This window comes from Pseudenemella bisphenolivorans, assembly GCF_051133435.1.
GTDB lineage: Bacteria > Actinomycetota > Actinomycetes > Propionibacteriales > Propionibacteriaceae > JAAYAO01.
In genome coordinates this window covers 1-57,671 of record NZ_JBPGNY010000007.1, presented here as the reverse complement: position 1 = coordinate 57,671, position 57,671 = coordinate 1, and the positions used below count along the sequence as shown (strand labels likewise).

The window sequence follows — 57,671 nt, the reverse complement described above, 5'->3', positions numbered from 1 at the left end:
CGCAACCGGGTCCGGCGCACGCCCGGTACGACATCCGTCCCGTCCGCCTTCAGTCCGTCGGGACGGATGCGCCGCGGAGCGGGTTTGCCGCTCACCCTCGGATGATAGGGCAGCGACCGAACCCGGTTACGATGCATTCCATGACACGCACATTGGTCACCGGGGGTGCCGGGTTCATCGGTGCCAACTTCGTTCACCACCTGATCGGGCACACCGACGACGAAGTGGTGGTGCTCGACGCCCTGACCTATGCGGGTCATCGCTCCTCCCTGGCCGGGCTCCCGGAAAACCGGGTCGAGTTCGTGCACGGTGATGTGGCCGATGCGGCGGTGGTCAACGAACTGGCCGACCGGGTCGATCGGATCGTGCATTTCGCGGCCGAGTCGCACAACGACAACTCGCTGAACGACCCCTCCCCGTTCATACAGACCAATATTGTCGGCACCTTCGTGCTGCTCGAAGCAGTGCGTCGCACCGGGGTGCGCTACCACCACATCTCCACCGATGAGGTGTACGGCGACCTCGAGTTGGACGACCCGGAGCGGTTCGCCGAGACCACCGCCTACAACCCGTCCAGCCCCTACTCGGCCTCGAAGGCGTCCAGCGACCACCTGGTGCGCGCCTGGGTGCGCAGCTTCGGGGTGCCGGCCACGCTGAGCAACTGCTCGAACAACTACGGCCCCTACCAGCATGTCGAGAAGTTCATTCCCCGACAGATCACCAATGTGATCGACGGGCTGCGTCCCAAGCTCTACGGCGCCGGACTCAACGTGCGCGACTGGATTCACGTCGACGATCACAATGCCGCGGTGGTGCGGATTCTCGAGGACGGACGAATCGGCGAGACCTACTTGATCGGCGCGGACGGGGAAATGAACAACAAGTCGGTGATCGAAATGATCCTGACCAAGATGGGACAACCCGCCGACGCCTACGATCACGTCAACGACCGGCCCGGCCACGACCTGCGCTATGCGATCGACTGGACGCGCCTTCGCGACGAGCTCGGCTGGCAGCCGCAGTACCGCGACTTCGAATCCGGTCTGGCCGCGACCATCGAGTGGTACCGCGCCCATGAGGACTGGTGGCGTCCGATGAAGGCCGCCACCGAGCAGAAGTACGCGAAGACGGGTCAGTGATACCGGCCCGAGTGCATGCCACAGCGGCCGCGCTGTTGCTGGCAGCCACCCTGCTGTTTTTCTGGTGGCTGAACGACACTCCCGAAACCCAGATCGCGCTGTATGCGATCACCTGGCTGTGGCTGGTTGCGTTGCCCGGGGTGGTGTTGGCCCGGCTGCTGTTGGGCCGCCGCGGCAGTTGGTTCACCGAGATCATGGTGGGCATCACCCTCGGCATGGCGGTCAGCGTGCAGTTGTGGCTGCTGCTCACCTGGCTGGGCGTGAACCAGGCCTTCATCGCCTGGCCGGTACCGGTGCTGGTGGTCAGTCTGCTGCCCCGATTCCGTTACGCCTGGCGACGTCGGGAGCCGGCGCCGGCCGGGCCCGGCGCGGTCGCTATCTGGTTGTTCACCGCCGCGGTGATCAGGGTTCTGGCAGGCGTCAGTCGGTTGCTCTTCTCACCGTCGGATCTGCCCCCCGGGCGACTGCACTGGTTCCAGGACGATTTCTGGCAGTTGGCGCTCACCGCCCAGCTTCAGCATGCGGTACCGCCCGATCTGCCCCAGGTTGCGGGCACCCCGTTCTGGTACCACTGGTTCTCCAACGCCCACATCGCCTCCCTGGCCGGCACCGGCCTCGATCTGAACGTGCTGATGATGCGGCTGTGGATGCCGGTGGTGCTGTTGGCCGCGCTCGGCATGGTGATGGTGATCGGCAAACAGCTCACCGGTGCCTACTGGCCCGGAGCCCTGGCCGCGCTGTGCGTCGCCAATGCGGCGGCGATTCTGCCGGTATGGGGTGAGCTTCCCGGACTACACCCCTCGGCGGTACACAGCCCCTCCCAACAGTTCGCCCTGGCAGTCACCCCGTTGGCGATGTCGATGCTGGTGATGCTCTTGCAACAGCGCCGGCTGTCCCCGGGTCACTGGGTCGTGCTGGTGCTCGCCCTGTTGGGCAACTCCGGCGCCAAGGGCTCGGTGCTGCCGGTACTGATCTGCGGCATGCTCGCCGTGGTGGCGATGTGCCTGCTGACCCTGCGCAGCCATCTCAAACCGGCCCTGCTCGGTCTGGGCGCGACGGCGGCGGTGCTGGCGGCCACGATGCCGCTCACCTCCGGTGGTTCGGCCGGGGTGCACGTTCAACTCTTCTCGTCCTTCCGGCTGCATACGGCCTGGGTGCAGATGCACGGCCGTACCCCCACCTCCCTGGACCCGGTGCTGCCCGGCCTGGATCGTGCCGGCGCACCGCTGCTGCTGGGCCTGCTGCTGCTCGGCTACGTGATCGCCTTCGGGTACGTCTGGATCTCGGCTCCCCGCTGGCGGGCCAACCCCAGTGCCTGGCTGATGCTCGGCATCGGAGTTGCCGGCTGGGCGGCGATGATGCTGGTGAACCAGGACGGTTTCTCGCAGGTCTACTTCTTTCTCGGTGCCGTGGTCGCCTGGCATCTGATGGCCGGGGTCGGTGCCCACTGGGCCTGGCACCGCAGCTGCGCCGCCCACGGCCGCACCATCAGCATCGGTGCTGCCATCTTCGGCTACGCGGTCGGCGCCGCCCTGTTGCTCAACCTGCGCCAACTCGCCCCCCAACCCGAGCAGGCCTCCGAGATCAACCGCACGATCATTCCCTCCTACGCCCTCTGGTTGCTGGCCTGCGCCACCGTGCTCGTCGTTGCCTGGTTGTGGCGTACCGGACGGGCCGGGGTGTGGCTGGGCTTCGTGGCCGGACAGTTCGGCGCAGCGCTGCCGCTGACCCGGGTGCTCTATGCGGGCAACACTCACCCCGACTGGCTTCGATTCGCCCACTGGGCCATCGCCCTGGCCGGTGCCGCAGTACTGGTGTACGGCCTGCGTCGCCGGTGGCCGAACCGACGTTGGGTGCAGCGGTTGCTGATTCCGGCCCTGGCCCTGGCGGGCGCGCTGGTGGTGGCCTACGACGGGGTTCAATCAGCGCACATAGCCGCGGCCCGTCCCACGACGGAGTCCCCGACCACGGTCACCGCGGCCGAAACGTCGGCCACCCTGTGGTTGCGCGACAACTCCGCGACATCCGACATCGTGGCCACCAACCTGCACTGTGCGGTCAAGAAGACCGTGCCCGACTGTGACACCAGGCTGTTCTGGGTGGGCGCGTTCACCCAGCGTCGGGTGCTGCTCGAGGGTTGGGGGTACACCGCCGAGGCCCATCAGGCGCACGGCACGAACGACCTGATCTTCTCCCGCCAGCCCTTCCACGACCAGGAACTGTTCAAGCTCAACGAGGCGGCCTTCTACGCCCCCACCCCCGAGGTGCTGGACGCGTTACGGGCCCGCAAGGTGCGCTGGCTGTTCGCCGACAAACACGCCGGAGCGTTCAGCGAAGAACTCGCCGACCACGCCGAGCTGGTCTACGAGAACTCCGACGTGCACATCTACCGGCTCTAGGTCGGGCTCAGCGCCGGATCAGGTGGCAGGTGTTCACCGCCGCGAAGGGTTTGAAACCGGCCCGGGCCCAGGCCCGCTGCACCCGGACGTTGGCCGCCTGGGTCGAGATGATCACCCGGCCCAGGCCGCGCTTCACCGCCTCGGCCCGCACCGCGGTGAGCAGGTCGGCATACCAGCCCTGACCCTGGGCTGCCGGGACGAGACCGGCCAACTCGATCTCCAGGTCGTCACCGTCGCTGGTCAGCGTCGCGGCCCCGACCACCTCGTCGCGGTGCCGCAGCAGCACCACATTGCGCGGGTTGGTGGCATAGGCGCGTGCGGCCCATTCCAGATAGCCGGCCAGCGCCAGCTCGGGGTCGAGGTCGGGGTTGGCGGTGTAGTGGTTGCCGTAACCGGCGAAGGAGGCCTCCACCACCCGGCGCAACACCGCGGAGGTTTCGGCCGAGGGAGTGTCGTCGACCGAGGTGGTCAGCCCGTCGGCCCCGGCGGCCTCGGCATCGGCGGCCGGCACCTCCCAATAAACCAAGGTGTCGGCGGGCAGCACGCCTCGTCCCGACTTGGCCAGCACCGCACCGAGTCGGGCCAGCCCGGCCGGATACCGCACCACGATGATCTCGGCCTCACAGCCGTCGATCAGGCTCGTGAGTTCACCGGCGACCGATTCGTCGGCGTCGTGGCCCACCACGATCCGGGCGAAGGTACGTCCGAAGCGGTTGGTCTCGTACGGGCTGTCACTCAGCGTGACCCCCGAACCGCTCAGCCCCGCCCAGCTCATGCCTGCACCCGGTACTCGCGGGTCACGCCGATCACCCGGGCGATGTCCTCGTCGGTCATCTTGGCGTGCAGCGGCAGGCGCACCAGCCGCATCGCCGCATCGGCGGTGACCGGACAAGGCGCGGGGGTGCGGCCGAAGGCCCGTCCGGCCGGTGCGGAATCGAGTGGCTGGTAGTGGAAGGTGCCGACGATGTCGTGTTCGCGCAGATGGGTCAGCAGCCCGCCCTGATCGGCGTGGCTGGGCATCACCATGAAGAAGGCGTGGGCCGGATGGCGGCGTCCGGCCGGAATGGTCATCAAGGCGACGTTCTGCGCCGCGGCCCAATCGGCCAACTCGGCGGCGTAGGCGTCCCACACCCGGTGCCGGCGGGCCTGAATCTGCTCGAAGCGTTCGAACTGGGCCAGCAACAGTGCGGCCAGAATGTCGCTGGGCAGGTAGGACGAGCCCTGCTCCACCCAGGTGTACTTGTCGACCTGACCGCGCAGGAACTTCGACCGGTTCGTGCCCTTCTCGCGCAGCACCTCGGCCGGCTCGAACAGCTCGGGGTCGTTGATCAGCAACGCCCCGCCCTCACCGCAGGCGACATTCTTGGTGGCATGCCAACTCTGGGTGGCGAGCGTTCCGAAGGTGCCCAGGTGTCGATCGTCCAGGTAAGCGCCGATGGCGTGGGCATTGTCCTCGACCAGGTGCAGCCCGTGTTCGGCGGTGATGCGTTGCAGGGCGGGCATGTCGCAGGCCACCCCGCCGTAATGGACGATGAACACCGCCTTGGTGCGTTCGGTGATCGCCGCCTCCACCAGGGCTGGGTCGATGTTCAAGGTGACCGGGTCGACATCGACGAACACCGGCGTCGCTCCCCGAATCGCCACCGCGGCGGCCGTGGACGAGAAAGTGAAGGAGGGCACGACCACCTCGTCCCCGGGGCCGATCCCAAGCAGCATCACCGACATCTCCAGGGCGTGGGTGCAGCTGGTGGTGAGCAGGGCGTGTGGGGCGCCGGTGTACTCGGTCAGCCAGCGGGTCGCCTTCGCGGTGAACGGACCGTCCCCCTGCCATCCCGGTGAGGCCAGAGCCTCGGCGACGTACTCACTCTCCAGCCCGGCCAGGTAGGGCTCGCTGAACAGGATTCGGCTCACGGATTCACCTTTCACAATCGGACACCCTTACAGTAGTGCGGTGCCGAGCCTGTTGAGACGCATCATCGACCTGTTCCGGTCGTACCACCAGTTGCGCTATCTGGTGGTGGCGGGCTGCACGGCTCTGGGCTACGTCGGACTGGTGGCCCTGGGGTTGTGGATCGGCTGGCACTACATGATCGCGATCCTGGTGGCCCAAGCCATCACCATCGCCTGCGCCTTTCCCGCCTACCGCAATCTCGTCTTCCACTCCCGCGGCACGATCTGGGCCGACTTCGTGCGGTTCCTGTCGGTCTGGGCCTCCGGTGCGATCGCCGGCTTGGTCGCCACGCCCTTCCTGGTCGAGGTCTTCGGGATGCCGCCGCTGTTCGCCCAGGTGCTGGCCATCGTGGTGATCGCGGTCGCGAGCTATCTGGGGCACCGGTTCTTCTCCTTCCGCGATCGCGAACCCGAACACGACGCGCGGCCACCCGCCCAGGAGCCGTCCGAGCATGTGACCAAGGAGCAACCATGAGGGTTTCGGTCGTCATTCCCTGCTATCGGTCGCGCGACACCCTGCCGAAGTTGGTGGAACGGCTGCTGGTCGAACTCCCGAAGTTGACCACGGCCTTCGAGGTGATCATGGTGGTGGACGGCTCTCCCGACGACACCTACGCGGTGGCGCACGCGTTGGAGGTCGATCATCCGGGTGTGGTGCGCGCGGTGTTGTTGCGCCGCAACTACGGCCAGCACAACGCCCTGTTGGCGGGGTTGGCCCGGGCGCGGTACGAGATCACGGTCACGATGGACGACGACCTGCAGCACCTGCCCGAACAGATCGAACCCCTGCTGGCCCCCTTGCAGAATCCGCTGATCGACCTGGTGTACGGCGTCGCCGCCGAAGAGGAACACGGGCTGCTGCGCTCGCTGGCCTCACGCACGGTGAAGACCGCTCTGGCCGCCGCCGAGGTGCCCAGCGCCAAGGACGTCAGCGCCTTCCGCGCCTTCCGCACCGACCTGCGCGACGGCTTCGCCCACGTCGCCGACCAGTTCACCAACCTGGACGTGTTGCTGAGCTGGACGACCGTCAGTATCGAGCGTGTTCGGGTGCAGATGGACATGCGCAACGACGGCAAATCCGGTTACACCTTCTCGTCGCTGGTGCGCCATGCGATGAACATGGTCACCGGCTACGGCACCGTGCCGCTGAAGCTGGTGAGTTGGCTCGGCGCCTTCACCTCACTGCTCGGGGTGGGCCTGCTGATCTTCGTCCTGGTGCGCTACCTGATGGGCCGTATCGAGGTGGCCGGCTTCACCACCCTGGCGTCCATGCTGGCGATTCTGAGCGGCGCGATGATGCTCTCGATCGGCATCCTGGGTGAGTACCTGGGCCGCTTGCACTTCCGGTCGATGCAGCGTCCGTCCTTCCTGGTGCGCATCGACGCGGTGGACGACGGCCCCCGGGCCGGCCTGCCCGGCACCCACCTGCCCGAGGTGTCCATCGCCCGTACCCCCGATGAGATCGCCGCGGCCCTGCGCGAGAAGTACCGCCAGCTCGAGCGTCCCTGACTCCCGGGTTTGAGCCGCACCCGCCGTGTCAGACTGGGGTGCATGCGAGGCATCATCCTGGCCGGTGGATCCGGCACCCGGTTGCACCCGATCACCAAGGCGATCAGCAAACAGCTGGTGCCCGTCTACGACAAGCCGATGATCTATTACCCGCTGTCGACCCTGATGGTGTCGGGAGTGCAGAGCATCCTGATCATCACCACGCCGCACGATCAGCCCCAGTTCGAACGGCTGCTGGGTGACGGCTCCGACTACGGGGTGTCCTTCACCTACGCGGTACAGCCCGAGCCCAAGGGTCTGGCCCAGGCCTTCACGATCGGCGCCGATTTCGTCGGTGGCGAGCACTCCTGCCTGGTGTTGGGCGACAACATCTTCGCCGGACCCGGCCTGGGCCGGTCGCTGCGCGAGGTCGGGGCTCGGCCCGGGGCCACGGTCTTCGGGTACCAGGTCGCGAACCCGTCCGATTACGGCGTGGTGGAGTTCAATGCCGAGCGTCAGGCGATCTCGATCGAGGAGAAACCGGCCGAGCCCAAGTCGCACTTCGCCGTCCCGGGGCTGTATTTCTATGACGAGCAGGTCTGTGACATCGCCGCGAACCTGGAGCCCTCGGCGCGGGGTGAGTACGAGATCACCGATGTGAACCGGCACTATCTGGAGGCCGGGCAGCTCCATGTTCAGGTGTTGCCCCGCGGTACCGCCTGGTTGGACACCGGCACCTTCGAGTCGTTGAACGATGCGAACAACTTCGTCCGCACCATTCAGGCCCGTCAGGGTCTGCAGATCGGCTGTCCCGAAGAGGTTGCCTGGCGGATGGGCTACCTCAGCGATGACGAGCTGCGGGTGCGCGCCGAGAAGCTGGTGAAGTCCGGTTACGGCAGTTACCTGCTCGGCCTGCTGGACGAGAAGGCCGGCCCGGTCACCTGACCCGGTAGATGCAAGGGACGAGGGCGCTCAGCGCGTCGGCGACCCGGGCGCGGCCGCGGCCGTCCACCACGGCGGTGGCATTGGCCGAGAGCCGCCGCTGCAGATCACGATCGGTGAGCAGGGCGGCGATCGCCTCGATCGCGGGCTCGCGCCCTTCGCCGTCGAGCTTGGCCAACTCGCCGACCGGAACGATCAGATCGGCACCCTGCACCTCGCGGTAACCGACGAGCTGATTCTCGGTGACCGCCACCAACCCGGTCGGGACGCCCAGGCAGAGGAACTCCCAGATCGAGGTACCGGCCGCACTGATCGCGGCGGTGCAGGTGGTGGCCAACCCGGGTAGGTCATCGACCAAGCCGACGACCTCCAACTGCTGACCCGGCAGCACCGGCAGCGCCGACAACTCCGCGGCGATCTCGGGGTTGGCCGCGATCGCGATGATCTCGACCTGCTCGACCGCGGCCAGAATCAACGGCACCACCGCCCGGGCCCCACCCCACGGATCACTGCCCCCGAAAACCACCAGTACCCGGGGCCGCTCCCCCTCGGGTCGCGGCGCATCGCGCCGATCGAGCACCACATTGCGCAGCAGCGCGTATTCGATACCGGCCAGCATCTGCGAATCAGCGACCGGACGGTCGGCCTGCACCGCTCCGTAGTTCTGATCGACATATAGATCGGCGTGTTGGTGCAGGCCGAAGGGCCCGTCCACCATCGTCATCGCCGGAATACCGGCCGCGAGCAGGGCACGGCCCAGTTCGGGTGCCAGTTCGTAACCGTCCAGGTCGACCGCGTCCACCCCGAGTTCGCGAAGCTGGGCCACGAAGGCATCGGGCTCCTCGGCGGCCGGCATCATCCGCAACCCTCGGGCCGCGATCTGCTGTTCCGGCCAAGCCATGCCGTTGGTCGAACCCAGCATCACGACCTCGTCGCCGCGGGCCAGGAACTCCTCGGCCAGGGCCAGGCTGCGAATCACATGTCCGGTGCCCATCGTGGGGCTGCAGTCACAACGAAGCGCGATCTTCACGAACCCGAGCGTAATGCGCAACGGCCGGTGGGGTGTCCCCCACCGGCCGTTGTCGAGCCTTGCTTCGGTTCAGCCCGGACGTATCAGCCCGGACGTACGGCGCCGTTGTACGGCATCAGGTGCATCGAGACCTTCTCGACCGGCTTGCCCGGACGCGAGGCGTGGATGATCTTGCCGTCACCGACGTAGATGCCCACGTGGCTGCGTCCGCTGTAGTAGAAGATCAGGTCGCCGGGCTTCAGCGCCGACTTCGAGACCTTCTTGCCCGCTGCGTACTGCTGCTGCGAGGTGCGCGGCAGCTTCACGCCGGCCGACTTCCAAGCTCCACCGGTCAGGCCCGAGCAGTCCCAGGAGGACGGGCCGGTACCGCCGTAGCGGTAGGAATCACCCAGACGCGACTGCGCGAACGCCACAGCCTTCTGGCTGCGGTTCTGGGTGCGTGTCATCTTGAAGGTGTTCGAGCGGTACACCTGACCGTTCGGGTAGCGGCCGGCCACCCGCCAGTAGGTGGTGCCGGCGGTCGAAGCACCGTAGGTCAGCGGGATGGTGAAGTTGCCACCCGCGGTGGTCTTGCGGATCTGCGAGGTGCGCCACACACCGGGGCGAACCTGAACCTCGGTCCACACGGTCATCGCCTTGTTGGTGTCGAACCGACCCCAGGTGCTGGTGCCCGCTCCCACCGGCTTGGCGCCGGCGCTGTAGGCCACCGGCTTCGCCAGACGCTTCAGGGAGAAGGGGCTGGTGCGCACGATCCGGCCATCGGGGTAACGACCCGCGACGCGCCAACGCTTGGTGCCGGGGGTGGTGGCACCGTAGGTCAGCGGAATGACGTAATTGCCGCCGGCGGTGGTGGTGCGCTTCTGGGAGGTGCTCCACACGCCGCGGCGCACCTCGACCTCGGTCCACACCGTGATCGGCTTCTTGGTGTCGAACCGGCCCCAAGTATTGGCGGTACGGCCGACCATCGTGGTGCCTGCACTGTAAACAGTGGGCTTGCCGATCGAAGATCCATCGGCAACATATGGTTGCGCGGCTGCGGGCGTCGCTGGCATGACGGTGCCGGCGCCGATGGTCACCAGGGCGAGAGCCGAGGTGACAATCGCAGCAACAGCGCGTTTTGTCCTTGACACAAAGTCCTCCTAGTGGGGGCGTCCGGGGAAGATACTAAGAAGATCTCAGAATGATCACAAATCGATGTACCGCACCCCACGCCACGCACACGCGGACAGCGCTGCCATGCGTGTTAGCCTCGGAGCGCATCAAGTTCCATTTGCCGTGCCATTTTGGAGGAAGTCCATGAGCCGACTCACGGGGTCGTCGCTGCTGGTTACCGGGGGTACCGGTTCGTTCGGCAAAGCATTCATCAGCAAATTGTTGCGAGACGTCGACCCCGCCCGGGTGGTCATCTTCTCCCGCGACGAGTTGAAGCAGTACGAGGTTCGCCAGATGTTCGGCGACGACCCGCGGCTGCGCTGGTTCCTCGGTGACGTCCGCGACCGCGACCGGCTGGCCCGCGCGATGCACAAGGTCGACTACGTCGTGCACGCCGCCGCCCTGAAGCAGGTCGACACCGCCGAGTACAACCCCGGTGAGTTCATCAAGACCAACGTGCTGGGATCGCAGAACGTGATCGAGGCCTCCATCGACTCCGGCGTCAAGCGCGTGGTCGCGCTGTCGACCGACAAGGCCTCCAGCCCGATCAACCTGTACGGCGCCACCAAGCTGACCGCCGACAAACTCTTCATCAGCGGCAACCACTACGCCGCCAGCTACGACACCCGCTTCTGCGTGGTGCGCTACGGCAACGTGATGGGCAGCCGCGGCTCGGTGATTCCGCACTGGCGCAAGCTGCACGCCGAGGGCAAGTCGCTGGGCATCACCGACGAGCGGATGACCCGCTTCCTGATCACCCTGGAGCAGGCCGTCCAGTTCGTCCTGGACTCCTTCGAACTGATGCAGGGTGGCGAGCTGTTCGTGCCGCGCATCCCGTCGATGCGCATCACCGACCTCGCTCAGGCCGTGGCCCCCGGCGCGGAGATGCACACCATCGGCCTGCGTCCGGGCGAGAAGTTGCACGAGGAAATGATCTCCGAGGAAGAGGGCCGCCGCGCCCTGCTGATCGGCGACCGTTACATCCTGCAGCCCGACCTGGCCTCCTGGGGCTACGAGCCGCCCGCCGAGGGTCAGCCGGTGCCCGAGGGCTTCCACTACACCTCGGCGAACAACGACCAGTGGTTCACCCAGGAAGAGATTCGCCACATCCTGGCCACGGAAGTCTGAGCCGTGCTGCCCTACGGTCGTCAATCGATCAACGAAGATGACATCGAGGCCGTAACCGCCGTCCTGCGCGGTGACTGGCTGACCACCGGCCCGGCGGTGACCGCCTTCGAGGAGGCGCTGGCCTCCCGGGCCGGGGTGCACCGGGCGGTGAGCTGCTCCAGCGGTACCGCCGCCCTGCACGTGGCCTATGCCGCGGCCGGGGTCGGGCCCGGTGACGAGGTGATCACCACCCCGATGACCTTCGTGGCCACCGCCAGTTCGGCGATGGCGATGGGGGCAACCGTCCGCTTCGCCGATGTCGAGGAGGATACGGCCAATATCGACCCGGGCGCGGTGGCTGCCGAGATCACCGAACGCACCAAGGTCGTGGCCGCGGTCGACTACTCCGGGCACCCGGCCGAGATGGATCGGCTGAACGAGATCGCCCACGGCGTCGGTGCGCTGACCGTGGAGGATGCCGCCCATTCGATCGGCTCGCTGTACCACGGGCGGGAGGTCGGCTCGCTGGCCGACCTGACCACCTACTCCTTCTTCCCGACCAAGAACCTGACCACCGCCGAGGGCGGCGCGGTGCTCAGCAACGACCCCGAGCTGGCCCTGCGCGCCCACCGCTTCCACTTCATCGGGCTGGTGCGCGAGCGCGACGACATGCGCTACCCCGACGAGGGCCCCTGGCACCAGGAAGTGCACGAGTGGGGGCTCAACTACCGGCTCTCCGATCTGCAGGCGGCCCTGGGGCTCAGCCAGCTCAACCGGCTGCCGGCGTTCAAACAGCGCCGGGCCGAGATCTTCCGGCGATACCAGGAGGGTCTGGCCGACGTGGCCGGCGTGCGCCTGCCGACCGCCCGGGAGTACGTCGACCCGGTCTGGCACTTCTACCCGATCCGAATTCTGGACGGGCGGCGCCGTGAGGTCTTCGAGAAGTTCCGGGCGAACGGCATCGGGGTGCAGGTCAACTACATTCCGGTGCACTGGCACCCGCTGTTCGAGGATCTGGGCTTCAAGCGCGGCCAGTTCCCCAATGCCGAAGCCTTCTACGCCGAAGAACTGTCGCTGCCGATGTTCTACGAACTGACCGACAGCGATGTCGACCGGGTGATCGACACCCTGCGGACGATTCTCGGGGCCTGACCGGATGCATATCGCGAACCACTTCTACGGCCACGCGCATATCATGGCGCGCTACGCCGGTCTGGCCGAGGTGCCCCGCATCTGGGGTTACCTGCAACACGGCTGGAACACCTACGACGGGTTCGCACCGGGCACCGCCTTCACCGACGGGTTCAAGAAACTCGTCTGGTCGGAGGCCTGCGCCCGACGCGGCTGGGCCTTGGGTCGACGCGACTACGTGGTGGTCGGCGCGGCTTGGGCCTACCTGCTGGAGTTGGAGAAGCAGCAGGCCTGGGCGGCCCGTGCACCCAAGCGCGAGGGCACCATCGTCTACCCCTTCCACGGTTGGGAGAAGCAGTCGGTGATCGGCGATCACGACTCCTACATCGACGAGATCCGGGCCACCGAGGGCGACGTCCCGATCACCATCTGCCTCTACTGGGCCGAGTACGAGGACGAACGCACCCGGCGGCTGTACGAGAAGGCCGGTTTCCGGGTGATCACCCACGGCTACCGCGGCTACATGTGGAAGGACACCGACACCCAGTTCCTCTACAAGCAGTTGGCCGAAGTGCGCCGGCACAAACGGGTGGTCAGCAACCGGATCTCCTCGGCCCTGCTCTACGGCGCCTCCACCGGCGCCGAGATCGGCATCTACGGCGACCCGATGCTGCTGGAGTCCGAGCGTCTGCAGTTGGGGGGCCCGTCCAAGCCGATGCGGCTGTGGCCCCAGATCCATCAGGTTGCGGTGCCGGCCGCCGACGCGGCCGAATGGGCCCGGGTGGAGTTGGGCACCGACATTCTGCTGTCGCCGGCCGAGATCCGGATGGTCTTCGGCTGGCAGGACGCCCGGCTGGCCAAGGACGTGGTCGGGCAACTCTCCGACGCCGAGGGCAGCGTGCCCGAGGACGTGCGCGAGGGCGCCAAGCGGATCGGCGTACCCGAGGGGTCTTCGGCGGGCATGGACGCCGACCTGTCCGACTGATCGCGGCGCGGCCCGGGCTTCCGCCCTTCGACACGCGGTCAGACTGCGCCTACTTCCCTTTACTTGAGGACCCGTCGGGCGAACCGCTCGGCCCGCTCCAGCAGCTTCGGCGGCACCATCCGCAAGGCACCGGTGCGCAGCAGTTCGGCGAGCTTGCGCACCGGGAAGGTGACGAAACGTCCGATCTTGAACGATGCCGAGGTGCGGGTGTGCAGCAGCATCCGCTCGGCCGAGGCCAGCTTGCGTTCCCGCATGTGCAGCGCAGTTTCCATCCAGTCGACCTGACCCTGGCTGACCTCGAGGGCGGTGGCCATCGTCGACACCCGTTCCACCGCCTGGCGGTAGCCGCGTTTCGGCCCCGGCGTCGCGGTGAACTGGGAGGCACCCATCGCGATCGACTCGGCCACCAGGCCGGGAAGTTCGTCGCCGGGAATACCGCGCAGGATCGCGTTGAGTTCCGCTTCCAGGGTGGCCGCGGTGTTCAGCAGGGTCGGGGTGCACACCAGCCCGGCCATCACCGCCATCGTCTCGGCCATCTCGTCCGGGGAAATGTCCGGCCGCCAGGGGTGGTTGATGCCGGCGTGCAGGGCGCGGATCGCGAATCGGCGCAGCCCGACCACCCCGGCGACCTCCCGGCTGATCTCTTCGGACCATGACCAGGACGGGTCGTCCAGCACCAGGCCGGCGTCGGTGACGATCACATTGGCCGGGTCGGCGAAGAGCCGGGCCTCGGCCGGTACCGCGTCGCCGCTCAGGAACTGGGCGTAGCGGCGCACCAGGGAGCGGATCGGCAACAGATTGCCGCCGGACATCGCCTCGCGCAGCATCGTCTCCAGGGAGCGGCCGCCGGTCGCGGGGGCGGCGAAGGCGGTGAAATCGCGACGCAGCTTGCGTTCGGCCATCTCGGGTTGGCGGCCCCGGTTGCGCCGGTGCCAGCCGTCCTCGTCGCGGTGGTAGCCCACGGTCGCGCGCCACGGTTCGGACGACCACAGGTCGGAGACCAGCAGGTCGGGCAGGTTCGCGTCGGCATCGTTCACGTCGTCGCTGGCTGCGCCGCGCCGAGCAAGGAAGAGCCAGCCCGAGGCGAGCGAATCGGCCAGGCCGGCCGCGAAGACACCTTCGATGAACTCGGCCGGTTCGGTCAGCGAGGGCTTGCGCGAGAACAACTCCGCTTGCAGCCGAACGGCCTGGGCCCGGCCGACCTGGTTGATCTCCGGGTCGTCCAGAGTGTCCCGGTCGATCAGCAGCGCGGGCTGATCCGGGCTGGGGAAGACCGCCCAGGAAGCGATACGGGTGAGGGCACTGCCCTGCCACAGGTCGTCCAACTCGGTGACGTAGGGGCCACGCTGGTCGTAGCCGGTGGCTCCGTGCCACCAATTCTCGTTCGCGTTGGCGCCGACGAACCGGTCGCGAACCGGAATCTCGTCCGCGTCTTCGTCATCGCCGTCGTGGCGCTGTTTCTGCTCGGTGCGTTCGGGACGCACCTCCTCGCGCAGCGAAACATCGACCAGGTCGAGGCTGGCGCGATCCTCCATCGGCAGGCGGAGCAGTTCGTGGGAGCCCATCCCGTTGTTCACCAGGGCGACCAGCAGTCCGTCATCGGCGACGAATTCGGCCACCTGCTGCAGCACTTCGCGGTGGCTCAGGCCCGGGGCATCGGGCGACAACACCCGCTCGGGGCCGTCCAGCAGCACGACCAGGTCGAAGGGCTGATCGACCTCGAGCTGCTCCAACGAGCCGGCCCACACCGTCAGGTCGTCCTTCCAGGCAGTGGCGACCGCGACCTTGCGCGCATCGGGCAGGCCACGCACCAACACCTCGACATGACCCGCGTTGAGCCCGTCAGCGAGCAACGCCGCCCGCGGCCCGATCAACAGTGCCCGACCGGGCCGGGGCAGTTGCTCGATCAGCGAGCGCAGCAGTGCGGCATCCACCTCCTCGGTCAGGTCGCTCCAATCGAGCATTTCCCCACCGATCAGTCGGGCGGGGGACGAGGAATCCAGGTGGAAGGACTGCATCTGCCTCTTCTCTCGGTTGTGGCGCTACTGCGACGCTACCGCGATGTCGTGGGTGACCACTCCCGACGACGCCGTGCTACCAGCATCGTAGGCAATCACCAGCGGCGCGGAATCGGCCGCCAGGGTGAGCTTCCGCTCGGAGAACGACCACTTCGCCGGGTCGGCCGGCTGCAACCGGCCCTCGACCCAGCGATAGACCTGCGCCGACGGCTCCCGCGGCGGGGTCACCTGGGCGACCACGGTACGGGTGACCTGCTGACGTGCCTTCCACATCCGCTGACGGGCCCCGCGCAGCTTCTTGCGGGCCTTGCGCAGATTGCGCTTGGCGAACCTCGCCGCCCCGGCTGGGGTGTAGCGCTCAGCGGCGGGTCGCTGGACGGCAGGCTTCGCGGGCTCGGGTGCGGGCTCTGCTGCGGTCGCCGGGGCGGGCTGGGGCACCGGGTTCACCGGAGCCGTCGGAGCCGGGGCCGGTTTGCTCGGGCCGGGCGCCCAGCCGATCTGCACCCGGGCGGAATCGTCACCGGGCATCACCGTGATCAGGGTCTGCCGCTCCGAACGTCCGGTACCGGTGACCTGGGTGGGGCAGCTCGGTTCCTCGGCGGTGGTCATGGTGATGCCGTCGATCCGCACGCCGACCAGGCCGTACTCGCGAATACCCAGATCGTTGGCGTCCAGGCCGTAGAACTCCAGCAGGGTGAGGCCGTCGGGGTCGACCTCATCGGGCTGCAAGATGAACTCGACCTGTTGCCGGCAGGTGCGCCGCGATTCCAGGGCCACCAGGGCCACCTCGCGTCCCCGGGTGGTGATCTGCACCAGCCGGTGCGGTGGCAGCGGGGGCAGCTCCACCAGTTCGTCCTCATCGCCACCGGCCTGGATCCGGGCCTTGCGCGCGGCCCAGGCACGCACCTTGGTGGTCTCGGTTTCGCTGGCCTGGTCCACACACAGGTCGAGCGAGACCCGTACCGGGCCGTCGAAGCGGGGAGCCTTGAAGCCCAGCAGGGCGTAGTTGTTGCGGATCCGGGAGATGATGCCGACACCGCGCACCATCCCGTCCATCACCATCAGGCCTTCGGTGGTGCCGGCGGTGACGCGTTCGTCGGCCGGGATCGGTTCGACCGGAATGTCGAAGTGGGTGGAGAATCCTGCGCTGCGCGGCTCGACCAGGTGATCGACGCCCAGCGGTGCGAGGTCCTCGATCAGGTCGGCGACCGGCTGGTCGAAGTCCACTTGCGTCAACAGGGCCTGGCGGCGGCGCCACAGTCGGCGCACCGCCGACATCACCGAGTCGCCCTCGGCCTCGACATAGCCCATCGTGACGGTGAGTTCGTCGTACAGGCCGTTGTCCTTCTTGAACTCCCACGGCGGCACCAGTGGCGAGCGCACATCGGTGATACCACGGTAGGCCCACATCCACAGTCGGGCCCGCTCGAACTGCTCATCGGTGATCACCTGTGCCCCACGCAGCAGGGCGGCGATCGACTCCTCCAGTTTGCGCCAGTACTCGTCCTGGGTGTCGGCGCGCTCGGACAGGCCGCAGTGGCTCCATTCCGACCAACCGGCCTGCAGGGCCGGGATACCCCAGGCCGGGTACTCGTTCGAGACGCTGCCGCGCACCGTCAGCACCAAGTCGGGCAGGCTGGTCAGCCGGCTCTTGCTCATATCCATGCTGGGACGGAAGACCATGTGCGGTTTGTCCGCGTAGCGCTGGGTGAGCACCTCGAAATGGTTGGTGACGTCGTAGATGAACTGGGCGGGGTGATCGACGATCAGCCAGTTCACCTCCGGATGCTCCGCGGCGTAGGCGACGGTGGCGTCGAACCAGTGGGCGAGGCTTTCGAAGGCCTCGTGGTTGGTCTTCAGCGCATCGGAGTGGGCGTGTGCGAAGACCGCAACCACCGGCTTGGCCGGGTCCATGTCCAGGTCGCGCATCGCCTGTTGCCGGATGGTGTGACGTTCGGCGTCGCTCTGATACTCCAGCGTCGAGCGGGCACCGCCACCGCGCCACCAGGAGGGGCGTCCGAAGTTGTTGCGGGCCCGCCAGACGGTCAACTCGGCCGCGCCGCGCAGGGCATCTCGGTTCGCCCAGATGTGGTTCTCGAAGAACTCGGCGATCTGGTGGGTGAAGTGCATCCGCAGGGTCGGGTAGGCCGCACCCTCGGGCAGCTGTGTCTGCTGCGCCATCTCGGGGAACCAGGCGTAGGACTTCAGACTGCCGGTGGCCTGCACGTGCAGGATCGGCACCTCGCGGGTCAGGGCGGCGAACACCCCGGCACCCCAGTGGTGGTAGTCGATGTGGCTGGTGATGAAGGCGGTCGCCTCACGGGCGAAGAGGGCTTCGTAGATCCGGACGTAGCGGTCGGTCATCTCGTCGATCCGGGCGAAGTCCTCGCTGCTGCGGATCTCGTCGGTGACGAACGGCACCTTCAGCAGCCGGGCCACGGTGGCATCGACCAGATCGTCGACGATCTTGGCGTCCATCTCGGCCCGGTCGGGAATAGTGATCGTGCGCCCAGCCGCGGTCAACGTGGCCCCGGTGGCGGGCAGGTCGGCAGCGGCCCGACCCAGGTCAATCACCGCGTCGGCGCCGTAGGATTCGGCCACCCGGGTGAGTTCCTCGGGGTCGTAGTACTCCCAGACCACCTTCTGCCAGGTCGGGTCGGGCCCGATCAGCACCACGAGCCGGGCCGGGGTGATCCGGCGGATCGCGTTCGCGGTGGTCAACTGGCGAATCGCCAGCCGGATGTCCTGGGTGAGCAACTCGACAACCAGAATCGGGGAGTCGGGGCTACTCGGCAGCACCATGTTGGGCCAATAGTCATGGCCGCGTTCGATCATTCGTTGCAGCGATGCTGCGATCCAGTCCTGCGTCGCACTTCTGGACACGGCGAGCCGACACCTCCAGCATTCCCATCACCGGCGGGTGATGCTCGAACTCAGATATCTTCCCAGGACAGCGGCGTGCCCTTGGCCACGTCGACCGTGAACCGACGACCTGCAACCAGGTCGAACAACTCCGGGGCCAGTCCCCCGGCCGGACGGATCGACCGCACATTGTCGGCCGACACTTCTTCGCCTGCTTTGACATCGCGGGTGACATACAGCGATCGCCGGAAGCGCAGTCCCTCGGCCTCCGACTGGTCGGCGCCGATCACCGGACGACCCAGCGCGCGGCGAGCGGTTTCGCTCTCTCGTACCAGGGCGGCCAACTCGGGCCCCTCCAGCGAGAAGGCCGAGTCGACGCCCCCGTCGGCGCGCGAGAGGGTGACGTGCTTCTCGATCACGCAGGCACCGAAGGCCACCGAGGCGACCGCCGCACCGATCCCGAGGGTGTGGTCGGACAGCCCGACCAGAGTGCCGAAGGCATCGGCGAGCACCGGAATACCGCGCAGGTTGGACGCCGCCGGGTCGGCCGGGTAGTTCGCGGTGCACTGCAGCACCACGATGTCGTCGTTACCGACCGAACGGGCCGCTTCGACCGCGTTGAAGACCTCCCCCACCGAGGCCATGCCGGTGGAGATGATCATCGGCTTGCCCTTGCTCGCCGCATGGCGGATCAGCGGCAGGTCGACGATCTCCGAGGACGCGATCTTGAAGGCCGGCACCCCCAGCCCGTCCAGAAAGTCGACCGCGGTCGGGTCGAAGGGGGCCGAGAAGGCCTCGATGCCGAGTTCGGCGGCGAGCTCGAAGATCGGCTCGTGCCATTCCCAGGGCATGGACGCCTCGGTGTAGAGGTCGTACAGGGTGCGGCCGCCCCACAACTCGTGGCCGTCGGAGAGCCGGAAGCGGTCACTGTCGACGTCGAGGGTCATCGTGTCGGCGGTATAGGTCTGCAATTTGAGCGCATGGGCCCCGGCGTCGGCCGCCATCCGGACGATGTCCAACGCGCGATCGAGGCTGCCGTTGTGGTTGCCCGACATCTCGGCGATGACGAACGGGGGATGGTCCGGGCCCACCTGGTGTCGTCCGATCCGCATGATCCTCACTCCCGGCCGGACGAGGTCCCGGCCTCACGCAGGGTACAGAACTTATCTATCCATTGGCCAAACGTCCGGCCACCTTGTGACGGTATCGCGATCGACCCCCGGTTACCCACTCGGATACTTCCTTACCCACGACCCCGCGCCATTTCTCGCATATGCAACCCGGACGGTTCCTGCGCCACGTAGTTCATGCCGCATGAACGCGTCCGGGTTGCATATGGAGGCAGTGGGCCCCGCTGGGCCGGGGTTCGGGTACGGGCCCTCCACCAAGCGAGCACTACGATGAGTGACGATGACTGACGCGATACGGGTGGCGGTGGCAGTGATCACCTACCGCCGCCCCGAACTCCTTGCCGAACTGCTGGCCTCGGTGCAGGCCCAGCAGATCGATGACCGCTATGCGGTGCGCATCGTGGTGGTCGACAACGATGCCGAGGGCTCGGCCCGCGAAGTGGTGGACGCGGCCGGCGGGCCCTTTCCGATCACCTATCGCGTCGAACCCGAGGCCGGCATCCCCTTCGCTCGGCAACGCTCGGTCGACCTGTGCGCCGACGACGATGCGCTGATCTTCGTCGACGACGATGAGCAGTGCCCACCGGGCTGGCTGGACGCACTGCTGACCTATTGGCAGCGCTCGGGTGCCGATGTGGTGACCGGGCCGGTGCACGGGCTGCTACCTACCGGCGTGCCGGCCTGGAACCGGCACAGTGACGTCCATTCCTCCCGGGGCAAACACCGCACCGGCGACCGGCTGCCGCACGCCTATACGAACAACACCCTGGTCACCCGGGCGGTGCTGGACGAGGTGACCCCCGCCTTCGACCCGGCCTTCCGGTTCACCGGCTCCAGCGATCTGCATTTCTTCCTGCGGGTGGCCCGGGCCGGGTTCGACATCCGCTGGGTCGAAGAGGCCGAGGTCACCGAACGGGTGCCGGTCTCGCGCACCTCGCTGCGCTGGCTGGCCCACCGGGCCTTTCGTTCCGGCGCCGGCGACACCATCGCCCGGCGGCTGATCGCCCCGGGGGTCGGCTCGGCGCTGAAGTCGATCGCCCTGGCCGTGGCCCGGCTCGGTTCCGGGATGCTGTTGTTGCTCGCCGGCCTGATCAACGGCCGTCCCGATCGTCGGATCAAGGGCTTTCGCCGGCTGTGTTCGGCCGCGGGTTCCTTCGCGGGCCTGCTGGGGGTGAACCATGAGGAATACCGGCGCTGAGCCGCCTTCGGTGCGCGAACTGTGTGAGCTGATTTGGTCGCTGGAGGACGATCTGGAGCTGCTGTCCTGGCAGCACGGACGTCACCTGCCCTGGCCGCTGGTGCGCAACCGGCTGCTCACCGCGTTGAGTGAACGCACCGGCACCCAAAGCCCGGCCCACACCGTGCACCGCACCCGCGGTGCTCAGGCAGCCTTGGTCGCGCGCCACACCGGTGCGGTGGTGACCCGCAACCCGATGCTGGTGCGCGGCCCCCGCCGGGACGTGATCCTGGTGCATCCGCGCAAGACCGCCGGCACCGAGTGGTACACCGAACAACTCCGACGCGAGCTGCCCGAGGCACTGGTGCTCGATTCGGCGATCAACGGTATTCCGCTGCCGTCCAGCCACCGGCTGGATTTCCAGATCTCCACCGCCGGCATGATCGGACGCCTGGTGAGCCGGGTCCCGGCCCTGCGTCGGTCTTGGTGGGGACGGGACCTGGCCCGGCTGGAACAGGTGTCGGACCGGATCGTCGAGGTCACCGGGCACCGGGTGGACGTCGCGGCCCTGGCCACCCGCGAATCGGTGAAACATGCCCTGCTGCGGCGCTGGACCCGGGCGGTGTTCAAGGCCCTGGGCACCCGGCGGTTCTTCGTGGTGGTCGGCTACTTCCAGCAGCACTGGGTGGGCGCTGCCCAGGACCTCGGCATCGAGGTGATCGAACTGCAGCACGGGGTAATCTCGCCCTACCACTTGGGCTACTCCTACCCGGGACGTCCCGCGGTCGGCCAACACCCCGATCAGTTATGGGCCTTCGGCAGTTTCTGGCCCGAGACGGTCGATCTGCCGGGCGGGATGAGCTCCCGGGTGATCGGCGCGGCACACCTGCCCCGCGACCTACCGCATCGGGTCGAACGCGACCCGAACCTGGTGCTGGTGCTCTCCCAGGGCACCGTCTCGTCCCGGTTGGGTTCCTGGGCGATGGCGCTGCGCGCCCAGCGTCCCGACCTGCACGTGGTCTTCCGGCTGCACCCCAGCGAGCGGATTGATCCGGCCCGCCGGGCCGAACTCGAAGCAGCCGGCCTCGAGGTGTCGGACGGTGAGGATCCGCGCAACAGCACCGGGGCGGCGACCACCTATTGGTGGCAGGCCCGGGCCACCTGGCAGCTCGGGGTCTCGTCCACCGCGTTGTTCGAGGGGATGGCCCTGGGAGCACGCACCGTGGTCGCAGGGCTGGCCGGTCACGAATACCTCACCGAAGCGGTGGCCCGCGGTGATGCGGTGCTGGTCGGCGAGCCGTCCGGGCTGGCCGAGGGGCTCGACCTCGCCCGTCCCTGCCCGGAACCGGATCGCTACTACGCCCTGCCGGTCGCCAAACTGATCTGAGGCTGAGACACCATTCGGCCTCAGTCCTTGTTCGGACTGTTCCGGCGGATCTTCAGCACGGTGAAGGTCTCCCCGCCGATTTCCTGTTCGACCCGGTCGACCTCGACGAAGCCCATCCGGTCGTTGAACGACCGCACCCCCTCGTTGATCTCGAGCACATCGGCATCCAGCCGGTGCAGGCCGAGTTCGTTGTCGGCGTACTTCACCGCGTCGCGCTGGATCTGGATCCAGGCCGGCAGCAGTTCGCCGCGTTCCTCCAGGCCCGCGTTGTCCAGGTAGTAGCCGTAGTAGGCCGACCCGGCTTCGCGGTCGATATCGAAGAAGGTGACCACCCCGCTGGGCGTACCGCCGCGCTCGTAGATCAACAGCAGCCGCTTCTCGTCGGCCATCAGGCTCTGCCACCAGCGGGCATGGTCGTCGGGGCTGATCACATCCTGATTCAGCGATACCCGGCGCACCTCCGGGTGGTTACGCCAGGCCAGTACCCGGTCACGGTCTTCATCGGTCGCCACACGCAACATCTCTGCAGTCCTCTCGCCTCGCCACAATGCTAAAGGCCGCGCGTTAGTGGCTAGACTTCGGCGCATGAGTCAACTCAGTCGCGATGAAGTTCGTCAGCTGATGGGTGAGGTCCTGAGCAACCAGGGCAAGGAACTGCCCGCCGATGACAAGGCCGTCCTCACCGAGATCGGTTTCCGATCGCTCGACTTCTCCGAACTCGCCCTGCGCGTCGAGGACGAGCTCGGCACCGAACTGAACTTCGACGCCCCCGGCCTGCGCCAGATCGAGACCGTGGGCGACGTCCTCGATTTCATCGAGGCACTGCAGTCGGCATGAGCGAGCTGCGAGGGGCGAACAACCGGATCGTCGCCGGCGGCCGGGTGAGCACCTGGGCCGACCTCGACACGCTGCCGATGCCGGCGGTGTCGGCGGTCTTCGGTCACGGCCACCTCGCCGCGGCCCGGGCGGTGTGGACCCACCTCAACGGCGAGCACGAATCATTGATCGCCGCCGACACCCGCGTCGACGAGGCGTTGACCACCGACCTGCTCGACAACGGCTTCGCGGTGCTCACCCCCGGCACGGACGGCAAGTTGTCCGTCCGCGAACCCGAGACCCCGGCCCAGGCCGATCCGGGACGGGTGTGGCTGCTGACCAGCGGTTCGACCGGACGACCCAAGCGGGTCGCGCACACGCTGACCTCGCTGACCACGGTCACCACCGACCAGCCCGCCCGCACCTGGCTGTGCCCCTACACCCCCGGCGCCTACGCCTGGTGGCAGGTGGTCACCCTGTCGCTGACCCTGCCCGACCAGCACGTGGTCTTCGTCGAACCCGACGAACTGGCCACCTGGCCCGCCCTCGCCCTGGAACACGGCGTCACCGCCGCGTCCGGCACCCCGACGTTCTGGCGTCAGGCCCTGTTCAACAGCGGCGAGACCATGCAGCAACTGCAGCTCGAACAGGTCACCCTCGGCGGTGAACCGGTCGATCAGGCGATTCTGGATCGACTGCGCGAGCTGTACCCCAACGCCCGGGTGTCGTGGATCTACGCCTCCTCGGAGGCCGGCGCCGCGATCGCGGTGCACGACGGTCTGGCCGGTTTTCCCGAGGCCTGGCTGAACCGCGACGCCCCCGACCGTCCGCGCCTGTCGGTGGACGGCGAAGAACTGCTGATCGCCTCCAAATGGCAGGCCGCCGGCATGGGTGAGCAGTTGCGCACCGGTGACCGGGTCGAGATCCGGGACGGCCGGGTGCACATCGTGGGCCGGCTCGCCAGTGACGAGATCAACGTCGGTGGTTCGAAGGCCTCGGCCTCCGAGGTGCGCTCGGTACTGCTGAACCACCCTGCGGTGGCCTGGGCCGCGGTGCGCGGCCGCAAGGCGCCGTTGGTGGGCACCATGGTGGTCGCCGAGGTCGTCCTGGAATCGGGCGCCGAGGTGACCGATGCCGACCTGGTGGCCTGGTGCTCCGAGCGGCTCAGCGACTACGCGGTTCCCCGCCGGATCCGCATCCTGCCCGAGATCCCGATCAAGGAGACGTTGAAGAGCGATGTCTGAGGTTCAGCCCGTCCCGCCCAGCACCTGCGTCCTGGTGTCCGGAGGCTCCCGCGGCCTCGGCCTGGCCATGGTGGAATCGATCCTGGCCAACGGTGCGAAGGTGGCCGCCTTCGCCCGCACCGTGACCCCCGAACTGCAGGCCGTCGCCGACGCCAATCCCGATCGGGTGCATATCGGCTCGGTGGATGCCACCGACTCGTCCGCGGTCGCCGCCTTCATCAAGGAGGCATCGGCCAAACTGGGCCCGATCGACGGGCTGGTGAACAACGCCGCGATCGGCCAGGACAGCCTGCACGTGCACACCTCGCCCGACCGGATCGCCGACATCATCGAGACCAACCTGACCGCGCCACTGCTGCTGACCCGCGCGGTGCTGCGGCACATGATGGGCAAGGGTATCCGCGGCCGGATCGTGATGATCACCTCGATCTGCGCCCAGCGCGGCTACGCGGGTCTGGTGGCCTACTCGGCGACCAAGAGCGGTCTGGACGGGGCGATGCGCGCCCTGGCCCGCGAAATGCACGGCCGGATGCTGGTGAACTCGATCGCGCCGGGCTTCTTCGCCTCCGAGATGAGCTCGGTGCTCGGCCAGACCCAGCTCGACACGATCAGCCGCCGCACCCCCACCGGTCGTCTGGTGGAGGCCGAGAACGTGATTCCGGTGCTGGACACCCTGCTGTTCTCCGACACCAACATCAACGGCCAGGCGCTGGTCATCGACGGCGGCGGCTCGATCTGAGTTCGCTCGACCCGGGGCCGGAAGGGCTGCCGGCCGGGATGCGGCTGAGCCGTCCGGTCAGTCGTTCGTCCGGATGTGATCACGACCCGTCCCGGGTCTGGTCGCATTCCTGGACCGACGACGGACGTCGGCTGTGCTGGCAACCGGATCTCGAGGGACGGTTCGCGGTGGACGTCGAACGCAATACCCAGCCGGTACCGGCGTCCCTGGCCGCCCGGTTCGGCCTCGAACCGGCGTCCTTCTGGGTGGCTTGGACGCGCGCCGAGGTGGTTGCCAAACTGCGTGATCAGCCGATTCTCGCCCTGGTGAACAATGAGGGGTTGAGCCCGCGGTTACCGAAAAACGCGCAATTGCGTACCGAATCTGTGGGCGACATCACCTTCAGCTACGGCGTGGCGGCTATCCCCGAAATACCTTCGGGTAGGAATTCTTAACCCTTAATGGTTAAGCTGACGCGCGTGCGAACCAAACTTTCCTTCCTTCTTGCGCTCGCGCTGCTCGGGATGACCCCGATGGCAGCCGTGGCCGACGACGGCGCACTCACCCATGCGTCCGCGTTGGTCCCCTCCACCACCCCCATCACCAAGACGCCCACGCAGCCGCAGAACCCCAGTGTGACGGTGACTGCCGCCACTGCCGGTACCAGCGGCGTGGGCCTGAAGGCCAATGTCTGGGGTCGCGCTGCCGGCGCCCCCAACGCCGACGTCTGGACCGAGGTGCGACTGAGCAACGGCAAGTGGTCGACCTCGCAGAAGGGCAAGACCAACACCAACGGCAACTACGCCCTGGAACTGACCTACGGCAAGTACACCCCGGGCACCCAGACCTTCCGGGTTGGGGTTCGCACGTCCGGCGGCACGGTTTACTCGCCCCAGGTCAAGCTGACCAGGGCGGGTGTCACCGCCAAGACCGCCGGCGCCACCGGGGTCGGTGCCCGCGCCAACATCTGGGGTACCGCCACGGGCGCCCCGAACACCAAGGTGTTCAGCCAGGTTCGCCTCGCCAACGGCAAGTGGTCGACCTCGCAGATCAGCAAGACCAATGCCTCGGGTTTCTACTCCCTTCCGATGACCTACGGACAGAACACCCCGGGTTTGATGACCTGGCGGGTCGGTGTCACCACCTCCGGTGGCACCGTCTACTCGTCCCCGGTCACGCTGCGCCGCATCTCGGTGACCGCCAAGACCGCCGGCAGCAAGCCGGTCGGCGCCAAGACCTACGCCTGGGGCCGGGCCTCCGGCGCTCCGAATGCGAAGGTCAGCCTCCAGGTTCGCCTGCCAAGCGGTAAGTGGTCGACCTCGCAGATCGGCAAGACCAGCAGCACCGGTTCGTACTCGCTGCCGCTGACCTACGGTGCCACCACCCCGGGCACCTACGTGTACCGGGTGGTCGTCAACTCCAACGGCGCCACTGTGTACTCGCCGCAGACCCGGCTCACCCGCACCCGCACCTCCTCGCGTCTGGACAGCCGCTGCATGTCCGGCCGGGTTATGTGCGCCAGCAAGAAGGACCGCAAGCTGTACTGGGTGGTTAACGGTCAGGTGAAGAAGACCATGGACGCCCGCTTCGGCTGCCCCTCGGCGCCGAGTGACAACGGCTCGTTCAAGGTGTTCTGGAAGAGCTACAACCACACCTCAACCCTCTATGGCTCGTGGATGCCGCGCGCCATGTTCTACAACGGTGGCGAAGCCGTGCACTACTCGCCGGACTTCAAGTCCCGCGGCTACGCCGGCTGCTCGCACGGTTGTGTGAACATCCGCGACTGGGACGGCATCAACTGGCTCTACAACCAGGTTCGCAACGGCGACAAGGTCGTCGTGTACTGATCGCTGTCTGATCTGTATCTGTCGCGCTCGGCCTCCGTGGCCGGGCGCGACAGGTGTTTTCGGGGTGTTCGGGGCCAGTCCCGGCGGCCCCGGCTCTCTCGGCACCCCGGGGCCCGATTCTCGGTACCCCGGACCGTCTCTCGATACCCGGCCGAATGCAGAGCCGGTAGACACACTCTCGGGCTCGGTGGGCCCCCTCACCTCCACATGCAACCCGTACCCGTTCCTGCGGCATGAACTACGTGCCGCAGGAACGAGTACGGGTTGCATCTACGGGAGGGCGGGTCCCGGCCGCAAACCGCCCGGTTCTGGCGTGCCAGGCGATATTGGGGTACCAACGACACGAGAATTGGGCTGATTGCAGCAGCGGGCCCAGGGCACCGGCCGGTGTCACGCTGCAGGATGGCGACCTTGCCCCAGGAAGAACTCGAACGACCTCGACTCGCTGGTCTGACCCACTCGCGGTGACCCCAACGTGCGCACACTGCAGCAGGGTGGTCTGACGGCTCTCACAGGTCGTGCGTGGTCGACGAAATCCGAGCCGATAGGGTCGGAGGTGAGACATCTAGGCGAGGAGCAGTCTTGAAGAAAAGAGTAATGGTCGTCTACGGGACCCGTCCCGAAGCAGTAAAAGTAGCCCCCCTCATCAAGGCACTCGAGGCCGCTCCGAGCCTGACCCCGGTAGTGGTGAGCACCGGCCAGCACCGCGAGATGCTCGACCAGGTGAATGCCTGGTTCGGCATCGAACCCGACATCGACCTGGAGTTGTTGCGCCCGGGGCAGAGCCTCTCCCAGCTCGCCTCGCGGATTCTCGACAAGATGCCCGGAGTGCTGGCCCAGTTCCAGCCTGATGCGGTGGTGGTGCAGGGTGACACCTCGACCGTGGCGATGACCGCGATCGCCTGCTTTTACGAGAAGGTGCCGGTGGTACACCTCGAAGCCGGCCTGCGCTCGGGCAACATCATGTCGCCCTACCCCGAAGAGGCCAACCGCAAGCTGACCGGGCAGGTGGCCGCGCTGCACCTCGCCCCAACCGTTGAGTCCCGCGACAACCTGCTGCGCGAGGGAATCGACCCCGAGATCGTGGCCGTCGTGGGCAACACCGTCATCGATGCCCTGCGGTGGACGACCCAACACGAAGTGGAGTTCAGCGACCCCCGGCTGCGAGATGCCGTCGCCGCCGGCCGCAAGGCGGTGCTGATAACCGCCCACCGGCGCGAAAACTGGGGCGAACCGATGATTCGGATCGGCGCCGCAGTGGCCGAGCTGTCCCGTCATTACCCGGACCGGTCGTTCGTGTTGCCGGCACACATGAACGAGGACGTACGCAACGACCTGCGGGTGCACTTGGCCGACCTCGACAATGTGATCATCACCGAACCGCTCGACTACCCCGAGTTCGTGCATGCCCAGAAGTGGGCCGACATCATCCTGAGCGACTCCGGCGGGGTGCAGGAAGAAGCACCCAGCCTGGGACGTCCGGTGCTGGTGTTGCGTGAGAACACCGAACGCCCCGAGGCCGTCGCGGCCGGCACGGTGAAGCTGATCGGCACCGAGCAACAGCGGATCGTGGACGAGTCACGCACGCTACTGAACGACCCGCAGGCCTATGCGGCCATGAGTCACGCGATCAACCCTTACGGTGACGGACAGGCTGCCGAGCGCAGTGCCGCGGCAATCGCCCAACTGTTGGGAGTTGGCGAGCGACTGCCCGACTTCACCGCCGATTAGGCGCCGGGCCGGGCGCGGGATGACTCAGCGCCACAGGCCCTTGGTGTCGACCACCGTCAGGTCGGCGACCCGGTCGGCCGCGATGGCCTTGAACGGGGTGTGATCGACCAAAACTACGACCACGTCGGCTTGTTCGAGGGCCGCGTCGGTTCCGGTGAGGGACACGTTGCGGTAGTTGGCCAGCACCGGAGGCAGTTCTTCGATGTTCGGCTCCACCGCCAGAATCTGCCACTCGGGGTGGGCCTGGGCAACCTGCTTGGTGATCTCGAGGGCCGGCGACTCGCGCAGGTCATCGATGTTCGGCTTGAACGCCAAGCCGAGCATTGCCACCTTGGGCGTCTCGATGTCACCGACCGCGGCTTCGACACGCTCGATCACGTAGCCGGGTTTGTCGTCGTTCACCGTGCGCGCGGTGCGAATCAGGCGAGCTTCCTCAGGTGCAGCGGCGACGATGAACCACGGGTCGACCGCGATGCAGTGCCCGCCCACCCCGGGACCGGGTTGCAGGATGTTCACCCGCGGGTGGTGGTTGGCCAGCTCGATGAGTTCCCACACGTCGATGCCGAGCCGATCGCAGATCACCGACAGTTCGTTGGCGAACGCAATGTTGACGTCCCGGAAGCTGTTCTCGGTGAGCTTGGCCATCTCAGCGGTGATCGCGTTGGTGAGCAAGAGCTCACCCCGGCAAAACACCCGATACAAGTCGCGGGCCGCTTCGGCGGCTTCGAGGGTGATGCCACCGATGATCCGGTCGTTCTCGACCAGTTCGGTCATCACCTTGCCCGGTAGCACCCGCTCCGGGCAGTGCGCGAACTTGAGGTCGGCGTCCTGCAGATCGGCGCGCTCGGCGAACACGACATCGGCCATGTGGTGGGTGGCTCCGGGCGGGGAGGTCGATTCCAGAATGATCAGTTCATCGCCGGTGAGTACCTTGGCCACAGCGCGAGCGGCGTCCTCGATATAGCTCAGGTCTGCCTCGTGCCCCTCACGGAACGGGGTCGGCACCGCGACGATGAATGTCTCGGCCGACACTGGGGTATCGGAGGCCACTAGGTTGCCGTTCCGCACCGCTTCGGAGACGAACCCACCGAGATCCGGCTCCACGAAAGGTACTCGGCCGCGGTTGACCGCACCGACCACCCGCTCGCTGACGTCCACACCGTGGACGTGCAGTCCGTGCCGGGCGAAGATTGCGGCGGTGGGCAACCCGATATAGCCGAGGCCCACAACGCAGACATCTGCTTTGGTCAAAACTCCGAACTCCTGAAACAACGCTGCTGCTGGCAGCATGCCGGCACTGAAATCGCGACGAGTTTAGCTCAGCGCGCTTCGGCACCCTGCATCGAACTGCGGCAGTGGTCAGTTTCGGGGTACTCGACCAACGCGATTGGCTCGCGAGCTACACCGCGCCACGCAGAAAAGCGCCTCGTCGGTGTCGAACTTGCTGCGCAGCGTTGCCGGGGTGCCCGTCGGGCGAGTTCTGCCCTCGACGATGGGGATGGTGGGCGGTGTGACCGGGCCGGCTTCCTGTTCGGCCTGCGTCGCAGTGCCAAAGCGAGTGCCAGCCCGACGCCAACCAACGATGTCGGCGTTTGCGCGATGAAGCGGTTTCCCGGGCCATGTCGTCTCCCAACCACCAATGCCACCTGGAATGCATGGCCGGGACGCCTTGTGGCGTGGCGCACCTTCGGGTGTCGACCTGACGAGGTCGGAGTCACAGCGACGACACGACAGGAAGAAACCGTCAGCAGGTGACGTGCGCCTCAGCGGGGCCGTAGAACTCGAGGATGGACGAGTGGGACAACAGATGCGCTGTGCTCACGCCCCAAGTATGCCCCGTGGCATCACTGGTGCGGGTGCTGATGAAGTTGAACCGATCACTGGAATACACCCGCCCGCCGCGGGCATGGATCTTGTCGAGAAATGTGGTGTCGACCCGGCGGGGAACCTGCTCGAATCGCACCTCCTCGGCAACCTCGCGGGGGGTCAGGATCGTACCGCCCTGCACCAGACGAACGTAGCGATGCTCGGAGTCGGCAAACCTCAACAAGGTGGGCCCGAAGTCATCACCGATGTGGACGTAATGGGCCCATTTACCCACGACCTGCGCGTCGGTCCAGCGGAAGGCCCGAACGAGGTCACCCAAGTAGTGCTCGGCGTAGTAGTTGTCGTCGTCCATCTTCGCGACGAACCGCCCCGACGATGCCTCGACGCCCATGTTCATCAGGTCGCCCAGCAGCAGTGCGCTATCGGCGGGCAGCACCTCGACGTTGTCGAGTGGCCAGCGTCCCTGCAGCTCATCGAGCTGGTCCCGTCCCGGTTCGAACCCGTGGGTGACCAGCACGAGCTGCACCTCGGGGTGGCTCTGCCGATGCAAGAACTGCCACACGTTGGCGAGTTGGTCGGGGCGCATGGTGGGAATCACGGCGGATACCGATTCGTCGGGCCGGTGGGTGGGCAGCCCGACCGCCCCCAGCACTGTGTCGACCCGGTGGGTGGTGAGGTGCCGGTCGTGCACCCGTCGGTGGGCGCGCAAAGCTTGCCGGTCGCGCAGTTCGTGATGGGCGAGCAGGTTGTGCAGGGCTTCTTTCGCCTGTTCGGGCGTATCCACCACCGTGATGTCGTCGCCGAAGAACGGTTCGATCGAGGCCGCAGGGCCGCTCAACACCGCAGTTTGGGCCGCCGACAACTCGAACAGGCGACGGGCGCACATGGTGGGCGACTCAGTAACCGAGTTGACGTTGAGGAACACCTTGTAGGACGTGTAGGCCGCCAGCATCTCTTCGTACGGAAGTGACCCGACGATGTACGGGACGTACCGCTGCGGGAACCGGTAGCGCGGGTCTTCGGCTTGCATGCGCGAGAAGATGTGCAGCCCATGGTCGGCGGCCGCTGGCAACAGCACGTCGAGTTGACGGCGTCGCTCGGCGTGCTTCTCGGCGAAGTAGCTACCGGCGAACGCCACTTCGTAGGGCCGCTCGGGCGCCTTCGCCCCGTGCCGAATCGGATTGTGAATCCGCGGCTGGGCCCAGAACGGCAACAGGTGAATCCGATCGTGCCCCAGGTCGTGGCGGTACCGCTCGATGCGGTTTGCATCGACGGTGAAGACGTGCTCGAACAGCCTGGCGGTGGCAATGAACCGGTCATAGTTGGGTGGGTCTTCCTTGTTCCAGAACACGGTCGGCACCCCATGCTCCCGGCACCAGGTGACCAGTTCGATGAGGGCCGGGGCCGGCGCGTTCTGGCCGGTCAACGCGAACTGCCACGCGCCTTGGTTGCCGCGCCAAGCCGATTCGACGAACAACAGGTCGGGCAACTCGGCTTCGAGTTCGGCCCGCCATCCATCGGGGGTGATCAGCACCTGATCCCATTCGTAGTGGAAGCCCAACCGCGAGAAATCATCCAGGATCACCGCAACCCGCAACTCCGGACGGGCGATCGGCCCGTGCGGCAGCCCGACACCGGGCAGTGCCACGCGAGTACGGACGAATCGTTTGCGCACCTTCGTGAGGGTCTTCTTGCCACGGTTGCGCACGCCGGAAACCAACCGCCGCCGACCGTGGGAACTGAAAGGCAGTTTCGCCAGACCACCCAGCCGGTTGAGTTCCACCGAATAACCCCTCTGTCCACGTGTCGAACTCCTGTCACGATACCGGAGTCGCCTGGCGGCGCCGACGAGCGCAAGTCGCCTCGGGCCAGTAATGTCAATTCCATGGCTTCTCGTGCGGAAACTCGGCTTCCCCGAGCGCTGCGGCGATTGCGTGCTGCGACCAGGAACCTGGTGATCTTCATCTCGGTAGGCCGAAAGTTTCGGGTTCAGGGCACCGCGGCACTCGTCTCGGCCGGGCTGAGGGCTCTGCCCGCGCCGGTCCGTCGCGTAGCCACTTCGTTGTTGGTTCAGGTCGACCGCCCCACCGCGGCACTCGCCGAGGCAGCCGGTGGCCGACACACCCGCGCCGCCGAACTGCTGAGAGAGGCAGCTACCGCAAGCAATCCCGGACGAGCGGTCGACGCCGCGGTAGTGCTGCATCGTCAAGATCTGGCCCGCGAGATCGCCGAGGGTACCGACGAACTCAGTGACCCCACACGTGCCCGCATGTTGGCCGAAGAAGGCGAATACTCTGCTGCCTTGCGCGCCCTGAGTAACCACCGGTCGGCGCTGGCCCAGGTGGTCGAAGGGGACCTACGGGTGCTCAATCCGGCTACGCGTACCGATCGCCCCATCGAAAAATTGACCGTCGCTCTCCCGGTACAACGAACCTGCCACTTCGTCACCACGGCCCTGCCCGAGGCCCAAACCGGCTACACCCTGCGCACCAAGGGAATCACCGATGCCCAGCGACGGGCTGGGTTGCAGGTCGACGTGATCTCACGGATCGGTTTCCCAGTCGATCAAGGGCACCTGACCGCGGCCCGGACGATCGACCTCGACGGGGTGACGTACCACCGGCTGCTGCCCCACCGTCCACTGTCGATCTCGGCCGACGAGCGCCTGAACATGGCGGTCGATGAGTCAGTGACGTTGTTGCGCCGGTTGCAACCGCAGATCGTGCACGCCCATTCCAAGCACGACAACGCCCAAGTGGCCATCGCGACGGGTCGTCGGCTCGGCGTTCCTGTCGTCTACGAGGTTCGCGGTTTCCTGGAAGAGACGTGGCGCTCCCATGGCGGCAGCGTCGGTTCCGAGCGCTACCGGCTCACCCGGCAGGCCGAAACACAGTGCATGCGCGAGGCCGACGTGGTGGTAACCCTGTCCGCGACCATGCGCGACGAGATCGTATCCCGCGGCATCCCACCCCACAAGGTGCATCTGGTGCCCAATGCGGTGGGGTCCGCTTTCCTCGATGACCCGCCCGACCGGAGCCGTGCACGAGCACAGTTGAAGCTACCCGACGACGCCCGGATCGTGGGCCTGGCCGGCACACTCAACCGGTACGAGGGGCTCGACACGGTCATCAACGCGTTGGCCGTCCTGGCCGACCCTGACGTGTTGTTGCTGGTGGTCGGGGACGGACCCGATCGGCACCGGCTCGAGTTATTGGCCCGCAAGCAGGGGGTGCGGGCCCACTTCACCGGACGCGTCCCCCACCACTGCGTGCGCGCCCATATCGCGGCAATGGACCTGTTCTGCGTGCCGCGACACCACACTCCGGTGACCCGGGTGGTGCCGCCGATGAAACCGTTGGAGGCGTTGGCCACCGGAGTACCGCTGATCATGAGCGACCTGCCCCCGCTCAAGGAACTTCTCACCGAGGTGCCCGACATGGGCTGGATCGTGGAGGTCGACGCCGCTCCGAAGTGGGCGGCCGAACTGCACAGACGCTTGTATGATCCCCTGAGGTTGGTCGACGCTGGCCGTGCCGGAAGGGAGTGGATCCTCACCGCCCGCACCTGGGCGCACATGGCACGCCGCTATGACGACATCTACGCCGCCGCATTCGGCAACACGTCGGCCCCCGAGCACTGCGGCGAGGGCAGAGAGGACGGGTAGGTTCAGTTGGACCACAACATCGCCGACCTCTCACTGTCGGAAGTATCGAAGATCGCCAAGACCGCAGGCATGCGCCAGGTCGGTCACCGCCCCCCGTTCGGCGCCTATATACGTGACTTGTGGCAACGGCGTTCGTTCCTGTGGACGTTGTCATCGGCGCGCAGCCTGGCCAAGAACGAGGGCCAGCGGTTCGGTCAGCTCTGGGCCTTCATCAACCCGTTGCTGCTGATCGCTACCTACCTGTTCATCTTCGGCCTGTTGTTGCGCACCGGACGCGGCATCGACAACTTCGTCGGTTACCTCGCGATCGGCGTGGTGCTCTTCGGGCTCTCTGCGTCGACGTTGACCTCGGGCTCACGGGCGATCGTCGGCAACACCGGCCTCGTCAGAGCACTGCACTTTCCGCGCGCTCTGCTGCCGTTGGCCGTGGTCCTGACCGAGGTGTTGGCGCTGCTGCCGGGCTTGCTGGTGCTGGTTGTGGTGCTGCCGCTGACCGGCGAACGCCCGATGTGGTCCTGGCTGCTGTTTCCGGTGGCGATCGTGTTGCAAGGCCTGATGCAGGCTGGGATGGTGCTGATTCTGGCCCGGATCGTCAACGCCAGCGCCGACGTGTGGAACCTGATTCCGGTGGCGGTGCGGCTCGGTCGATATGTCTCGGGGGTGTTCTTCAGCATTTCGGCGATGACCGCGAACTGGCCGGTGGTCGGGGCGATCCTGGACAACCAGCCCTTGGCCCTGCAGCTGACAATTGCCCGGCAGGCGTTGATGGGTGAGTTCGAACTGTCGTGGACGCCCTGGCTGGTCTCGATCGCTTGGGCGATCGTGCTGCCGGTGGTGGGCCTGTGGGTGTTCTGGCGCGATGAGGCACGTTATGGCCGAGGCTGATCCGAAGACGTCCGACCCGGCGGTGATCGCCTGGCACGTCGACGTCACCTACGAGGTCTTCGGCGGCAAACGCCGCGGCAACGCGTCCGGTCAGGGTGAGCGCCAGGGGCTGCGCCGGCTGATCACCCCGCAACGTCAGATCGGCAACGTCAGCTATGTGCACGCGGTCAAGGACGTCTCGTTCATCGCCCACCGCGGCGAATCGATCGGGATCATCGGGCACAACGGGTCGGGAAAGTCGACACTGTTGCGTGCACTGGCGGGTTTGGTGCCGCCGACCAACGGTCACATCTGGCTACATGGTGAACCATCGCTGCTCGGGGTGAATGCCGTGTTGTTGAACCAGCTCAGCGGCGAACGCAACGTCTACATCGGTGGTCAGGCGCTGGGCCTGACCCGCGAGCAGGTGCGCGAACGCTACGACGAGATCGTCGAACTGGCCGACATCGGTGAGGCGATCGGCCGACCGATGGCGACCTACTCCTCGGGTCAGGGCGCCCGCCTGCGTTTCGCGATTTCGACTGCGGTTCGCCCCGAAATTCTGATGATCGACGAAGCCCTGGCCACCGGTGACGCGGCCTTCCGGCAACGCTCGATGGACAAGATCAACGAGATCCTCGCCGGCGCCAGCACCGTCTTCCTGGTGTCGCATTCCAACAGCACGATCACCGACATGTGTCAGCGCGCGCTCTGGCTCGACCATGGGCATCTGGTGATGGACGGCCCGGCCGGAGATGTCGTGGCCGAATACGCGTCCGGACGCGTGCCGCCCCCCCTCAGCGAACAACAGCCCGAACAACTCGCCGGCACCCTACCCAGCGAACCGACGCCGGAACCGGGGGCGAACCTCAAGGTGATACCGGTCGACACCGACGAAGAGCGGGTGATCACAACGGTGGTGTGGGGCCCGGGTAGTTCGCTGTGGGGGCGGGGCACAGCGGCCACATCCCCACAACGTCACGCGGAACTGTTCGAGTCGCTGAGCAACAGTGGGGTGGTAAACCTGGCTTGCGTGCACGGCGCCTTCGCCGCCGAGGACATCGTCCAGCTCAAGTCGACCGGCTTGCAAGAGAACTGTGTGTACTTTGACATGGCCGACGAACCGTTGGCGGTCGCCCTGCCCGAGATGTTGTCGTATCTGTCGATCGACCCGGCGCACACCGTGCTGATCGACGCCGACGAGGTCGTGCTGTCTTCGGTCGAGAACGGGCTCCCCGGCATCCGGACGAAGAACTCGAATGATCCGGCGACCTTCCACTACTTGCAACAGGTCATCCGCCGCTATGAAGGATCCGATACCGCTCCGGTCGAGGCAACCCGGGCCCTCGTCCGGCGTCATCATGCCCAGCGCCGCTCGCGTTCGGGCGAGACGACGTTCCTGGGCCGACACGGCGTGAAGTTCACCGTGCTGGACGGGTTGGCGGGACTGCATCTGGCCCCGAGGGTGGAGACGCTCGTGCGGCGGGCTCGTGCGGGCAACTACACCGATTCACACTTCGCTGCCGGTCAGGTGAGCCAATGGCTCGGTGATCTGCGCCGAAACCGCGCCGTCACCGTGATGGCTTGGGACGATTTCGGAGTCCACGGGGTGGTGGGGTTCGTCTCGGTCCACCGGCGAAAGGGAACGCTACAACACTTCGTGTTCTCCGACGCAGCGGTGGGCTTGGGACTTCCCGAAGGGGTGGCTGCCGCCCTGCAGGGTCAGTCCGGTTTCGAGCAGACGGAGTTCCCGGTGGGCAGCGCACCGCCGTGGGTGAGGTTCGTGAACGCCGAAGAGGACGCTGCGGCGTCCATCCTCGCCGCGTACGGGCTCGAGCCCTCCGGCGCCCCCGATATTCGGGTGTTGGCCGGGCGGGACACCGGCGCGGTGGCGTTGGCTTTGCAACCCGCCTCGCTGAACGTGCAGGACGCGGCCGGACAGGAATCGATGAAGACCGCGTTGGACCGCTCTTACACTCCGGGCGCACCCGTCGTCACGTACTGGGCCGGGATGGAGTGCGACGATCGGATTTGGGGGGCGGGGGCTCCAGGGCTGGAGCTTTATCAACGCACCGCCCAGACATTCATCGACCGACATGCCGGTGTCAAGCTGGTGGTATTGCTACCGAGTGAACGATTCACCGATCATCCCCATCGGCCGAATGCAAGTGTCAGTCGGGTGCGCGAGTTCAACCAAGTCTGGCGGGAACTCGCCGAGGGCAACGACTCCGTCGAACTGCTCGAGGCCGGTGAATTGGTGGCTGGGCCCGTGTCGAGTCCCGCCGCGCTCACACCCGACTTGGTTGCGGCTTGGACCCACCGCCTGCGGGCCCTGTTGGCGGTGGGGACCGCCCCGGTGCTGCCAGGTATCGAACCCCCCACCCTGCGCCCGGTTGCCGAGTTCGTCGAAGTCGGTGCGTTGTCCGAGCACCCGCTACCTCTGCCGGACGCGTGGGGCGATGCCTCGTCTCGGGTGTGGGAGATCGAAGTGCGCGCAACGGCGAACCCGCAGCGTGCTCGCGGTGCCTTGTTGTTGATCGACACCGACCACAACGCAACCCTGCGCGAAGAGGGTGGAATCACCCGTTTCGGGAAACCCGCAGCGGAGTTTTACCACTATCTGCGCACCGAACGATTCGACGGCGTGACCCGGTTCGTAATGATCGGCGACGAGCCGTTCACGCCCTCCAACCTGGCCTTGCAACTGTGGGGCAGCGACGACGTCGCTGTTGACGTCGAGCGCGTGCGGGTCTGGGTACATGCCGAGTTGGTGCCGGAGCACGAGTGATGGAGAGTTCGCCCCTGCCGCAGTTGTTACGATGAATGCCATGCCAGAATCTCGCATGCTCGTCGCGTCCTACGCGTTCACCCCCTACAACGACACTGCCGGCATCGTGGCAGCCAAGCGGGTGCGTGAGTCGGGACGGCGGGTCGACGTCATCGCGAACGCTCTCGATTCTATTCGCAGGATCGATTCCGGACTCACCCAAATTGCCGGGGAACAAGTCGACCGATTCGTACCCCTGCGCACCCCTTCGGCGTTTTCATCCTGGCCGTCCATCTTTCATTACACCGAAGAGGGCTACCGAGTCTTTCGCCGCTGGGAAACCGACCACAGTTACGACAAGCTCTACAGCCGCGCCCAGTTCACCGCCTCGCACGTGCTCGCCGCGCGGATCAAATTGGCCCGACCCGATCTGCCCTGGGTCGCCGAGTTCTCCGACCCGCTTTCGCACGATGTGCTCGGTGCGGTGCGGCGCGCCCCCTGGGGAAAGGGGCTGCTGCCCGACCTGTTGGCAGCCGGCGTAGAAGCGCGGGGGTTCGCCGCACCCACCTCCAACAACTCCTTCGAATGGGCCGAGGTGCTGGCCTTCGCGCTGGCCGACGAGTTCATTTTCACCAACGACCTGCAGCAACGGTTCATGCTCGAGCACAGTGCCGATCCGTCCCTGGCGCGACGGGTCGAAGAGCGCAGCAGGGTCAGCCCACACCCGACCCTGCCCCGTGAGTTCTACGACATGGTGCACAGCGCCTACGAACTGCCCCCGAGCCGGGTCAACATCGGGTACTTCGGCAATTTCTACGTCAGCCGAGGCGTCGGCCTCATCCTGGACGCAATCGCCAGGAGCCCGCGCCGAATCCGCGACGCGGTGGCGTTGCACGTCTTCACAGCAAAGCCCGAAGAACTCGAAGGTGAAGTCGCGAAACTGGGTATCGAGGACGCAGTACGCGTTAACCCGTTCGTCGATTACCTGGAGTTTCTGAACCTCGCCGACAAGATGGACGTATTGCTGGTCAACGACGCCGTCACACCTCCCAGCGGGACGGTCAATCCCTTCCTGCCCTCGAAGTGGAGTGACTACAAGGGCAGCACCAGCAAGGTGTGGGCCGTGATCGAAGAAGGCAGCACCCTGGCCGCCCAGCCCGGCATCGACTACCGCAGCCCGGTCGAACACTTCACCGCACTTCAGGCGACCCTGGCCGACATCGTCCGCGAGCACTGAGGTGCCTCGCAGGGCCGCTCAGGCGTCCCGAAGTAACGCACGATACAGCTCGACCATCCCTTCCCCGCCATAATGCGCGCGCGCCTCGGCGGCAGCTTGCTCGGCGGTCTCGAGCCACACGTCCCGTTCAGCAACCTGCAGAATGCGCTCCGCTGCTTCCTGCGGCGTCTGTACCACCCAGTGCTCGCCGAAAACATCCGCTGCCCCACCAAGACGGGCGTACACCGGCCAGTCGCGAATCACCGGCACAGCTGTAGAGGCGACCATTTCGACCGCTCCTACATGGAACGATTCGCGCAGACTCGAACTGACGGCGAATCCCACACCAGCCAGGTGGGTCGGCAGGTCCTTGGTGTAGCCGATGAACTCGATGTGCCCGGAAACATCCGGCTCAAGGATGCGTTCCCTGAAGCGTGTGGCGTATTCGTTCTCGGTGGTGCGAATGGTGTCCACCGGAAAGTCACTACCTATCAGCCGCAACGACCACGCGGGGTCGTGCTTGACCAGGTGCGCGAGCACCTCGACAGCCCACAACGGGTCCTTCACTCGTTGCCCCCACCCGACCATGCCGAGTCGGCGGTGGGCGTCGTCGGTGACCGGCCGGTCGAATCGGTCGAAGTTCACCATGTTGCCGATCACGTGCTGCCGACAGTGCGCGATCCGCTCGCCCAGCACCTGTACCGCTGTCCGGCGCAAGTGCTCGCTGACGAACACGACGTCGGTGACCCGCGACCAGTCGATCAAGAACTGTTTGCCGCTCAACGAGTCGACTCCGTGGAATCGGATGAAGAGCCGAGTGCCGGGTTCGACGAACCACGAGGCCGCCATCGCCCCACTGTCGGCCCAGTCGGCGAAAATCGTCCGGTGCTGCTTGATCAGGTCGATGGCAGCCAGCGATAACCCAGTCTCCCCACCGACAACGGCCAAGCGTTCGCTGACGTCGATGGGATTCAAACCCATCACGGTGAACTGTCGTCCGGCCGACGCCAGTGACAAGACTCGGGTGGGAACGTCGGCGCCCAACGCATCCAACAGCTGTTCGGCGAACTTCGGGTAGGCGCCGGGCAGGATCAAGACACCGTCAACAACTTTTCCGGTTGACCCGACGTCGATGCGCTCCGGAAGCGGTGCGGTGAGGTGTCGGCCGATCAACGACTGCTCGAACGGGGCCATCCGATCGTTAACCGGGTCCATCAGAGGGGGTGCCGGAACACTGGCATGTAGGTCGGGGTGGGTGAGCACATCCAGCACGAGATACCCAAGGAAGGTTGCCCGACTGGTCTCCCCTACCTCCCACGCTTGGTCGGCCGCAGCCAGCGTCGCACGAACGGCAGGCATCAACGAATCGGGCTCGACCCCATCTTGCTGAATGGCTCCCAGCACCCGGATCACGTCCGCCCCATGCTCGCCCATGGTCGAATGTACTGTCGCAGCGGCGTCGAGCACGGTGGACGCGGCAGCCGATTGCCCGACGCGTACCAGTCGCCACGCGGCTTGGCTCCAAACCGGCGGAGGGGGCGGCGTAATCGTATCGTTCTTGGCGAGGCGTTCCGCAGCTGCGGGCACCGCCTTGACGAGATTGTTCGCTCCGATGGCGACCCTGGCCATGGAATGCAGCACCCAGGCATCGAGCAGTTCGGCCCCCCCGGCAGGGGTGAGACCGAATTTGCGAGCCAGCGTCGACCCTTCGCGGTCGGCAGTAATCACCGTTCCTTGCTTCAAGTACTCCCGCGCACCACCATCGACCCGGGGCAAGACACCGGATGCCAGCGAGGCGGGCACCAGCAAGGGGAGGGCTCGTCGGGTGAGCCGCTTGACGCGTGCTGCCCGGCGTTGCCAGCGGCCCTGCTTTCCCCCGGTGACCGGCTCGTTCAACAGCGCGAAGCGTCGGTTCGGGAACTTGCTGAGCTGTTTCGACAACGAGCCGTTGAAGTATGCGAGGCGCACCCGGTGCCCGGCGCTGTGCAGGATCCGCAGCTCCCGGGAGAGCTGGTTCAAGCTCCGGGCCGACCCGGCCATCACCAAGAACTGGCGCGGCTTAGCCGCCTTGGTCGGAGCCCAGGCGGCGCTGTAGTCGAGTGAGACCTCTCCGGATTCGATCGGGGCCACGTCGGCCGGAAGCCCACTGGCCACCAGGTCGTCCCGCAGTCGGTCGAGATCCTCTGGATAAGCCTCGATGTGCCGACGAATGAAGTTCGTCTGTCCATTCACCAGAAGCTCGGTGAGCATCGACTGTTCATCGGGATATGCGGCTTCGGATCCGAGAAGCTCGCGCAATACCTCAATCCGCTGGGTGACATCGAATTCGTACCCGGCGGATTGGCGTGACACCGAGCTGGGGGTCAGCCTTCGGTAGTATCGCGCACCCGCGTGAAAGGGCTCTGTCACCACGCTGGTGTACCTGCGCGCATAGGGCGCGAACACCCGGGCCATGAACTCGAGATCCTCACCGCTACGGAGGGTCTCGTTGAACCGGTGGTCGCTGAGCCACGCCGAAGGGAGAAGCTTGCACGCCGAGATCCCGGCCAGGCTCACGGTGCCGCCCAACAATCTGCCATGCGAGTCGGTCAGCGACCGGTTGATCGTGGTCTCGGTGTTCTGGGTGCCGTCGGGGGCGACGTCGATCAATCCGGCTACCGGTAGCGAGATGTTATCGGCGGCCTTGAGGAGTTCTGCCAAGTAGTTCCTCGACACCCAATCGTCGGCATCGACGAACGTGACGTGCGCACCGCGAACGTGATCCAACCCCACGTTGCGCGCCGCGCCCGCGCTGGCCACTGGGCTGTCGAGTCGCTGCAGCGTGTGCCCCGGGTGTGCCGCTGCCAGCCGTTCAATCAGCTCTCGCGAGCCGTCCTCGGGCCCGTTCAGAATGGTGATGATCTCGAACCGGGCCGGGTCGAGCGTCTGGTCGAGCAGTGATTGCAGGCACCGTTCGATGGTGGCCACCGAGCGGTAGACAGGGATCACGACGGATATCGCGAACCTGGGATCGGGCGCTGACGTCGTTTGCGGCACTCTCAACTCCTCCGGGCAGCTTACCTCGGCAACCCTATCGCGCTGGGTGGACCTCACCCACGTCGATACTCGTCGTGGTTCAGCCCGAACAGACCGGCAATCGCCCACACGGCGCAGCCCCTCTATGCGACGCGCCGGGTTGACCACTCCGTCCGGAACGAGCAATATCCCGTTACCAATCCGGGCGTTACCCAACACCGCGCACCACAAATTCGTCCGCCGGCCGGGGCTGATCAACCGGCGGCTCATGGCGTCCCCTGCACCGGAGCGGAACGCACGCCAGACTCGCCAGCCCAAGCTGACCCGCACGTCGCGGTCGTTATTTGGAAACTTCCCCGGCGCTTGACACGAGTTTTCATCAATATGCTAGCTTCATTATGCGGCGCTTTCCCACAAAGGAGTTTACGGTGTCTGAGACCATTTCCTTCCGGAATATCGAGACAAGCTCCGATGGCTACTTGCGATGTGAGGTTGTTCACGACAAGACGGACGAGCTCTATTTCAGATTGCCGTACTCGTTCACTCCCAAGCCCGATTTAGTAGCTGCGGCCTTGATTACACTATGTGGCCAGGCCTACAAGTCCATCTCCATTGATCTACCCCTCGGGCCGAGCCAGATCTCCGGGTTCGAAAGCTGGACGAGAGCCACTGTGAACGCTCGCCCGGGGACCGACTATCGTCGGAGAGTGGGTTCGCAATGGGCCTTGAACTTCTCCGGCGGGTTCGATTCCCTCGCGGCGCATGCCATGATTCCCCAGGCCCATCTGATTTCTCTCGACTTCGGTGGTCTTTTCGCTCGCGAGCGGACCTTCTACCAGCGTTTTGATCCATTCATTATCGAGACGAATCTCACAGCTTTGGGCCTGAACAGAAATAACTGGAGCTTCATGGGAATCGGGTCCATTCTGATGCGTGACGAACTGGACATCGGAACATACTCTTTCGGCTCAATTCAAGCGGGAAACATCGCGAAATACCATGAGCGTATCGACCAGATTCGCTTGAGGATGGCGGCGGCTGATCAACTCGAGATGAAGATTTCAAATCCTCTGGTTGGAGTTTCGGAGATTTCCAGTATGGCCATAGTGGTCGACAACCATCCGCAGTTGTTGACGGACATCTTGATGTCGGTGGCCAACCCGCCGGAAGAAAAGTTCCTCCGTAAGCACCAGATGCTGACTGCGGTTGCAACGAGCATCGGGTTCCCACTCGGCCTCCCCGAGGTCAAGATGCGGTCGCAAGGTCTCCCGTGGGGCAATTCGCTTCCGTCCGACTTATCCTCGCTGTACGCGATGCAAGTCTTGGGAGTGGATCGAGTGGCCAGCACTTACCCCGGAGGGCTACCCCAAGCCGTGCTTGATGTCATTGACACGCTCGATCTGGATTTTCTGACTCGCGTAAACCCTCATCGATATGTGGGGGTGGACCCCCGAGTTCTCGGTGATTGGTACCGCACTCTGGCACATCACAACATCCTCCCCTATGAGCAGAAGGATTGGCAGAGCATCGCCTCAGTGTTGAAGCTCTTGAAAGCACGACCCGCAAGCATCGGCTGACAGGGACGATTCGAATGCCGGTTTTGGGCAAAAATCAGCCACCTCAACCCACCGAATTATCCCGGTCAGATTGCCTTCGTCGGCCCTGCGGCGAGGCGATATCGAGGACGGCATGCGCCGACTGACAGTGACTGACGCTCAGCGCCTGGGTCGATAGGTGGTGTGCGCGCGTGGTTTCGGCCGCATTGATGGCTCGTTCGTGATGGACCCGCTGGGCAACGTCCCGCTGTTTCTCACCGCCTGCGCAACACCCCGGCCGAGCGTCGCCAGTGGGTGATCCTGCTCATGATCGCAATCCGGATGGTCTTCCCCACCCCAAACGTTCCCTGTGCGAACCCCAAACCGAGGACATTCCTGTTCATTGTCCCGTTGGCGGCGCCCTACATCGCCGGTCCCTCCGGGCATGATCCTGGTCATCGTCGCGATTCAGATGATGTTCGAAGGCACCCGCGACTTCTTCGTCGGCTGATTCCCACCCACCGTCAAAGCGCCAACGCCCAGCCCGGATCCTCGAGGATGCGGGCCACCTCGGCCAGGAACAACGAGCCCTGTTCGCCGTCGACGATCCGGTGATCGAAGGCCAGCGACAGCGACATCACCCAGCGCGGGACGATCTGCTCGTCGGCGCCGGTACCGACCACCCAGGGCCGCCGCACGATCTGCCCGACGGCCAGGATCGCCGCCTCACCGGGCGTCAGAATCGGCGTACCACCGTCAATACCGAAGACCCCGACGTTGGTGATCGTGAAGGTGCCCCGCGCCAGATCGGACGGCTGGGCCTTGCCGGCCCGGGCCAGCTTGGCGACGGCGTCGATTCCCTCGGCCATCTCCGCCAGGCTCAACGCGTGGGCATTGCGCACCTTCGGCACCAACAGACCCCGGGGCCCGGCGACCGCGATGCCCAGATCGATGGTCGGGTGCAGCACGACCTCCCGGTTCTCCTCGTCCCAGGACGAGTTCAGCATCCGGTGTCGGGGCAGCACCGAGGACACGACCTTGGCGATGAAGGCCAGGGCGGTCAGCTTGGTGTCACGGAAGCTGCGGTGTTCCTTCAACCGGTCGATCAACTCGACGGTGCGGGTGACGTCGATCTGCACCCACTCGTTGGTGTGCACCGCGGTGTGCACCGAAGCCACCATCGCCTCGGCGGTGGCCTTGCGCACGCCCTTGATCGGCACCCGTTCCTCCTGGCCGAAGTTGCCGATCGCGGTGACGGTGGCGATCCGTTGCGGCTCTGCCTCCCGGTCCTGGGTCGCTTCGGCGTGCGCCAGCACGTCCTCGCGGCTGATCAGGCCATCGGGTGAGCTCGGGGTGACCTCATGCAGGTCCACCCCCAGATCGCGGGCCAGCTTGCGTACCGGTGGCTTGGCCAGCACCGGTCCGAGGCCACCGTGCGGCTCGTCGGGGCCCTCCCCCGGCGACGGCAGTGGTGCGCCCGGCTGCATCGGGACGGCCGGGGCCAGCGGGGTACGTTCCTCGGCGGGCCGGCCGTGTTTCGACTCCAGCGAACGGTTCAGGTCGCCACGGGTTTCCTCGGGGCGCTTCTCCACCGCCCGCCGGGCCCGGCGCCGGGTGCTGCCCTCGGCCGCGCCGTAGCCGACCAGGTTCGGTTCACGCTCCGGCTGGGCCGTCGGTTCGGGGGTGGAGACCTCGTCTCCCGAACCGTCGTCGATGATCACGATCGGGGTGCCGACCTCGACCGTGGTGCCGGGCTGCACCAGAATCTCCTTGACGGTGCCGGCCCAGGGAATCGGCAGTTCGACGATCGACTTGCTGGTTTCGACCTCGACCACGACGTCGTTGACCTTGACCTCGTCACCGACCTGTACGTGCCATTCGATGATCTCGGCCTCGACCAGGCCCTCGCCCGGGTCGGGCAGCAGGAACTGCTTCATCTCGTCCTCGCTATCTCAGTAGGCCAGCGACCGGTCGACCGCATCCAGAATCCGGTCCAGATCGGGAAGATACTCGGACTCGACCCGCGATGGTGGGTACGGCATGTCGTAACCGGCAACCCGCAGCACCGGCGCCTCCAGGCCGTAGAAGCACTGTTCGGTGATCCGGGCGGCCAGTTCGGCCCCCATCCCGAGGTTCAGTTGAGCCTCGTGCACCACCACCACACGTCCGGTGCGTTCCACCGAGGCGATCACCGTGCCCATGTCCAGCGGTGACAGCGTGCGCAGGTCGATCACCTCCAGGGAGGTGCCCTCCTCGGCGGCCGCGGCGGCCGCGTCCAGGCAGGTTTTCACCATCGGCCCGTAGGCCAGCACGGTCACATCGGTGCCCTCGCGCACCACCCGGGCCCGGTGCAGCGGCATCGGGTCACCGTCCAGATCGACCTCACCCTTGTCGTGGTAGCGCCGCTTCGGCTCCAGGAACATCACCGGGTCGTCGGAGGCCACCGCCTGCTGGATCATCCAGAAGGCGTCGTTGGGGTTGGACGGGGTGACCACCTTCAACCCGGGGGTGTGCGCGAAGTAGGCCTCGGGCGACTCGGAGTGGTGCTCCACCGCCCCGATGCCACCGCCATAGGGCACCCGGATCACCACCGGCACCCGCACCAGGCCCTTGGATCGGGCGTGCAGCTTCGCCAACTGGCTGACGATCTGGTCGTACCCGGGAAAGACGAAGCCGTCGAACTGGATCTCGCACACCGGCCGGTAGCCGCGCATCGCCATGCCGATCGCGGTGCCGATGATGCCCGACTCGGCCAGCGGTGAGTCCATCACCCGGTGTTCGCCGAAGTCCTTCTGCAGACCTTCGGTGACCCGGAAAACCCCGCCGAGTTTGCCGATGTCGAGCCCGGCCAGCAGCACCTTGGGGTCGGATTCCAGGGCGCGACGCAATCCGGCGTTCAGCGCCTTGACCAGCGTGAGGTTGCTCATGCTTGCTCCTCGAAGGAGTCGGCGTAATCGAGATAGGCCTGCTTCTGGTCGGCCAGATAGGGGGTCTGTTCGGCGTACGTGATGTCGAACTGTTCGGCCAGATTCGGTTCTGGCAGGGCCAGCACCTGGGCTCGTACCTCGGCGGCCAGCTCGTCGGCCTCGGCGGCCAGGTCGGTGAAGAACTGCTCCTCGATGCCGACCTGGCGGCGCAGGTAAGCCGCCACCCGTTCGATCGGGTCCTTCAACCGCCAGTACTCGAGTTCGGCGTCCAACCGGTACTTGGTCGGGTCGTCGGAGGTGGTGTGGGCACCCATCCGGTAGGTGAAAGCCTCGATCAGCGTCGGCCCGTTGCCCGAGCGGGCCCGTTCCAGGGCCTGGGAGGTGACCGCGTACACGGCCAGCACATCGTTGCCGTCGACCCGAATACCGGGGAAACCGAAGCCCTGGGCCCGCTGATAGAGCGGAATCCGGCTCTGCCGGGTGATCGGTTCGGAGATCGCCCACTGGTTGTTCTGCAGGAAGAACACGATCGGGGCGTTGTAACTGGACGCGAAGACGAAGGCCTCGTTCACATCCCCCTGGCTGGTGGCCCCGTCCCCGAAATAACAGGTCACCGAGGCGTCCCGTTCGGGGTCGTTGTTGCCGACCAGCCCGTCCATCTCCAGGCCCATCGCGTACCCGGTGGCGTGCAGGGCGTGCGAGCCGATCACCAGCGTGTACATGTGAAAGGTGGTCTCGTTGACATTCCACGGCGACATGTCGACGCTGCGGAACAGGCTGATCATGTCCACCGGCTTCATGCCCTTGGCCCAGCCGACACCCATTTCGCGGTAGGACGGGAAGGCGTAATCGTTCTTGCCGAAGGCCCGTCCCGAGCCGATCTGGGCGGCTTCCTGCCCCTCCAGGGACGGCCACAGCCCGAGTTGGCCCTGTCGTTGCAGGGCGTGCGCTTCGTTGTCGATCCGACGCACCAACACCATGTCGCGCAGAAAGCCGGCAATCATTTCGTCCGACCCGCTGAACTCGTAGTCCGGGTGCTCCACCCGCTCACCCTCGGGGGTGAGCAGTTGCACCGTCGGTACTGACTCATTGCCGACCATGGTCGGACACTAACGGGTTGACGAAACCAAGGCCAGTGGCGCCCACATGCGGACGGTAGGCTCGGGCATGGCGGAAGGGGTATCGATGGGCAAGCGGGTCGTGGTGATCGGGGCCGGGGTGGCCGGATTGGTGGCCGCACACCGGCTCGCCACCGACACCGACGCCGAGGTGATCGTGTTGGAGGCAGCCGATCGCGCCGGGGGTCAACTGCGCACCATCGACTTCCTCGGGTTGCCGATCGATGTCGGCGCCGAAGCCCTCTACCTGCACTACCCCGTGCTGAAGAAGATCGTGGACGAGCTCGGGCTGGCCGACGACCTGGTGCCGGCCAATACCGGCACCACCCTGCTGGCCGGGGAACACAAGCTGCGGCCGATGCCCGCCGGGGTGGGCCCGACCGGGCCGACGAAACTGCTGCCGGTGCTGCGTTCGGGCATTCTGTCCCCGGCCGGGGTGATCCGGGCCGGACGCGAGCCCCTGCACACCAAACACACCCTGGACACCGGCGATATCTCCGTCGGCGAGTTCCTCACCCGCCGGTTCGGCCGCGAGGTGGTCGACAAGTTCGTCGCCCCGATGCTGGGCAACCTGCACTCGGGCGACATCGACCGGCTCAGCCTGCGCGCCACCGCCCCGCAGTTGGTGAAGGCGGCCACCGAGGGCACCTCACTGTTGCGGGCGAAGCGACCCGCCGGCGGCGGTGGCCCCGGTTTCGTGTCCTTCCCCGGAGGTTTGCGCACCTTCGTCGACGCCCTCGCCGCCGGGCTGGACGTGCGGCTCGGCCAGGGCGCGACGTCGTTGGAGCAGCGCCCCGACCGGGAGGGGTGGCTGGTACACACCGACGGGGAGGTGATCGAGGCCCGTGCCCTCGTGGTCGCCACCAGCGCCGAGGACGCCGCCCGCTTGTTGGGACGGGTCGCCCCGGTGGCCCGTCCGCTGCACGCGGGACGCACCGCCTCGATCGCCACCATCCTCACCGCCTACGAACGCGGCGCGGCCGAGGAGGCCCTGGCGAAGCTGCACAAGGGCCCGGTGAACGGGGTGATGGTGCCGCCACATCTGCACCGGTTGATGAAGGCCGCCACGATCCTGAGCAACAAGTGGCCCCAGGCCGTCCACCCCGAGTTGTTGTTGGTGCGGCTGTCGGCCGGACGGGTGGGGCAGACCACCGTGGCGCGCTGCAGCGACGATCTGCTGGCCACCCGGGTACAGGCCGAGTTCGCCGAACTGATCGGGTTGGACGCCGCCCCGCAGCACACCAAGGTGGTGCGCTGGACCGTCCCGCAGGCCGAGGTCGGCCATGTCGGACGGCTGCGCCGGATCCGCAACGCCCTGGCCGCCCCGATTCCGCCGATCGCGCTGGCCGGGGCCCCCTACGACGGCATCGGCCTAGGTTCGGTGGTCACCTCCGGCAACGCCGCCGCCAGCCAGATCGCCCACGTCGTCGTCTGAGCGTTCAGTTTCCGGGGTGAGCGCACCCGCGTGAGCAGAGGCGGCATCGGCGCGGTGAACCTGCGATGATGCCCTCCGACATGACTCGCACCACCTCGCCCATCGGTGTCGGCGCCTCGCTCGGTGCGTCGGTGCTGTTCGCGTTGCTCTCGTACTGGGCGGTGTTGCTGACCCCGCTCAGCGGTGGGGCGGTACTGGGCTGGCGCATCGTGACCAGCCTGCCGGTGGCCGTCGTCACCGTCTTCGCCCTCGGCATGGGTGATCAGGTGATCACCGGTCTGCGTCGGTTGCGATCCCCGAAGATCCTCCTGGGCACGGTCGTGGCCGCGGCGGTGCTGTCGGTGCAGTGGTGGTTGTTCATGTGGGCACCGGCCAACGGACGCGCCCTGCAGGTGTCGCTCGGCTTCTTCGTGCTGCCGATCGCGATGGTGGTGGTCGGACGCTTCGGGTTTCGGGAGCGGCTCAGCCGTCCCCAACGCATCGCGGTCGTGCTGGCCTGCTTCGGTGCGGTCGGGCACCTGATCTCGGCCGGGTCGATCTCCTGGGAAGTGTTGGTGATCGCGCTCGGTTTCACCTTCTACTTCACCCTGCGCCGGGTGCTCGGCACCGCCGATGCCGGCGGCACGATCTGCGATGTGCTGTTCATGCTGCCGGTCGGCATCTGGTTCGTGGCCACCTCACCCTCGGCCACCGAATCGTGGGCGACCAACCCCAACCTGTGGTGGGCGGTACCCGGGCTCGGGGTGATCAGTGGCGTGGCGACGGTGGCCTATTTCTGGGCCGCGGAGCTGTTGCCCTTCGGGCTGTTCGGGCTGCTCAGTTATGTGGAGCCCGTGCTGCTGGTGTTCGTTGCGCTGGCGATCGGATCCCCCTTCGCCCCAATCGACCTGCTCGGCTACGGACCGATCTGGCTGGCCGTCCTGGTACTCGCCGGCGAAGCCGCCCTGAAGGTCCGCCGCGCACCCGCGTCCGGCTGATTTTTCCCACATGCAACCCGTACTCGTACCGGTTGCAGGAACGAGGTCAGACCGTGCCGGCGACGCCGACGAAGAGCTTCAGGAACAGTTCGACATCACTGCCGAACTCCCGCTCCTCCAGCACCTTGTTGAGCTCTTCGATGTGGTCGGTGATCATCGCGTAGACCGGCTGGTTGCCGAACTTCGACATCGATTCCTGCTCGTTCACCGTCCAGACGATGGCCCGCTTGTCGGCGTTGATGATCTCGACGAGCCGGGACGGGGTCGCCTCCCCCTCCTCCAGAATCAGGTAGTCGGCCTCGAGCTCACTCACCCGACCCAGCGCCAAGAAGTAGAGATAACCGGTCTGCACGTTGGGGTCGGACTTCTCGACGTCGCGGATCAACTGGTAGTTCAGCGAGATGATCACGGTCTCGCCGAGCATGTCGCGTTCCTTGACCAGCTTCAGCACATCGGCCGCCATCCGCTTGTCGGCGGTGGCGCCCTTGAGTTCAATGAAGACCGTCACGTGCCCCTTGGCGGCGTCGAGGAATTCCTCCAGGGTCGGCGGTGCCTCGGTCACATTCGGACGCGGGTCGATGTCGAGCTTCGCGATCTGGGCGGCCGTCATATCGGTGGATTTGCGCGGGTCACCGGCGGCCCGCTTGAAGGTGTCGTCGTGGTTGAGCACATAGCGGCCGTCCTTGGTGCGCTGGATGTCGATCTCGACCCCCCAAGCCTTGTGCTTGATCGCGTGCTTCAACCCGCTCATCGAGTTCTCCGGGGTGCCCTGGCCGCCCGCCCGGTGGCCGATCACCGCGACCGGTTCGGTCGAGCGCAGCAGCTTGTCGGCGACGAAACCGCCCGGGATGGAGATCGCGACGATCACCAGCACGAAGGCCACCGCGATCCCGACGACCTTGCCGAACAGCCGGTCCAACACCGACGGCTTCTCCCGCACGGCCAGTGCCGGCATCGCCTCGGCCAGATCGGCGAACTTCTCGTCGGCGGCCACCGACTCGTAGAAGGTCTCGGTGAGGGCATGGATCTGCGACGGCGCCAGCAGGATCGCGGCCAGACCCAGCACCGATTGCTGGATCAACCACAGCCCGATGAACAGCATCCGTTTCGGGGCCGTGTCGACGTCGATCGCGACCAACAAACCCAACACGAGGGCGAACCAGACGATCACCACCACCGCCACGATCGACAGCAGGGCGACCGTTTCGGCCAGGAAGCGCAGGAAGCGGCGACGCCGCCTGGCCACCAGTTGCACACTGTTCAGCATCGCCCGGGTGACGTTCTGGTCGGCGAGCACGATGAAGTGGAAGGTGAACGACAGGAAGGCGCCGATGATGGCGAGCAGCACCAAGACCGCGCTGTAGGCCACCAGCAGCTTCGGGGTGCTGTAGATCACCGAGGTGATGAAGTTGGGAATCTTCACCTTGCTGAGCCGCTCCAGGGTGACGCCGTTACCGGTCAGCGGCGCGATCACCGCCAGATAGAGCAGCACGACCGGCAGCGCCCAGCCCAGCAGATTGCGCACCCGGCGCATCCCGAGCCACAGGATCGATCGGTACTGGGCCTCCGGCAGACCCTTCAGCCGGCGCGCCGAGATCGTCACCAGCCCGTTGATCTCGACCACGAAACCGATCACCAGAACCAGCATCAGCACCGCGGCGAACGCGGCCCCCCGCCACGACAGCAGGAAGGGCACCAGATTCGCCTGGGTGACCACCTTCTCGTTGCCGAGCCGGACGAAGGCCTCGGTGGCGAGGAACATGATCGGTCCGGCGATGGCCAGGGTGATCGCCTTGGCGACGATCTGGAACTTCAGGTAGGTGCCGAGCGACCTCAGCAATCCCACATACGAGGTGGCCCACGCCCATCCGAACATGGGGTCAGGCTACCGGCCGGTCAGCTACCGGTCTCCTGCGGCGCGCTCGAAGATGGGCTTGCCGGCGACGTAGGTGGCCCGCACCCCGATCTGTGCGATGGACTCGGGGGCGCAGCGGGTCGGGTCCTCGTCCAGCACCACCAGGTCGGCCTGTTTGCCGACCTCGAGCGACCCGATCAGGTCCTCGTCCCCGGCGAAGCGGGCGGCGTTGCGGCCGTAGCCGAGCAGGGCGGTTTCGATCGGGACGGCCTGTTCCGGCCCCAGTACTCGTCCGGACGAGGTGGTGCGCATGACCGCCACCTGCAGACCTTCCAGCGCCGACAGCGGGGTCACCGGAGCGTCGGAGTGCAACGCGAACGGCACGCCCTTGCCGTGCAGGGAGGCGAGCGGGCTGATCCGGGTTGCCCGCTCGGGGCCCAGGAAGATGTCGCGGTGCCGATCACCCCAGTACCAGACGTGTTTCACGAACACCGACGGCAGGACGCCCATCCTCGCGACCTCGTCGAGTTGGTCCTCGCGGCCCATCTGGAAGTGCTCGATGCGATGTGGCAGCCGGGAGTTGCTGCGCTCGATACCGGCGTAGGCCTGCAGCACGCTGTCGATGGCGGCATCGCCGTTGGCGTGAATCGCGAGCTGCCAGCCGCGTTCGTCCCACTTCCGCACCGCGGAGTTGAGTTCGTCCTGGGTCAGGATCGGTGATCCGTGATGGCTCGGCGAGCAGTGGTACGGCCGGCTCAGGAACCCGGTTTCGGCCTGGATCGAGCCGTCGGCCCACATCTTGATGCCACGCATTTGCAGGTCACCGGCCAGGCCGGGACGAGGCGCGCGGTCGGGCTCGTCGATGCCGCACCCATCGGCCTGACCGGCCACCAGGTAGCCACGCACCCGGCTGCCGAAACCGTGGTGTTCCATCGCCAGGCGGTAGGCGTCCAGGTACCGGGGGTCCATCGCGGCGTCGTGGATGGTGGTGATGCCGAGCCGGGCGAGTTCTTCGCCCACCACACCGATGGCGCGAGCCACCTCGTCGGGGGATGGTTTCGGCATCACCCGGTGCAGCATCCAGGCGGCGGTTTCGAACAGCACCCCGGACGGCGACCCGTCCGAACCGCGCTGGATCTCGCCACCATCGGGGTCGGCGGTGCCGGCCGAGATGCCCAGCATCTCCAGGGCGCGGCTGTTGGCGACCGCGACGTGCCCCGAAACGTGATGCAGGAAGACCGGGGTATCGGGGGCCACCTCGTCCAGATCGTGCCGGGTCGGATGGCGCATGTCGCGCAGCGCGGTGTCGTCGTACCCATGGCCGATCACCCAGTCCTCGGGTCCACGTCCGGCCACGGCATCGCGCACCCGCTCGACGATGTCGGCGATCGAGGCGTTGGTCGGCGAACTCGCATCCACCGACCGGGTCAGCCGTTCCCCGAGCATCGCCGGGTGGATGTGGGTTTCGATGAAACCCGGCAGCACAGTGGCCCCGGCCAGGTCGATCACCCCACCATCGTCACCGGCCAGGGGCCGCAGCTCCCGGGATGATCCGACGGCGATGATCCGGCCGTCCCGGATCGCGATGGCTTCGTGCCGGCCACCGGCGGGATCCATCGTGACGACCGTGCCACCGACCATCACGACATCTGCGGGCCGATCCGCTGCGCTGTGCGTCATGTTCCTCCTCGAACGTTTGCCGGGCAGCGTAGCCCGAGGTTGTGCGCCCTGCGGAGCGGTGAGTCTGGTAGCCGGTATTCTTCCCTCGTGAACGAGACTTCGACTCGCAGCGGGGCACCACGCGGTTTGATTCTGCTGGTGGCCCTGGCCGGCTTCGTGATTGCCCTGGCCGGCCTCAAACAGATCTCCGGCATCGTCGCCCCGGCCTTCTTCGCACTGACCCTGGTACTGACCGGCCGTCCGCTGCACAAGTGGATGGTGAGCAAGAAGGTACCCCGGCTGCTCAGCGCCACCCTGGTGATGATGCTGCTGTACCTGCTGCTGTTGTTGATCGTGGGCGGCCTGGGCTTCGGCATCGCCCAGCTCACCCTGGAGTTGCCGAAGTACGGCGACACCTTCAATCAGATGTGGGAATCGCTGCTCAATCTGGTCGAGCGCTTCGGCATCAACCCCGACAAGACCCTGCACGATGCGATCAACAGCTTCGATGTGAGTCGGATCGCCGGGTTGGCGAACTCGCTGCTCAGTTCGTTGAGCAATGTCGGTTCGCAGATCCTGATGCTGCTGATCATCCTGTTCTTCCTGACCATCGACACCCAGGACGTCCGGGGCCGGGTTTCCACCCTGATCGCCTCGCGTCCGCACCTGGCCGAGGCCCTGTCGGCCTTCTCGCTGTCGGTGCGCAAGTACTGGTTCGTGACCACCATCTTCGGTCTGATCGTGGCGCTGCTGGACGTGGTGGCGCTGGGCATCATCGGGGTGCCGCTGGCCTGGACCTGGGGCATCTTGTCCTTCGTCACCAACTACATCCCGAACATCGGGTTCGTGCTCGGCCTGATTCCGCCGGCCCTGATGGCGCTGCTGGTGCTCGGCCCGATCGAGGCCCTGGCGGTGGTCATCGCCTACGCGGTGATCAACTTCGTGCTGCAAACGATCATCCAGCCGAAGTTCACCGGGGACGCGGTCGGGTTGAACACCACGGCCACCTTCCTGTCGCTGGCCCTGTGGGCCACCGTCCTCGGCCCCTTCGGCGCCCTGCTGGCCGTGCCGCTGACCTCCTTCTTCAAGGCGATCCTGGTCGACGCCGACCCGGAATCGCGCTGGATGAACGCCTTCCTCACCAACGAGAAGCCGAACGACTCCACGACCAAGAAGGGCCCCGAATCGGTGCCCGGGGTGATGTCGCTGACCACCGCCGAGGTCGGACGGCTGCCGCGCACCGAGTCCGGTGCCACCGTGGTCTTCCCGGAGCGGCCCGATCCGCAGGCCTCGCGTCCCTTCGCCTCCGACGATGAGGATGAGGTCGCGCCGAAGACCGAGGAGACCGAGCCCGAGATCGTCGCCGACGAGCAGCGCACGGACAAGGAACTCTGAGCAAGGAGCGCTGAACCACGCGCCCCCACCCGGGCGCCTCCTATGCCAAATGCAACCCGAACTCGTTCCTGCGTCACTTACTACGCCACGCAGGAACGAGTCCGGGTTGCATGTGCGAGTTGGGGGGCGCGCGGGGATCGGGCAGGCTGTAACCCATGACCGCTCCGGCCCTGGTCCTCAGTGACCTGCACAAGTCCTTCGGGCACGGCGAACATGCCGTCCGGGCGGTCAATGGGGTCGACCTGACGGTGCGTCCGGGCGAGATCGTCGCGTTCCTCGGCCCGAACGGGGCCGGTAAAACCACCACCATCGACATGGTGCTCGGTCTGACCACGCCCAGTTCCGGCGAGGTACAGGTCTTCGGCGCCTCCCCCATCCAGGCGGTGCGGGACGGACGCGTCTCGGCCGTCCTGCAATCCGGCGGGCTGCTGCGTGACCTCACGGTGCTCGAAACCGTGCAGGCGATCGCCTCCCTGCACCGCGCCGAACGCCGTGTCGGCGACGTGATCGAGCGCGCCGGCCTGGCCCCGATCGCCAGGCGCCGAGTGTCGAAATGCTCCGGCGGGGAACAACAACGGCTCCGCTTCGCCCTGGCGCTGCTGCCCGACCCCGAACTGCTGATCCTGGACGAACCCACCGCCGGGATGGACGTCGGCACCCGCAAGGCCTTCTGGGAAACCATGCGCGCCGAAACCACCACCGGCCGCACGGTCATCTTCGCCACCCACTACCTCGAGGAGGCCGACCGCTTCGCCGACCGGATCGTACTGATCTCCCGGGGACGCATCGTCGCCGACGGCAGCACCAACGAAATCCGCTCGCTGACCAACGTCCGCACGATCACCGCCCTGATCGACGACCCGTCCCTGGCCGACGAGATCGGCACCCTGCCAGGGGTGGTCGACGTCGAATTCGGCGATCAGCGGCTGGTGGTACGCACCTCCGACTCCGATGCCGTCGCCGCCCGGCTGCTCACCGAATACCGCGCCCGCGATCTGCTGATCAGCGCCCCGAGCCTGGACGACGCCTTCCTGCAGCTCACCTCCGAGGAGCCGGCATGACCCTGCGCTACACCTGGATCGAGTTCCTGCGGCAACTGCGCAACCCCGGCGTGCTGATCTTCACCCTGCTGCTGCCCGGCACGATGACCGTGATCTTCGGCACCGCTTTCGACTACGGCAGCGCCCCGTCCGGGCACGGCAACGTGAACATGTACATCATGCTCGGCATGGCCGCCTACGGGGCGATGATGGCCACCAACGGCATCGGCGGGCAGGCCGCCCTGGAACAGATGCAGGGCTGGGGACGCCAACTCGCCCTCACCCCGACCCCGGCCTGGGCGGTGATCGCCACCAAGGCCGTCGTCGCGATGGTCTTCGCCTTCGGCACCGTGTTGGTGATCTTCGGCCTCGGCGTCCTGATCGATGCCGAGGCACCCTGGTGGGTGTGGCTGCAATCGGGCCTCATCGTCTGGCTCGGATCGGGCATCTTCGCCCTCTTCGGGCTCGCTCTCGGCCTGCTGTTCCGCTCCGAGGCCGCGATGGGCATCTCGGCCGGCGGCCTGGTGCTGCTGGGTTTCCTGGGCAATATGTTCATGCCGCTGTCGGGGTTCATGCTCTCGGTGGCCCGCTGGACGCCGCTCTACGGCTATGTCGCCCTGGCCCGCTGGCCGCTGATCGAGGGCCGCGACCCCTCCGGTGAACACGACCCGCTGTGGCAGCTCATCCTGAACATGGGGCTGTGGGGTCTACTCTTCGCCGTCGTGGCCGTGTGGGGCGTGGTGCGCAGCCGGGAACGGCAGTAACCGCCCTTCGCGGCCATCGGGATTTGCTCAGCGGGACTGACACCTCAGAACAGGGTTTCTGCTTTCTACAGTGAGTCCATGAAACTCTCCACCGAACCCGGTGTCTCGCGCACCACCGTCCGCGCCGCCGTACTCGGCGAGGCCCCCGGCCCGCTGCGGATCGAGGAGGTGCTGCTCGACGACTGGCTGGCCCCCGACGAGGTACGGGTGCAGGTGCATTCCTGCGGCCTGTGCCACTCCGACCTGCACATGCTGGACGGCGAGATGCCGATAGCCCTGCCGAGCATCCCCGGCCACGAGATCGCCGGCACCGTGGAGGCGGTCGGCGAGAACGTCACCTCGGTGGCCGTCGGCGACCGGGTGGTGGCCTGCCTGTCGGTGTTCTGCGGGGTCTGCGCCGAATGCCGCACCGGGCGCAGTTGGCTGTGTGTGCGCCGCAACGACCTCGGCCGCGACTCCCGTCCGGCCCCCCGACTGGTGCGCCCCGACGGCACCCAGGTACATCAGGCCGCCGGCATGGGCGGTTTCGCCGAACGGACGATCCTGCAACAGAACAACCTGGTGAAGGTCTCCGAAGATCTGCCGGCCGACCGCGCCGGCCTGCTGGGTTGCGCGGTGTTGACCGGCGTCGGTTCGGTACTGAACGGCGCCAAGGTGCGGGCCGGTGAAACGGTGGCCGTGATCGGTTGCGGCGGGGTCGGGCTCAACGTCATCCAGGGCGCGCGGCTGACCTCGGCGAGCAAGATCATCGCGATCGACGTGAACCAGGACAACCTCGATCTGGCCGAGCAGTTCGGCGCCACCCACACCATCGACGCCAGTGCCGGCGACCCGATCGCGCTGGTCACCGAGGTCGTTCCCGGCGGGGTCGATCATGTCTTCGACGTGGTGGGCCGCGCGCCGACGGTCGCCCAGGCCGTGGCGATGGTGCGGCAGGGACGCACCGCCTGGATCCTCGGCATCGCCCCGATCGGCGAGATGCTGAACATTCCCGCGATGCCGCTGGTGGTCGCCAACAAGGGGGTGCAGGGCCTGCTGATGGGCGCCAACCACTTCCCCCGCGACATCCCGATGCTGGCCGACCTCTACCTGGCCGGTCTGCTCGACCTGGACACCCTGGTCACCGGGACGATCGAACTCGATCAGGTCAACGACGGCTTCGACCAGATGCGCCAGGGAGGTGCCGGACGCCTCGTCGCCACCATGTGACCCGCCCGCCGTCCTGCTGCAAACCGCCTGATTTGAGGTCGCCGCGCTATATGGCGGTGTCAAGTGGTGAGTGCAGTGAGGTACTCGTTGAGTTGTTCGGCTGGGGTGGCCCAGTTGAGGGTTTGTCGGGGTCGGATGTTGAGGAGGTGTT

44 protein-coding genes (1 of these 44 running past the window's edge) are annotated in these 57,671 nt (G+C 66.5%); 27 read left to right on the top strand and 17 right to left on the bottom strand.

Annotated features, from left to right (window positions below; genetic code table 11):
* A protein-coding gene (locus ACR4XW_RS15405) for a hypothetical protein (protein WP_434761461.1) crosses the window boundary here: on the bottom strand, positions 1-95 show its start. It extends 256 nt beyond the left edge of the window; the window shows 95 of its 351 coding nt (coding positions 1-95); it begins with the start codon at positions 93-95; its stop codon lies beyond the left edge, outside the window.
* A gap of 45 nt (positions 96-140) precedes the next feature.
* Here ACR4XW_RS15405 and rfbB point away from each other — a divergent pair, with 45 nt between their 5' ends.
* Together rfbB and ACR4XW_RS15395 are read left to right on the top strand one after the other, a co-directional pair.
* Positions 141-1,139 (top strand): dTDP-glucose 4,6-dehydratase, encoded by a 999-nt coding sequence (gene rfbB, locus ACR4XW_RS15400; protein ID WP_434761460.1) that lies wholly within the window; start codon positions 141-143, stop codon positions 1,137-1,139.
* A gap of 11 nt (positions 1,140-1,150) precedes the next feature.
* Complete coding sequence (locus ACR4XW_RS15395) at positions 1,151-3,538, top strand: hypothetical protein (protein WP_434761459.1); 2,388 nt, start codon at positions 1,151-1,153, stop codon at positions 3,536-3,538.
* A 7-nt stretch (positions 3,539-3,545) separates the two neighbouring features.
* Here ACR4XW_RS15395 and ACR4XW_RS15390 read toward each other — a convergent pair whose 3' ends face one another.
* Positions 3,546-4,313, bottom strand: coding sequence for a GNAT family N-acetyltransferase (locus ACR4XW_RS15390; RefSeq protein ID WP_434761458.1), 768 nt, complete (start codon positions 4,311-4,313; stop codon positions 3,546-3,548).
* Complete coding sequence (gene rffA / locus ACR4XW_RS15385) at positions 4,310-5,449, bottom strand: dTDP-4-amino-4,6-dideoxygalactose transaminase (protein WP_434761457.1); 1,140 nt, start codon at positions 5,447-5,449, stop codon at positions 4,310-4,312. The genes ACR4XW_RS15390 and rffA overlap by 4 nt, the downstream gene beginning before the upstream one ends.
* A gap of 40 nt (positions 5,450-5,489) precedes the next feature.
* On the opposite strand from rffA, the gene ACR4XW_RS15380 reads away from it, so the two are divergent.
* The 3 genes from ACR4XW_RS15380 to rfbA are packed head-to-tail and all read left to right on the top strand — an operon-like array spanning position 5,490 to position 7,921.
* Complete coding sequence (locus ACR4XW_RS15380; RefSeq protein WP_434761456.1) at positions 5,490-5,963, top strand: GtrA family protein; 474 nt, start codon at positions 5,490-5,492, stop codon at positions 5,961-5,963.
* A complete protein-coding gene (locus ACR4XW_RS15375; protein WP_434761455.1) occupies positions 5,960-6,997 on the top strand; it encodes a glycosyltransferase in 1,038 nt (345 codons plus the stop codon). Before ACR4XW_RS15380 ends, ACR4XW_RS15375 begins: the two co-directional genes overlap by 4 nt.
* 42 nt (positions 6,998-7,039) lie before the next feature.
* Positions 7,040-7,921 carry a glucose-1-phosphate thymidylyltransferase RfbA gene (gene rfbA, locus ACR4XW_RS15370; RefSeq protein WP_434761454.1) on the top strand — a complete coding sequence of 294 codons (882 nt, stop codon included), beginning with the start codon at positions 7,040-7,042 and terminating at the stop codon, positions 7,919-7,921.
* Here rfbA and ACR4XW_RS15365 read toward each other — a convergent pair.
* Together ACR4XW_RS15365 and ACR4XW_RS15360 are read right to left on the bottom strand one after the other, a co-directional pair.
* Positions 7,914-8,948 carry a PseG/SpsG family protein gene (locus tag ACR4XW_RS15365; protein WP_434761453.1) on the bottom strand — a complete coding sequence of 345 codons (1,035 nt, stop codon included), beginning with the start codon at positions 8,946-8,948 and terminating at the stop codon, positions 7,914-7,916. The genes rfbA and ACR4XW_RS15365 overlap by 8 nt on opposite strands.
* An 83-nt stretch (positions 8,949-9,031) precedes the next feature.
* Positions 9,032-9,913 (bottom strand): C40 family peptidase, encoded by an 882-nt coding sequence (locus ACR4XW_RS15360; protein WP_434761452.1) that lies wholly within the window; start codon positions 9,911-9,913, stop codon positions 9,032-9,034.
* A 331-nt stretch (positions 9,914-10,244) separates the two neighbouring features.
* On the opposite strand from ACR4XW_RS15360, the gene pseB reads away from it, so the two are divergent.
* From pseB to ACR4XW_RS15345, 3 genes are read left to right on the top strand one after another with little or no spacing between them, the layout of a single operon-like run.
* On the top strand, positions 10,245-11,228 hold the full coding sequence (pseB, locus tag ACR4XW_RS15355) for a UDP-N-acetylglucosamine 4,6-dehydratase (inverting) (RefSeq protein ID WP_434761451.1): 984 nt from the start codon (positions 10,245-10,247) through the stop codon (positions 11,226-11,228).
* A gap of 3 nt (positions 11,229-11,231) precedes the next feature.
* Entirely contained in the window at positions 11,232-12,359 is a 1,128-nt protein-coding gene (pseC, locus tag ACR4XW_RS15350; RefSeq protein ID WP_434761450.1) for a UDP-4-amino-4,6-dideoxy-N-acetyl-beta-L-altrosamine transaminase, read from the top strand.
* 43 nt (positions 12,360-12,402) lie between these two features.
* Positions 12,403-13,323 (top strand): hypothetical protein, encoded by a 921-nt coding sequence (locus ACR4XW_RS15345; RefSeq protein WP_434761449.1) that lies wholly within the window; start codon positions 12,403-12,405, stop codon positions 13,321-13,323.
* Between the two features lie 59 nt (positions 13,324-13,382).
* Here the strand turns inward: ACR4XW_RS15345 and ACR4XW_RS15340 are convergent, their stop codons facing one another.
* From ACR4XW_RS15340 to pseI, 3 genes are read right to left on the bottom strand one after another with little or no spacing between them, the layout of a single operon-like run.
* Entirely contained in the window at positions 13,383-15,341 is a 1,959-nt protein-coding gene (locus tag ACR4XW_RS15340) for an NACHT domain-containing protein (RefSeq protein ID WP_434761448.1), read from the bottom strand.
* A gap of 24 nt (positions 15,342-15,365) precedes the next feature.
* Positions 15,366-18,224 carry a hypothetical protein gene (locus ACR4XW_RS15335; RefSeq protein WP_434761447.1) on the bottom strand — a complete coding sequence of 953 codons (2,859 nt, stop codon included), beginning with the start codon at positions 18,222-18,224 and terminating at the stop codon, positions 15,366-15,368.
* Positions 18,225-18,274: 50 nt separating this feature from the next.
* Complete coding sequence (gene pseI, locus ACR4XW_RS15330) at positions 18,275-19,315, bottom strand: pseudaminic acid synthase (protein WP_434761446.1); 1,041 nt, start codon at positions 19,313-19,315, stop codon at positions 18,275-18,277.
* Between the two features lie 298 nt (positions 19,316-19,613).
* Between pseI and ACR4XW_RS15325 the strand changes: the two genes are divergently transcribed.
* A complete protein-coding gene (locus tag ACR4XW_RS15325) occupies positions 19,614-20,531 on the top strand; it encodes a glycosyltransferase family 2 protein (RefSeq protein WP_434761445.1) in 918 nt (305 codons plus the stop codon).
* Positions 20,512-21,897 (top strand): hypothetical protein, encoded by a 1,386-nt coding sequence (locus tag ACR4XW_RS15320; RefSeq protein ID WP_434761444.1) that lies wholly within the window; start codon positions 20,512-20,514, stop codon positions 21,895-21,897. The genes ACR4XW_RS15325 and ACR4XW_RS15320 overlap by 20 nt, the downstream gene beginning before the upstream one ends.
* A gap of 20 nt (positions 21,898-21,917) precedes the next feature.
* On the opposite strand, the gene pseH is transcribed toward ACR4XW_RS15320, so the two are convergent.
* Positions 21,918-22,418 carry a UDP-4-amino-4,6-dideoxy-N-acetyl-beta-L-altrosamine N-acetyltransferase gene (gene pseH / locus ACR4XW_RS15315; protein ID WP_434761443.1) on the bottom strand — a complete coding sequence of 167 codons (501 nt, stop codon included), beginning with the start codon at positions 22,416-22,418 and terminating at the stop codon, positions 21,918-21,920.
* A 64-nt stretch (positions 22,419-22,482) separates the two neighbouring features.
* Between pseH and ACR4XW_RS15310 the strand changes: the two genes are divergently transcribed.
* The 6 genes from ACR4XW_RS15310 to wecB all read left to right on the top strand — a co-directional run bounded on the left by ACR4XW_RS15310 (position 22,483) and on the right by wecB (position 28,253).
* Positions 22,483-22,734 (top strand): acyl carrier protein, encoded by a 252-nt coding sequence (locus ACR4XW_RS15310; protein WP_434761442.1) that lies wholly within the window; start codon positions 22,483-22,485, stop codon positions 22,732-22,734.
* Positions 22,731-23,957 (top strand): AMP-binding protein, encoded by a 1,227-nt coding sequence (locus tag ACR4XW_RS15305; protein ID WP_434761441.1) that lies wholly within the window; start codon positions 22,731-22,733, stop codon positions 23,955-23,957. The genes ACR4XW_RS15310 and ACR4XW_RS15305 overlap by 4 nt, the downstream gene beginning before the upstream one ends.
* Positions 23,950-24,696 carry an SDR family NAD(P)-dependent oxidoreductase gene (locus ACR4XW_RS15300; RefSeq protein ID WP_434761440.1) on the top strand — a complete coding sequence of 249 codons (747 nt, stop codon included), beginning with the start codon at positions 23,950-23,952 and terminating at the stop codon, positions 24,694-24,696. The genes ACR4XW_RS15305 and ACR4XW_RS15300 overlap by 8 nt, the downstream gene beginning before the upstream one ends.
* Before the next feature lie 38 nt (positions 24,697-24,734).
* Entirely contained in the window at positions 24,735-25,130 is a 396-nt protein-coding gene (locus tag ACR4XW_RS15295) for a hypothetical protein (protein ID WP_434761439.1), read from the top strand.
* A 24-nt stretch (positions 25,131-25,154) separates the two neighbouring features.
* Positions 25,155-26,522 carry a L,D-transpeptidase gene (locus tag ACR4XW_RS15290; RefSeq protein ID WP_434761438.1) on the top strand — a complete coding sequence of 456 codons (1,368 nt, stop codon included), beginning with the start codon at positions 25,155-25,157 and terminating at the stop codon, positions 26,520-26,522.
* Between the two features lie 582 nt (positions 26,523-27,104).
* Positions 27,105-28,253 carry a non-hydrolyzing UDP-N-acetylglucosamine 2-epimerase gene (gene wecB / locus ACR4XW_RS15285; protein WP_434761437.1) on the top strand — a complete coding sequence of 383 codons (1,149 nt, stop codon included), beginning with the start codon at positions 27,105-27,107 and terminating at the stop codon, positions 28,251-28,253.
* A 24-nt stretch (positions 28,254-28,277) separates the two neighbouring features.
* Here wecB and wecC read toward each other — a convergent pair whose 3' ends face one another.
* On the bottom strand, positions 28,278-29,504 hold the full coding sequence (gene wecC / locus ACR4XW_RS15280) for a UDP-N-acetyl-D-mannosamine dehydrogenase (protein ID WP_434761436.1): 1,227 nt from the start codon (positions 29,502-29,504) through the stop codon (positions 28,278-28,280).
* A gap of 493 nt (positions 29,505-29,997) precedes the next feature.
* Positions 29,998-31,863: a glycosyltransferase family protein gene (locus ACR4XW_RS15275; protein ID WP_434761435.1), complete on the bottom strand. Its 1,866-nt coding sequence runs from the start codon at positions 31,861-31,863 to the stop codon at positions 29,998-30,000.
* 282 nt (positions 31,864-32,145) lie between these two features.
* Here ACR4XW_RS15275 and ACR4XW_RS15270 point away from each other — a divergent pair, with 282 nt between their 5' ends.
* From ACR4XW_RS15270 to ACR4XW_RS15255, 4 genes are read left to right on the top strand one after another with little or no spacing between them, the layout of a single operon-like run.
* A complete protein-coding gene (locus ACR4XW_RS15270) occupies positions 32,146-33,744 on the top strand; it encodes a glycosyltransferase family 4 protein (RefSeq protein WP_434761434.1) in 1,599 nt (532 codons plus the stop codon).
* 6 nt (positions 33,745-33,750) lie between these two features.
* The gene (locus ACR4XW_RS15265; protein WP_434761433.1) at positions 33,751-34,629 is read left to right on the top strand and encodes an ABC transporter permease; all 879 of its coding nucleotides are present in this window, start codon (positions 33,751-33,753) and stop codon (positions 34,627-34,629) included.
* Positions 34,616-37,396 carry an ABC transporter ATP-binding protein gene (locus ACR4XW_RS15260; protein WP_434761432.1) on the top strand — a complete coding sequence of 927 codons (2,781 nt, stop codon included), beginning with the start codon at positions 34,616-34,618 and terminating at the stop codon, positions 37,394-37,396. The genes ACR4XW_RS15265 and ACR4XW_RS15260 overlap by 14 nt, the downstream gene beginning before the upstream one ends.
* Before the next feature lie 40 nt (positions 37,397-37,436).
* Positions 37,437-38,612: a glycosyltransferase family protein gene (locus ACR4XW_RS15255; protein WP_434761431.1), complete on the top strand. Its 1,176-nt coding sequence runs from the start codon at positions 37,437-37,439 to the stop codon at positions 38,610-38,612.
* A gap of 18 nt (positions 38,613-38,630) precedes the next feature.
* Here the strand turns inward: ACR4XW_RS15255 and ACR4XW_RS15250 are convergent, their stop codons facing one another.
* Positions 38,631-41,627 carry a glycosyltransferase gene (locus ACR4XW_RS15250; RefSeq protein ID WP_434761430.1) on the bottom strand — a complete coding sequence of 999 codons (2,997 nt, stop codon included), beginning with the start codon at positions 41,625-41,627 and terminating at the stop codon, positions 38,631-38,633.
* Positions 41,628-42,034: 407 nt separating this feature from the next.
* Here ACR4XW_RS15250 and ACR4XW_RS15245 point away from each other — a divergent pair, with 407 nt between their 5' ends.
* Positions 42,035-43,183: a hypothetical protein gene (locus tag ACR4XW_RS15245; RefSeq protein ID WP_434761429.1), complete on the top strand. Its 1,149-nt coding sequence runs from the start codon at positions 42,035-42,037 to the stop codon at positions 43,181-43,183.
* Positions 43,184-43,665: 482 nt separating this feature from the next.
* Here the strand turns inward: ACR4XW_RS15245 and ACR4XW_RS15240 are convergent, their stop codons facing one another.
* The 3 genes from ACR4XW_RS15240 to ACR4XW_RS15230 are packed head-to-tail and all read right to left on the bottom strand — an operon-like array spanning position 43,666 to position 47,168.
* The gene (locus ACR4XW_RS15240) at positions 43,666-45,078 is read right to left on the bottom strand and encodes a dihydrolipoamide acetyltransferase family protein (protein ID WP_434761428.1); all 1,413 of its coding nucleotides are present in this window, start codon (positions 45,076-45,078) and stop codon (positions 43,666-43,668) included.
* A gap of 15 nt (positions 45,079-45,093) precedes the next feature.
* Positions 45,094-46,068 carry an alpha-ketoacid dehydrogenase subunit beta gene (locus ACR4XW_RS15235; RefSeq protein WP_434761427.1) on the bottom strand — a complete coding sequence of 325 codons (975 nt, stop codon included), beginning with the start codon at positions 46,066-46,068 and terminating at the stop codon, positions 45,094-45,096.
* Entirely contained in the window at positions 46,065-47,168 is a 1,104-nt protein-coding gene (locus ACR4XW_RS15230; protein ID WP_434761426.1) for a thiamine pyrophosphate-dependent dehydrogenase E1 component subunit alpha, read from the bottom strand. The genes ACR4XW_RS15235 and ACR4XW_RS15230 overlap by 4 nt, the downstream gene beginning before the upstream one ends.
* Positions 47,169-47,235: 67 nt before the next feature.
* Here ACR4XW_RS15230 and hemG point away from each other — a divergent pair, with 67 nt between their 5' ends.
* Together hemG and rarD are read left to right on the top strand one after the other, a co-directional pair.
* Positions 47,236-48,621: a protoporphyrinogen oxidase gene (hemG, locus tag ACR4XW_RS15225; protein WP_434761425.1), complete on the top strand. Its 1,386-nt coding sequence runs from the start codon at positions 47,236-47,238 to the stop codon at positions 48,619-48,621.
* An 80-nt stretch (positions 48,622-48,701) separates the two neighbouring features.
* Positions 48,702-49,598, top strand: a complete 897-nt coding sequence (rarD, locus tag ACR4XW_RS15220; RefSeq protein WP_434761424.1) for an EamA family transporter RarD — start codon at positions 48,702-48,704, stop codon at positions 49,596-49,598.
* Positions 49,599-49,644: 46 nt separating this feature from the next.
* Here the strand turns inward: rarD and ACR4XW_RS15215 are convergent, their stop codons facing one another.
* Positions 49,645-51,474, bottom strand: a complete 1,830-nt coding sequence (locus ACR4XW_RS15215; RefSeq protein ID WP_434761423.1) for a glycerophosphoryl diester phosphodiesterase membrane domain-containing protein — start codon at positions 51,472-51,474, stop codon at positions 49,645-49,647.
* A 24-nt stretch (positions 51,475-51,498) separates the two neighbouring features.
* Positions 51,499-53,133, bottom strand: a complete 1,635-nt coding sequence (locus tag ACR4XW_RS15210; protein WP_434761422.1) for an amidohydrolase — start codon at positions 53,131-53,133, stop codon at positions 51,499-51,501.
* 87 nt (positions 53,134-53,220) lie between these two features.
* Between ACR4XW_RS15210 and ACR4XW_RS15205 the strand changes: the two genes are divergently transcribed.
* From ACR4XW_RS15205 to ACR4XW_RS15190, 4 genes are all read left to right on the top strand, one after another.
* The gene (locus ACR4XW_RS15205; RefSeq protein ID WP_434761421.1) at positions 53,221-54,507 is read left to right on the top strand and encodes an AI-2E family transporter; all 1,287 of its coding nucleotides are present in this window, start codon (positions 53,221-53,223) and stop codon (positions 54,505-54,507) included.
* A gap of 155 nt (positions 54,508-54,662) precedes the next feature.
* Positions 54,663-55,568: an ABC transporter ATP-binding protein gene (locus ACR4XW_RS15200; RefSeq protein ID WP_434761420.1), complete on the top strand. Its 906-nt coding sequence runs from the start codon at positions 54,663-54,665 to the stop codon at positions 55,566-55,568.
* Positions 55,565-56,311, top strand: coding sequence for an ABC transporter permease (locus tag ACR4XW_RS15195; RefSeq protein ID WP_434761419.1), 747 nt, complete (start codon positions 55,565-55,567; stop codon positions 56,309-56,311). The genes ACR4XW_RS15200 and ACR4XW_RS15195 overlap by 4 nt, the downstream gene beginning before the upstream one ends.
* Before the next feature lie 78 nt (positions 56,312-56,389).
* A complete protein-coding gene (locus ACR4XW_RS15190; RefSeq protein ID WP_434761418.1) occupies positions 56,390-57,520 on the top strand; it encodes a Zn-dependent alcohol dehydrogenase in 1,131 nt (376 codons plus the stop codon).
* Positions 57,521-57,671: the final 151 nt, after the last annotated feature.

Excerpts from the sequence above, each read along its gene's own strand:
- ACR4XW_RS15310 (WP_434761442.1), top strand. The coding sequence starts at position 22,483 with ATGAGTCAACTCAGTCGCGATGAAGTTCGTCAGCTGATGGGTGAGGTC.
- hemG (WP_434761425.1), top strand. The coding sequence starts at position 47,236 with ATGGCGGAAGGGGTATCGATGGGCAAGCGGGTCGTGGTGATCGGGGCC.
- ACR4XW_RS15190 (WP_434761418.1), top strand. The coding sequence starts at position 56,390 with ATGAAACTCTCCACCGAACCCGGTGTCTCGCGCACCACCGTCCGCGCC.
- ACR4XW_RS15375 (WP_434761455.1), top strand. The coding sequence starts at position 5,960 with ATGAGGGTTTCGGTCGTCATTCCCTGCTATCGGTCGCGCGACACCCTG.
- ACR4XW_RS15195 (WP_434761419.1), top strand. The coding sequence starts at position 55,565 with ATGACCCTGCGCTACACCTGGATCGAGTTCCTGCGGCAACTGCGCAAC.
- rfbB (WP_434761460.1), top strand. The coding sequence starts at position 141 with ATGACACGCACATTGGTCACCGGGGGTGCCGGGTTCATCGGTGCCAAC.
- rfbA (WP_434761454.1), top strand. The coding sequence starts at position 7,040 with ATGCGAGGCATCATCCTGGCCGGTGGATCCGGCACCCGGTTGCACCCG.
- ACR4XW_RS15340 (WP_434761448.1), bottom strand. The coding sequence starts at position 15,341 with ATGCAGTCCTTCCACCTGGATTCCTCGTCCCCCGCCCGACTGATCGGT.
- ACR4XW_RS15345 (WP_434761449.1), top strand. The coding sequence starts at position 12,403 with ATGGCGCGCTACGCCGGTCTGGCCGAGGTGCCCCGCATCTGGGGTTAC.
- ACR4XW_RS15360 (WP_434761452.1), bottom strand. The coding sequence starts at position 9,913 with ATGGTCGGCCGTACCGCCAATACTTGGGGCCGGTTCGACACCAAGAAG.
- ACR4XW_RS15295 (WP_434761439.1), top strand. The coding sequence starts at position 24,735 with ATGCGGCTGAGCCGTCCGGTCAGTCGTTCGTCCGGATGTGATCACGAC.
- ACR4XW_RS15235 (WP_434761427.1), bottom strand. The coding sequence starts at position 46,068 with ATGAGCAACCTCACGCTGGTCAAGGCGCTGAACGCCGGATTGCGTCGC.
- ACR4XW_RS15210 (WP_434761422.1), bottom strand. The coding sequence starts at position 53,133 with ATGACGCACAGCGCAGCGGATCGGCCCGCAGATGTCGTGATGGTCGGT.
- ACR4XW_RS15255 (WP_434761431.1), top strand. The coding sequence starts at position 37,437 with ATGCCAGAATCTCGCATGCTCGTCGCGTCCTACGCGTTCACCCCCTAC.
- ACR4XW_RS15215 (WP_434761423.1), bottom strand. The coding sequence starts at position 51,474 with ATGTTCGGATGGGCGTGGGCCACCTCGTATGTGGGATTGCTGAGGTCG.
- ACR4XW_RS15320 (WP_434761444.1), top strand. The coding sequence starts at position 20,512 with ATGAGGAATACCGGCGCTGAGCCGCCTTCGGTGCGCGAACTGTGTGAG.
- rarD (WP_434761424.1), top strand. The coding sequence starts at position 48,702 with ATGACTCGCACCACCTCGCCCATCGGTGTCGGCGCCTCGCTCGGTGCG.
- ACR4XW_RS15230 (WP_434761426.1), bottom strand. The coding sequence starts at position 47,168 with ATGGTCGGCAATGAGTCAGTACCGACGGTGCAACTGCTCACCCCCGAG.
- ACR4XW_RS15200 (WP_434761420.1), top strand. The coding sequence starts at position 54,663 with ATGACCGCTCCGGCCCTGGTCCTCAGTGACCTGCACAAGTCCTTCGGG.
- ACR4XW_RS15305 (WP_434761441.1), top strand. The coding sequence starts at position 22,731 with ATGAGCGAGCTGCGAGGGGCGAACAACCGGATCGTCGCCGGCGGCCGG.
- pseI (WP_434761446.1), bottom strand. The coding sequence starts at position 19,315 with ATGCGGATCGGACGACACCAGGTGGGCCCGGACCATCCCCCGTTCGTC.
- pseB (WP_434761451.1), top strand. The coding sequence starts at position 10,245 with ATGAGCCGACTCACGGGGTCGTCGCTGCTGGTTACCGGGGGTACCGGT.
- pseH (WP_434761443.1), bottom strand. The coding sequence starts at position 22,418 with ATGTTGCGTGTGGCGACCGATGAAGACCGTGACCGGGTACTGGCCTGG.
- ACR4XW_RS15390 (WP_434761458.1), bottom strand. The coding sequence starts at position 4,313 with ATGAGCTGGGCGGGGCTGAGCGGTTCGGGGGTCACGCTGAGTGACAGC.
- ACR4XW_RS15325 (WP_434761445.1), top strand. The coding sequence starts at position 19,614 with ATGACTGACGCGATACGGGTGGCGGTGGCAGTGATCACCTACCGCCGC.
- ACR4XW_RS15240 (WP_434761428.1), bottom strand. The coding sequence starts at position 45,078 with ATGAAGCAGTTCCTGCTGCCCGACCCGGGCGAGGGCCTGGTCGAGGCC.
- ACR4XW_RS15300 (WP_434761440.1), top strand. The coding sequence starts at position 23,950 with ATGTCTGAGGTTCAGCCCGTCCCGCCCAGCACCTGCGTCCTGGTGTCC.
- ACR4XW_RS15260 (WP_434761432.1), top strand. The coding sequence starts at position 34,616 with ATGGCCGAGGCTGATCCGAAGACGTCCGACCCGGCGGTGATCGCCTGG.